Here is a 43,266-nt window from a genome sequence, read left to right as displayed (position 1 = left end):
GTTTTCCAAGAGTTGTGGGACGCTCGCATGGAGCAATCCAAAGCCTCCGCCAAGCTCCTGAAAGATCGCGAAAAACAAATCGTCTCGGACATAGAGAAGCTCGTTGAACTTGTAGTGGTGGCAAGTAGTCCATCGGCCGTTCGGAACTACGAGAGACGGATGGTGGCACTGGAGCAAGAAAAGCTGATCATCGATGACAAGGTCGCGAACATGGACATAACCAGTGGGGGCTTGGATCAGGCTTTTGAACTGACCGACGAACTTCTATCAAGCCCTTATAAAAAATGGCGTTTTGATGATATACAACAGCGCCGATCTGTCCTTAGCTTGGCTTTTTCGGAGCCTGTGGTTTGCTCAAAAGACGTTGGCTTTCGAACCCCGAAAAAATCGCTTCCTTTCAAAGTACGACAGGACGCTCACTCTAAAGGGGCCTTGATGGCGGTGGTGTCAGACAAGTTCGAACTCGTCTCTACAAGGGCAAGACTGCTGTCCCTTATGCTGCGCCGAGGCGGCGCCACCCGGCGAGAGCAGCGGTACGGTTTTTCTTGAAGTTGGCTCTGGAGGAGAGGCTGCGCTCCGAGTTGAAATGGTTGGAGACAGAGGCGTGGACGGCGGCAAACATTTGCAGACTTCGTATCCGCCGGAAGCGTTGCATCGCCCGCTCTCGTCGTCGGAACGGCAGGTGCGAATCCTCCGCCCGGTTGTTCAGCCAACGGCCAGTTTCGTGTAGTTGCTCGGCGCCAATCGCCTTCAAGGTCGCGCCGTAGGACCGAAGCAAGTCAGGGACGATGGCCGCAGGCCGGCCGTAACGACGCATCGTTTTCTTCAAGAATTTCAATGCCGCTTTCTTGTCCCGCGTCTTCGTGACGAAGCTTTCCAGGACCTCGCCCTCGCGATCAACAGCCCGCCAGAGACAGTGTCGTTCGCCGTTGATCTTCAAAAACACCTCATCCAAATGCCACCGCCATTGCGGCCCGGATCGCAGACGTTCAACGCGCTTGTCGCCGATCTCGGAGGCGAACATCGGACCAAACCGGGTCCACCAAAAACGAACGGACTCGTGGCTGATGTCGATGTCGCGTTCGTGCAGCAGGTCCTCGACATTCCTCAGCGACAGCGGGAAACGAACGCAGAGCATCACAGCCAGGCGGATGATCTCTTTACTCGTCTTGAAGTATTTGAACGGGTCAGGTTTCGTCATCAAGTGAAGCTGGTCGGCGCCTGCCCGGTCGCAAGCCAAGTTCTCCTGACTCACCGCGGAAAGGGCTTGGACCGAGACGGCACTGGCGGCGCTGGCAAAAGCCCTTGACGCGCCCCCGGCCGCCTGGGGCCATCAGCTCGCTGCACATGCACCTGATGGAGATGGAGCCATGGCGGTGGTATCCACTCCAATGTCGCCGGATGCCCCGCCGCGATATCTCCCGGCTCTGAGCGCCTCGTTTCGAGCAACCGCATCGGCGGTGCCGGGCGTCCACGCCCTGGCGTACTTTCGGGAGGGAATGACCGCTTCGGCTCCTCGGTCTGCCCCTCTCATGCCTGTACAAATGCGCTGCCGGGCCGTAGCGGGGTAGGCCAGGACCGCAGCGTCGCCGAAGCCTGGCTGTCCGCTCCGCCTGCCGGTCTTGTCATCCCGAGACGTTATTGACCTACCCTACCCCGCTCAACCAGCCTCCCTATGATTGGGCTCGTCAGATTGATGCTACAGCAGCCCCTCAAACAATCGTCGCGTGTTGTCATACGTCATCTCGACCGGGTTGCCCCCGGTGCTTGGGTCGTTCAGTGCCGATTTTGTCAGAGCATCGATATCGGGGGTCTCAACACCAAGCTCGGTCAACGATTTCGGGACCGACATCGAGGCATTGAGGTCGTCCACATAGCCACAGAAACCGTCGAAACCGCCATCGATTCCTAGGTAGGCCGCCGCCCGAGCAAGAACCGCTTCACAGGGGGCGCGATTGAACTGGAGCACCGCAGGCATGCAAACAGCGTTCGTGGTTCCGTGATGGGTATGGTGCACCGCGCCGATCGGATGGCTGAGCGCATGTATCGCGCCCAGCCCTTTCTGGAAGGCCGTCGCGCCCATCGCCGCCGCCGACATCATGTGAGCGCGCGCCTCGATATCGGTGCCGTCCGCATAGGCCCGCGGCAGGTACTCTTTCACCAGCCGCATGCCCTCCAGCGCGATACCCTGGCTCATCGGATGGTAATGCGGCGAGCAGTAGGCTTCCACGCAATGCGCAAAGGCATCAAGCCCCGTGCCGGCAGTGATGAACTTCGGCATGCCCACCGTCAGTTCGGGATCACAGATCACTACCGCGGGCAGCATTTGGGGATGGAAGATTATCTTTTTCTCATGGGTCGTGGAATTGGTGATGATCGAGGCGCGTCCCACCTCGGACCCCGTTCCCGCCGTGGTCGGTACAGCAACGATCGGATGGATTCCGGCCGGATCGGCGCGGGTCCACCAATCGCCGACATCCTCGAAATCCCATAACGGCCGCGTCTGCCCGGCCATGAAGGCCAATGTCTTGGCAAGATCGAGGCCGGAGCCGCCACCAAAGGCCACAACCCCGTCATACCCCCCCGCGCGATAGACCTTGAGACCCTCCTCAACATTCATGTCCGATGGATTGGGATCCACGGCGGAAAAAATCGCCCGGCCCAATCCGGCAGCTTCCAGCAGGTCGAGCGTCCGGGTGGTAATATCCATCGAAGCAAGCCCGCGGTCGGTGACAAGCAGCGGCCTGGCAATCCCGGCCACGGCACAGGCGTCTGCAATCTCCGCGATCCGGCCAGCACCAAAGCGCATCGGGGTGGGATAGTTCCAGTTTCCTACAAGCTTCATGGCACTCATGCTTTCTTCAGGTGGTAAGATTTCGGTCGGGTCAGGGCCTGGAAGCCCAGCACCGACAGGCCCGCGCCGCGGCCGGTGTCCTTGCAGCCGGTCCAGCACAAGGCCGGGTCAAGGTAATCGCAGCGGTTCATGAAGACGGTGCCGGTCTGGAGCCGTCTGCCAAGGGCGTTCGCGGCCGCCGTGTCCTGCGTCCAGATCGAACAGGTCAGGCCGAAATCGCTGTCGTTCATGAGCGAAATCGCCTCGTCATCGCTCGTGACCGGCATGATGCCGACGACGGGACCAAAGCTTTCGTCCCGCATCACCCGCATGTCATGGGTGACATGCGTGAGAATCTGCGGCGACAGGTAGGTGCCGCCATCGTCCTCGGCGAATGTCTCGATATGGGCTTGCGCGCCCTGTTCCATTGCCTCGGCAATCTGCGCCCGTACCTCGGCGGCGAAGCGGGCATTGGCCATCGGGCCGATGGTCGTTTCGCTGTCCAGGGGATTGCCGAGCTTGTAGCCTTTGACGATGTCGACGCAACGGCTGAGGAAGTCGGCGAACACACTTTCATGCACATAGATCCGTTCGATACCACAACAGCACTGGCCCGAGTTGAACATTGCCCCGTCGATCAGCGTGTCTGCGGCGGCCTGCAGGTCGGCATCGGCACGGACATAGCCGGGATCCTTGCCGCCAAGCTCGGTCGCGACGGCGGTGAACGTCCCCGCGGCAGCGCGCTCCATGGCCTGGCCTCCGCCGACGGATCCGGTGAAGTTCACGAGATCGAATGCCCGTCCGGCGATCAGGGCCGACGTGCTGTCATGACTCAGGTAGACATTCTGGAAGACGTCTTCGGGAATGCCCGCCGCATGAAACGCTTCGGCCATGCGTTCTCCAACCAACAGCGTTTGCGCCGCGGGTTTGAGAATGACCGCGTTGCCCGCGATGAGCGCCGGGGCAATCGAATTGATCGCCGTCATGTAGGGATAGTTCCAAGGCGCCGCGACAAAGACCACGCCCTGCGGCTCACGCTCGATCTTGCGCAGAAACGTCTCGCTGTCCTCGATCACAATGGGAGCGAGCGCGTCCTCGGCGATGTCCGCCATGTAACTCGCGCGTTCCTCGAAACCACCGAACTCACCGCCGTACCGGACCGGGCGCCCCATCTGATGGGCGAGTTCCTCTGCCATACGATCGGTCGTCTTGCCGACCTCTGCCACGGCGGCGCGCACCAGTGCAATGCGCTCGGACAACGGACGCGCCGCCCAAGCGCCTTGCGCAGCGCGCGCACGGGCGGCGGCCTCGAAAGCGGCCGCCTCACTCAACAGGGGACGTTCCGCATAGACCGATCCATCAATCGGCGAGATGCATTTCACTGTCTGTGTCATGGAGTTTCCATTTCGGTGTCGATGGCTTGAGTTTCCGCAAAAGGGATGGAACGGCGAAACCGCCACGGCCCCGCCAGGTCACGTGCGAGCACGTCGAGCGAGGTGCCGGTTTCTGGCCCTTCCGGTGTGTGGGTCGAATAGCGCGGCAAGGCATACCCCAGATCCGCGCGGACATCAGCGGACAGAATGTCCAATCGCCTGTTTTCCTCCCGGGGGGCGAACCGTTCCCCGGGGAAGGTTGGACTGGCTTCACGAACGACCACCGGAGGAGCAAAGGGCGCGTGGCTCTCGCCGTCGTCGCAATCGGGTCTTGCACCGCCCTCGGTGCCCTGTGACGCACAGAAGGCCAGGTAGGGTTCGGGAAGAGCGGAAAAGGCTGCCGCGCGGGGCATCTTCAGGCCCGCTCGAAACCGCGCGCGATCTCCCAGTCGGTGACCACCCGGTCGAATTCCTCCTGCTCGACCTCGGCGCAACGGGTGTAGTGATCCACGACAAGATCACCCATCGCTTCCCGAAGCATCGAAGAATTGCGCAGAGTCCCGGTTGCATCGCGCAAGGTGCGCGGAATCTCTCCGGCCGCACTGTCTTCATAGACGTCGCCGCTGGTCGCGGGAGGCAGCGCCAACTCTTCCTCGATGCCCTTGATGCCCGCCGCGAGCAGCGCAGCCTGAGCGAGATAGGGGTTGATGTCGGATCCGCCGATGCGGCATTCCATGCGCACCGCCTTGGTGCCCTCTCCGCACAGGCGGAAGCCCGCGGTACGATTGTCGACCGACCAGACCATCTTGGTCGGGGCGAAGCTGCCCTTCATGAAGCGTTTGTAGCTGTTGACATAGGGCGCAAGGAACACCGTGTAGTCGGCGGCAAAGGCGAGTATCCCAGCGCAGAACTGGCGCATCAGCATCGACATTCCGTGGTCCCCGTCAGGGTCATGGAAAGCTGGCCTGGAGTCTTTCCAGAGCGACATGTGGACGTGGCTGGCAGAGCCGACCTTGTCGTGGTGCCACTTGGGCAGGAAGCTGGCGGCGTGCCCCTGCTGCCAGGCGATCTCCTTGGTGGCGTGCTTGGCGATGGTGTGGTTATCCGCACAGGCCAGCGCATCAGCATATCGGATGTTCAACTCTTCCTGACCGGTTTCTGCTTCTCCCTTGGTGTTCTCGACCGGAATGCCGGCAGCGTAGAGGTGATTGCGCAGCGGGCGCATCACCGTCTCTTCCTTGGTCGTCTGGAGGATGTGGTAATCCTCGTTGTAGCCCGAGATCGGCGCAAGATCGCGAAAACCGGATTTGCGGATGTCGTCGAAGCTTTTCTCGAACAGGAAGAACTCCAGTTCCGTCGCCATCATCGGCGTCAGGCCCATCTCCTCGAGCCGCGCGATCTGGGCCTTGAGAACTTGCCGGGGCGAATGCGGGACAGGGGCGTGCGTGTGATGATCGAGGACATCGCAGAGCACCATCGCGGTGCCTTCGAGCCACGGAATGGGCCGCAGTGTTTCCAGATCGGGTTTCATCACGTAATCGCCATAGCCTGCAGCCCAGGAGGTCGACTGGTACCCATCAGGCGTCGCCATCTCCAGGTCGGTCGCCAACAGGTAGTTGCAGCAATGGGTCTCTTCCCAAGCGCTGTCGAGGAAGTTCTGTGCATGGAACCGTTTGCCCATGAGGCGGCCCTGCATGTCGACAAGACAGACGAGGACGGTGTCGATTGTACCGTCGGAGACGGCGGATTTCAGAGCATCGAAGGTGAGCGGGCCTGGCATGGGCGTCCTCTTGTCAATCGGCGACCGGCCCCGAAGGGCCGGCCATTGTTCTTGTGTCCGGATCGGCCCGTGCGGGCCGATCCCTCCGGTTGGTCAGGCTCAGCCGTAGCGGTACGGGCGGCCGGCCTTTTCCATGTCGGCGTTGTATTTCTTGAAGATCTCGACAACCTTGGCTTTTGTCTCGGATTCAGCCGCGATCTCGTCCCAGAACTTGACAGCTGCCGCCTCGACCGTGGCCCATTCGGCATCTGGGATCGAGGTGAGTTCCATCTTGGGGCCATTGACCCGCAGCGAGGCTTCGCCGCCCCAGTACCACCATTGGCGATAGTAATGCGACTGGTCGCAGCACACCCGGAACAGCGTTTGCAGGTCCTCGGGCAACTCGTTCCAGCGATCCATGTTGGCGAAGAACGATCCGGCCCAAGCACCGGAGATGTTGTTGGTGAGGAAGTAGTTCGTCACGTCGGCCCAACCGACCGTGTAATCCTCGGTGATGCCCGACCAGGCGATCCCGTCGAGCTCGCCGGTCTGGACAGCAACCTCGATGTCTTCCCATGGCAAGGTCACCGGAACGACGCCGAACTGGGCCAGGAAACGGCCGGCGGTCGGGAAGGTGAAGACCCGCTTGCCCTTGAGATCGGCCAGCGACCGGATCGGATCCTTGGTGGCGAAGTGGCATGGGTCCCATGCTCCGGCCGAGATGTGCTTCACGCCGACCTTGGAATACTCTGCATCCCAGATTTCGTTGAGGCCGTACTGGTTGAACAGCACCGGCACATCGAGCGAGTAGCGCGAGGCAAACGGGAAATAGCCGCCAAACACCGTAACCTCGGTCGGCGAGGCCATCGAGTCATCGTCCGACTGCACGGCGTCGATGGTGCCCCGCTGAAGCGCCTGGAACAGCTCCCCGGTGGGCACAAGCTGGTCGGCAAAGAACAGTTCGATCTGCATCTTGTCGCCGGCGATCTTGTTGAACATGTCGACGGCGGGTTTGATCACATGCTCGCCCAGAGAGGCGCCGGCATATGTCTGCATCCGCCATTTGATCGTGGATTGCGCGAGCGCCGGTGTCGCAAGGACGGCACCCGGTGCCAGTGCGGCCGAGCCTTTCAAGAATGTGCGTCTCGTGGTCATTTCAAACCTCCTGTTGGTTTCCTAGGGTTCGCCCCGTTCGCAGGGTCTGGTAATCACTTTGAATATACGTAGTCGGGCAGCCAGAGCGCGATGCTCGGGAATATCATGACCAGCGCCAGCGCGAGAACCATCACGCAGACGAAGGGGATGATGGAGACATAGATATCCTTGAGGCCGATTTCCGGCGGCGCCATCGCCCGCATAAGGAAAAGGTTATAGCCAAAGGGAGGTGTCATGTAGGCGATCTGTGTGGTGACGGTGTAGAGCACACCATACCAGATCAGGTCAAAACCGAGCGCCTTGACCAACGGGACGTAGAGCGGCGCGACGATCACCAGCATGGCGGTGTCGTCGAGGAACGTGCCCATCAGGATGAAGCTCAACTGCATCAGGATGAGGATCATCCAGGGAGACAGCCCGAGTTTTTCGGTGAAGATGCTCTCGATGGCCTTCACCGCCCCCAGACCGTCGAACACGGCGCCGAAGGCGAGTGCGGCCAGGATGATCCACATGAACATGCAGGAGATCCCGAGGGTCGAGCGCACGGAATGATAGAAGACCTCCCAGGTCATCCGCCGTTTCGCAACTGCCGCCAGCAAGGCGGCCACGGCCCCGATGGCAGAGCTTTCCACCAGCGATGTCCAGCCATTGACAAAGGGCACCATCATCGCTGCAAAGATGAAGATCGGCAGCATTCCCGCCCGCAACAGCGCGAACTTTTCGGACATGGGGATGTCACGCTCTTCCTTGGACAGGACCGGGCCCAGCGACGGCTGCAACCGACAGCGCACGGCGATATAGACAACGAACATCGCCGCCATCATCAGGCCCGGAATCAAACCGGCGAGCCAAAGCTGACCGACCGGTTGGCGCGCGATCATGGCATATAGGACCAGCACAACGGAGGGTGGCACCAGGATGCCGAGCGAGGAGCCCGCCTGGATCACGCCGGTGACCATCTGCTTGTCGTAGCCGCGTTTGAGTAGTTCAGGCAACGCAATGGTGGCACCAATGGCCATGCCCGCGACCGACAACCCGTTCATCGCCGAGATCAGCACCATCAATCCGATCGTCCCGATGGCCAGCCCGCCACGCAAGCCCCCCATCCAGACGTGGAACATCTTGTAGAGATCGTCGGCAATCCGGCTGTTGGACAGGATGTACCCCATGAAGATGAACATTGGGAGCGTCAGCAGCGGGTACCACTTCATGAGCTTCATCGCCGCCGAGAAACCAAGGTCATAACCTCCGCGATCTCCCCAAAGAAAGAAACCCGCGATCACGGCCACGAAACCGATGGCGCCGAAGACCCGCTGCCCGGTCAGCAGCATGATCATCATCGAGGAGAACATGAGGATGGCAATCGTGTCGTAGGCCATCAATGGGTCTCCTCGCGAGGGTAATGTTCGCCCTTGAGACGCAGGATGTCTTTCAGAAGCTCGGAAATCGCCTGCAGCAGCATCAGGAAGATGCCGGTGACCATGATGACCTTGATCGGCCAGAGATACGGCCGCCACGCGGTCGGACTTCTCTCGCCGCCGTAGCGGAAGGAATAGAGCGTACTGTCGATACCGCCCCAGAGCAGGAACCCGAGATAGGTGATCAGGAACAGGACCGTTATCGCGTCCACCTGGCTTTTGCGTCGGTTCGACCATTCCTCATAGAGCAGGTCCATCCGGACGTTGGAGCCCATCTGGATCGAGTAGGGCCCGCCCAGCATGTAATAGGCCACCATCGCGAACTGCGCCATTTCGAGCGTCCAGAGCGATGGCAGGAAGAAGGTCTTGGAGATCGAAGACCACAGCAGGATCCCCATCATCACGAAGATGCCGAACATCACGACCTTCCCGACGATCCGGTTCATCCCGTCAACCACGTGTATGTAGCGCCTGGCGAGTTCCATTGTCTGCGCTTTACCCTGCCCTGTCGTGCCGGATGCCGGCGGATGTTGATGAAAGCTCCGGGATATCTCCCATCGCCCCTCGCAAGATCGAGGCCAGGTCGGCGGCGACGCGGCGGACGCCCTCGACGCTGTCGATCAGGTTGTTTCGGACTTCGATCATCACGTTGGGGAGGCCGGCAGCGACGCCGTGGTCTCGCAATGTGTGGGTCACCCCGTCCTTGGCCGCATAGGGTTCGTTGAGCGCAGTTTTCATGTCGGTGTTTTGCGCCGCGCATCGAAGCATGGCCTCGGCCATGCGGGCATCGTCATCGTGAAGAAGGCCAAGTTGAACCTGACGCGCTTTGCCGAGGAAGACCGGCGTGAAACTGTGGATCGTCACAAGCACCGTGGAACCGCTCCGCCCCGCCAGCACGTCCGCCAGCAAGCTCCGGAACGGCGCATAGACATCACGCACCCTGGCGGCCAACGCGCCGGTTGAGAGATCCTCGTTGCCTGGAACGACGAAGCGCTCGCTGCGTGCCGGAACTGCATCCGGGGCTTGCGGCGGACGGTTACAGTCATAAACGAGGCGAGACACGCGCGACGCGATCAAAGGCGCATCAAGCTCGCGCATCAATTCCTCCGCCAGGTCCAGCGCGCCAATGTCCCAGGCCGCGTGAGAGGTTTTCGCCTCTTCGCTGAGCCCGAGTCCGGACAGTGACGCAGGGATGAACCGCGAGGCGTGCTCACACACGAGAACCACGTTGCCGAGACCGTCCGCATTCTGAACCTGCGCGGGCGGACCCTCTTCATCGGACATCACTGGTGACTCGTCGCTGTCTTTCATGCTGCCAATTGGCGCGTGGGATTTCCGACCTGTCAACAAAAATTCTGTAGACATAACTACAAACGGAAAATACTTTGAAGCAAGTGTTAGAAAGCAGGCAGCCATGCCCCCCACCGCCTCAGGGAAGATCGTCAAACAACTGATCCAGGATTCCCTGGGAGATCTGACTCGGTCCGAACGACAACTGGCGAATATTCTGCTGCAAGACTACCCGATGGCGGGGTTGCAATCGATCACCAAGCTGGCAACCGCAGCAGGCGTCTCGACGCCGACCGTGATCCGAATGGCCCGGAAGCTCGGGTTCGACGGGTTTCCCATGCTCCAGAAGGCACTGCGAGACGAGGTCGCAGCGCAGATCAAGAAGCCGATCTCCAAACACGAGGATTGGCAGGCAGCGGGTGCCGATGGACATTTGCTGACCCGATTTGCAGAGGCCATAACGGCCAATATCCGCCACACCCTCGAGCGCCTCGACAGGGCGCAGTTCGATACCGCTGCCGGCCTGCTGGCCGATCCTGACAGGCGTGTCTATGTCGCCGGAGGGCGGATCACCCGGTCGAACGCGGACTACCTGTTCAACCACCTGCAGATCATTCGGCCAAATGTGAACCAGATCGGCAATTCGGTGAATGTCTGGCCGCAATACCTGCTGGACATGGATGAGCACGCCATCCTCGTGCTGTTCGACATACGCCGCTACGAGCGCAACATGTTTCGCCTCGCGTCTCTGGCGCGGGACCGCGGCTGCAAGATCGTTCTCTTCACCGATCAATGGGGGTCGCCGATTTCCAAGGTCGCCCACCACGTGTTCCACGCTATGGTCGAGGCCCCATCGAGTTGGGATTCCACGGTCGCCCTGATGCTCATCCTGGAGGCGCTGATCGCCGAGGTTCAGCAAACCGGATGGGAACAGAGCCGCCACCGGATTGACGAATTGGAAGCGATGTTCTCAACGACACGGTTGTTTCGAACGCCGGACTAGCCTGACGAGGTCCCTCTCGCAGGCCGAAACGCCCGCATGTCGAGGCGCACAGGATCCATCTTCGCAGGGCGGTTGGTTGCCCCCACCTGTCTTTCACATTCGCACACGGCGCTAGACCAACGTCGAACAGGCGCCTCCCCGACGCGTCTTGCGGATCTTGTGTCTCGCTTGAGAAAGCCACTAACCTGACCGGGAACGGAACGTGGAGCCACAGAAATCGGCTCGCACAATGACAACGAGGAAACATCATGAAACCCAAGGCGACCGCGACCTGGAATGGCGATCTGCAATCGGGAAATGGAACCATGAGCGGGGAATCCGGAGCGTTCTCCGATCTGGCATTCTCCTTTCAGACACGGTTCGAGGACGCACCGGGAACGAACCCGGAGGAACTGGTCGGGGCAGCCCAGGCCGGGTGTTTCTCGATGGCATTCTCGAACGAACTGGCAAAGGCCGATCTGAATCCGACTTCGGTTTCCACCAAGGCAAGCGTCGTGCTCGGCGCCGTCGAGGGCGGCCATGCGATCACGCGGATTGATCTGGTGGCAATCGCCGATGTTCCAGGCGGCGATGAAGCTCAGATCAGACAAATTGCGGACGCCGCCAAGCAAGGCTGCCCGATCTCGCGGTCGCTGAGCGCCGACATCACGCTGGATCTCACGATCAAGACCTGATCGTCAGGCCCTCGGCGGCCAATCTGCACAGTCGTCTTGGCGATGGCTCGGATCCAATGGGTGCGGTCCGGGCCAGTGTTGCGACCTATCCCCGTCGCTGGAACGCAATCATCACCAACGCCAGGCAGGACGACCCGACCATCAGGAGCAGCGAAACCGCGTTCAACAACGGTGTCGACCCTTCTTTCAGACGGTCAAACATCGCAATCGTAAGCGGCGCATCCGATCCGACAAGCATCAGGGTGGTATTGAAGTTCTCGAAACTCATCAGGAACGCGACCACGAACGCACCGATCATGGCTGGTGCCAGATATGGCATCGTCACGGTTCGAATGGCCGTCAGTCGGCCGGCACCGAGGTTGAGCGCGGCCTCTTCAAGCGTTCTGTCGAATTTCTGGAGCCGGGCACCAATGACCAGCGTGGCAATGGTCGTGATGAAGGAAAACTGGCCGAGGATCACAAGGACCAACCCGGGACGCAACGCTTCCAGATCCAGTTGCGCACTGTCCCAGACTCCGTTGGCGACCCGGCTCGAGAACACCAGGATGGAAATGCCAAGCACAATTCCCGGGATCACCAGAGGCAAGAGCATGAAAACATACAGAATGCCCTGCCCACGGAACCGGTAGCGGTTGAACAGGAACGCATTTGACGTGCCAACGCAGACCGACAGAAGCGACACGAAAACGCCAACGAAGGCGGATGTGCCGATCGCCCGCAGGATCGAGCGCTCGTGGAAAACGCCGATCATCGGACGTTCGGCGCCGAAGAACCAGTTCCATGTGAAGCCTTCCCATGGCAACGACGGAAACTGGCTGTCGTTGAAGGCAAAGACCGCGACCACCACGAGTGGCAGGGCCAGAAACACGAAGAACAGCACGACATAGGCCGTATAGGCGACCGTCAGGAACCTTGGCTGCGGAATTGAAGGGATCACGTCGACATCTCCACTATCCCATCGTCTTTTCCAGCGACTGGCCCGTGAGCTTCAACATGCCCCAGACAATCGCCGATGACAGGATCAGCAACATGAAGCCAAACGCCGCTCCAAGCTCCCAGTTGAACCGGACAATGAACTGGGAATAGATCAGTTCGGTGAACCAGAGGCTTTCCTTGCCGCCAAGCATCGTTGGCGTCAGGTAATTTCCGAGACTCAGCATGAAGACAACAATGCAGCCCGACACGATCCCCGGCATTGCGTGTGGAATGATGATCTCGCGCAGGACGCTAAGCCCATTGCCGCCAAGGTCGTAGCCGGCTTCGACAACTTCGTCCGGCAGGCTTTCAAGGGTGGTCACAAGCGGCACCACCATGAACAGCATGGACGTGTAGACAAGCCCGACCATTATCGCTCCGTCGTTGTAGAGCATCTCGACCGGTCCATCGGACAGGCCGGTGATCTGCAGGACGTTGGAGAATATCCCGGTTTCCCGCAGCAAGATCATCCAGCCAAAGGTTCGCACTAGTTCGGACACCCAGAACGGCACCAAGCACAGAAGAAAGAGTGCGGATTGAGTCCGCCCCTTCACCATCTTTGCGATGTAATAGGACACCGGAAATGCAATCACCAAGGTGATCGCCGTTGCCATCGTAGACATCACAGCGGTCCGCAGAAAGGTCCACAGGTACAGCGGTTCGTTGAAGAATGTCAGGTAGTTGGCGAAGCTTGTCCGATATTGTCCGACACCGATCCGCTCACGGAGCGAAACAAGAAACATATCGATATGCGGAATGAAGATCAGCAGCGACAGCCACAAGAGCAGCGGCGTCAGCAGCAGCGCCAGTCCGAGCTTTGCTTCGCTTCGCATCTATGCGGCCCCGGCAGAGAAACAGTTTCCCTGGTCGCCCGCCCACCCGATATGCACGTAAGATCCCTTGGAGAGAGACGCGAATTCACCGGATTGGGGCAGGTTTACCTCGATTTCCTCTCCGCCAGCAGTGCCTCCAATCAGAACCCGGCTGGCGGCACCATTGAACAGCAACGATGTAACCTGTCCGGAGATCCGGTTGTCGAAATGCGAAAGATCCTGCTCGGAGTGCGAGATCATGATCGCCTCGGGGCGCACGAAAATGTCGGCGTGATCCCCGGCGGCCAGCGCCCGTCCATGCGTTACGCCGCGCAGGACCATGCCGCTGTCCGTACGCATCTCGATCCGTTCGCCGTCCTGCCGTTCGATACGACCGTGCCATCGATTCGTGTCGCCCACGAAACCGGCAACGAATGCCGAGTCCGGACGATAATAGAGATCGCGCCCGGTCCCCATCTGCTCAAAGCGTCCTTCGTTCATGACGGCAATAGTGTCCGACATGACGAGCGCTTCGGATTGGTCATGGGTGATATAGACAAACGTGGTGTCGAACGCGGCCTGAAGCGACTTCAACTCCACCTTCATGCGCTCTCTCAGCTTGAGATCCAACGCGCCAAGCGGTTCGTCCAGAAGCAGGACGTCGGGCTCCAGAACCATGCAGCGCGCAATGGCGACGCGTTGCTTCTGGCCTCCGGACAATTCATCGACCTTGCGCGAGCCGATCCCGGGCAAGCCGATCCTGTCGAGCGCTTCCTCGATCTTGCGATTGATTTCGGACTTCTGAAGCCCCGCCCGGCGGAGCCCATATCCGATATTGTCGGCGATATTCATCATCGGGAACAATGCCAGATGCTGAAACACCATGTTCACAGGGCGTTTGTTGGGCGCCACGTCCAGAACCGAACGCCCCTTGATCAGGATGTCGCCGCGGGACGGCTCAAGGAACCCCGCGATCATCCGCATGATCGTTGTCTTACCGCAGCCCGAGGGCCCGAGAATCGAAAAGAAGGAGCCGGGCGGCACAGAAAACGAGACGTTCTCGACCGCCGTTGTGTCACCGAACCGCTTGGTCAGGTCGGTGCATTCAAGATCTGGAGTCATACTGTATCCCTGAGGGGAACGTTGCGCCTGCCCTTGTGGGCAGGCGCAGGCATCTCGTCAAGATGATCAGTTGGCCGCTTTGACGCGGTCCAGAACGCCACCTTCAATGGCCTCAAGGCCGGCGGGAACCGGCGGATACCACTTGATGTTGTCGATCGCCTCCGCCGGGAAACTGGCCTGGTAGCGCGCCTTCAGATCGTCGGCTGCAAAGGCGTCCGCGCCCTGGGAAGCGGTGAAGTTGCCCGCTGCAGCGGTGATCATCGCCGCCACTTCGGGCTGCATCACGAAGTTGATCCACGCATAGGCCGCGTCGTCTGACTTGCCCTTGGCCGGCAGCACGAACGTGTCCACCCAGCCGAGCGCGCCCGCGGCGGGAGCCACAAAGGTGATATCCGGATTGTCGGCATTCAGCTTCCATCCGCCAGTATCCCAGGCCATCGACGCAACGACTTCGCCGGAGCGCAGAAGCCCCATCAACTCGTCACCACCGCCCCAATAGGTCTTCACGCCGGGCTTGCACTCGACAAGCTTGGCTTCGACCTGAGACATGATGTCGGTATATGCGGCTTCGTCACCATAGGCGGCAAACGGGTCCAGCCCCATCGCAAAGGCGAAGCCGATCAACGTCGGGCGCTTGAGGCGGTAGGACACCTTCCCCGCGACGTCCTCGCTGCAAAGGTCGGTGTAATCCTTGACCATCGGCGCCATCTTGGTGTCGACGACCAGACCGCTGGTGCCCCAGACATGCGGCACACCATAGACATCGTCACCGACAGTGGTGTTGCCCCATGTCGCCTCGAGCATGGAGGGGATGAACAACGCCTTGTCGATCTTGGACAGGTCCATCGGTTTATAGATGCCGAACTCTTCCTGCGGGCCGGCGACGCGATCCTGGCTGGGCTGTGCGAGGTCGAAACCGCCACCGCCGGTCGCACGCAGCTTTGCGATCATTTCCTCGTTGTTGGATTTCGTGACCTCGACCTTGTGGCCGGTCTCCGCCTCGAACTTGGCGACGACATCTTCGGGCGCATACCCGCCCCATGTCAGGAGCCTGAGCGTGTCGGCCGAAGCGGATGAAACGCCACCGAGAAGAACAAGAGCGATCGCTCCGGTCGATAGCTTAAAGGATTGTTTTTTCATGACATCGTGTCCCTGTTGAAGACTCTGCAGTCTGATTGCACCACTACCTTGGTTTCATTTGATCATCTGGTCAATTTGAAACAGCATTATGACACCTCGCACAGTCTGGCGCTGAATGAGCAACATTGCTGGCGGTGTCAGACAAATTCGAACTCGTGTCTACAAGGGCAAGACTGCTGTCGGTCTTGTCAGAGCAACTTGGGTGGAGGCGGTACCGACAACTGTGTAGCGTTCCAGCATGACGAAACGCGACCCGTTCAAATGCTTCAACACGAGCGAAGAGATCAAACGCCTGCCTGTGATGCTCTACGTCCGTTTCCCGTTGTCGCTGAGGAATGTCGAAGATCTGCTGCAAGAACGCGGTATCGATGTCAGCCACGAGTCGGTACGGTTCTGGTGGCACAGGTTCGGACCGATGTTCGCTTCCGAAATTCGCAGGAAACGCGCTGATCGGCTACGTTCTGGGCCGCAGTGGCGGTGGCATTTGGATGAGGTGTTCGTCAAGGTGAACGGCCAACGACATTATCTTTGGCGGGCGGTCGACCATGAGGGCGAGGTCCTGGAAAGCTTCGTGACGAAAACGCGAGACCGGAAGGCGGCGCTGAATTTCCTAAAGAAAACAATGCGACGCTACGGTCGGCCGAAATCCATCGTCACAGATTTGCTTCGTTCCTACGGCGCTGCGTTGAAGGTGATTGGCGCGTCGACGCTACAGGAAACTGGCCGCTGGTTGAACAATAGGGCGGAGAACTCGCATCTACCATTCCGACGACGAGAGCGGGCGATGCAGCGGTTCCGGCGGATGCGAAGTCTGCAGATGTTTGCCGCCGTTCATGCCTCAGTCTTCAACCATTTCAACTCGGAGCGAAGCCTGTCCTCAAGGGCCACTTTCAAACTCAATCTCACCGCTGCTCTCGCCGAGTGGCGCGATCTCTGCGCGGCATAAGGGCCAGCCATCCTGCCCTTATAGAGACGAGTTCGAATTGGTCTGACAGCACCCAAGAAAAGATCTCCCGCTTCGTAGAAGAGATGGCTAGGAAACTGGAAAACCCTTCGAATTTTGAGAAACGAGCCTACCTTCGCGCATTGATTGACCAAATCATTGTCGGCGATGAAGTCGTTGAAATCCGAGGACGCCGCTCGCAGATCGAGCGGACCGTTACCAACGACTCGGCGATCGCCTCGTCGGTTCCCACTTTTGTTCGTGAATGGCGGAGAGACAGGGATTCGAACCCTGGAGACAGTTTCCCGCCTACACACTTTCCAGGCGTGCGCCTTCGACCACTCGGCCACCTCTCCGGTGCCGGTGGGTTTAGCCTCAAGCGCGGGGGAGATGCAAGAGCCGAAAACAGAGTTTTTTCGCCAATTGCCCCCCGCCACTCAAGTGCCGTCTAGCCTTCCAGATGCAGGTTTACCCGGCGGTTCTGCGCCCCCTTCTTTTCGACCTTGCCGATCCGGATCCGGCCAATCTCGCCCGTGGTCGCGACATGGGTGCCGCCGCAGGGTTGCAGGTCGATCTGCTCCGTCTCCGACCCAATCCGGACGAGGCGCACACGCCCCTGCCCCATCGGCGGCTTGACCGACATCGTCTTGACCAGCCCCGGATTGGCCGCGAGTTCCGCATCGGAGATCCAGCGTTCGGTCACGGCCAGATCGCGGTCGATCAGGTCTTGCAGCGTGGCCTGAACCGCCTCCTTGTCTGCCAGCGTCTCGGGCATGTTGAAGTCGAGCCGCCCTTTCTCGGCACCGATTGAGCCGCCCGTCACGGGCAGCGGGATTACCACGGAGAGTAGGTGCAGCGCCGTATGGACGCGCATATGGCGATAGCGTCGCTCCCAGTCGAGCGCCTGACGCAGCTCCGTGCCCACTGGCGGCAGCGGCGCAGGCTCCGCAGGGACCAAAACAATCGCGTCTCCCTCCCCTTTCACCGTCGTTGCGATCTTCAGCGTTTGGCCATCCCAGTAGAGCGCGCCATTGTCGCCCGGCTGCCCTCCGCCCTGTGCATAGAAGATAGAACCGTCCAGGACGATGCCGCCTTCCGGCGTATGGGCAAGCACCGTGCCCTCGGCCTCGCGCGTGTAGGCGTTTTCACGAAAGAGCACCTCGGTCATCAATCATCCTCCGTCGGAGATTCGGGCTGGGAATCGGGCGCCTGCGGCCCGATCGGCGCCGGTGTTGCCGCAACGGGATCAGCAACAGGCGTCGCCTCGGCCGTCCCGCCCACTCGCAGCGCCTCGGGGTTGCGCAGCCAGATATCGCGCTGAGCGAAGGGGATCTCGATTCCTTCGGTAGCGAAGCGCTCGGCGATCTGGTGATTGAGTTCGGACCGCGTACCGAGGCCGAAATTGATGTCCCGCAGGATCACCCGCATCTCGAAATCGAGCGAATCCGCGCCGAAGCCCTGGAAGACGACCAGCGGTGGCGGGTTGACGATGACCAGCGGATGCGCCTCAGCGATCTCCTGAAGGATCGCCGCAACCTTGCGCGTATCCGTGCCATAGGCCACGCCGACGGCCAGAATAAGCCGGCCGGAAAGGTTGCCGCGCGTCCAGTTCGTAACCTGGTTGGAGACGAAATCGGAATTCGGCACCACGACATCGGTGCGGTCGAAGGTCTCGACGGTGGTGGCGCGCACGGAGATCTTCTTGACCGTGCCCATGATACCGCCGACCTCGATCCAGTCGCCCTCAGTCACCGGGCGTTCGATCAGCAGGATCAGGCCGGAGACGAAGTTCGACACGATATTCTGCAGCCCGAAACCGACGCCGACAGAGAGCGCGCCTGCGACGATCGCCAGGTTACTCAGGTCCAGCCCGGCCGCCGAAACGGCGATCATCCCCGAGGCGAAGAGACCCAGATAACCGATCCCCGAGACCATCGCCTTCTGCCCGCCCGGGTCGATCCGCGTGCGCGGCAGGATCGAGGCGCGCATCGCGGCCTGCACCAGCCGTGTGACGACAATACCAGCGGCGAGCGCCATCAGGAAGATCAGCAGGACCGTCGGCGAGATCTGCGTGTCGCCGACCACCACCCCTTCTTGGACATTGACCCAGAGCTCATCGAGATCGGCCTGCCGTACGCCCCAGGCGCGGGCGATGAAGGGCAGCGCCGCGACCATCAGCGCGAAATCGAACAGAACCGGCACCAAGCCCTTGGCGCCATCCGTCGTTGCACCGAAAACGAGTTCGAACAGCTCGCGGGAGAGTCGCTGCAGGAAGGTGACGATGGCGAGGATGGACAATGTCAGCGACGGCGACAGCGAGAAGAAGATTGCAGCGCGCGTATAGCCGAGAAGAGCCAGGAAAGGCGCGGCGAAGGCGAAAGCGAGACAGGCGCGGCCGATCAGCAGAATCGAGCGGTCGATGAAGCTGCGTTCGTCGGTCGCGTCGGTGACCGAAGAGAGGGAGCTATCCGCTTCTTCTACTTTGGCGCCATGCGAAATCAGCAGCCTCGCCAGGCCGACGAGGCAGAGGGTGGTGAGGACGATGATCGGGAAGGCGATGACGGGCGAGGTCTCTGCTTCTAGCGGGAACAGCCCTATCACACCCTCCACCAGCAGCGCTGACGCGAAGAGCAGGCCGAGAGAGGAGCTGTAGAAGCGGCCACGCACGCGTTCCCGCGTCGTCAACTCCAGCGAAACAGGCCAATCCTCGTGCCGCGGGAAGGTCTGGCCGCCCAGCCAACGCGCGGTGAAGAAGGCAATGCCCATGGCGGGGATGACATTGAGCAGCCCCTCCCCGCTGGGCCCGAACATCGAGCTTGCCTTGAGTGCCTGGGTAAGCAGCATCACGCCGAAGACCGGCAGAATGAATTGTCCCAGCGAGACCACCATGGCCGCCGCGACGCCGGACCGGCCACCGTCCGCGCCAAGATGCAGGATCCAGTCCACCAGCCGCCGGAACCATTCCCGCCCCCGGATCAGCAGCACCAATGCCAGCAAGGTCAGGACGAGGATCTGGAGAAGATTGTCCCGCAGCCGCGTCTGGTCGCTTTGCAGATGCGCCGCCGAACTGATCTCTGCAAGGACGATGACAACGACCCGCTGCAGGTCTTCCAGAGCCGTCACGACATGGTTCGGGTTCACCGGAGACGGGCCGCGCTGGAGCAACAAGTCCTTCTGGCGCGAACGGATCAGTCGGTCGATCTGGCCGATCAGCCCGTTGGCGCGGGCATAGGCCTCTTCTGCCTTGCGAACCGGCGTGATCAGCGCCTCATACTCGCCCTGCAACTCGTCGCGACGCGCGGCCAGTTCCGCACTCTCGCGTTCCCCCTCTTCCGGAGCCGGGCCGAGCGCCGCAATCTGCGCCTGCAGGAGTTTGATCTTGGAGCCATCGCGGGTTTCTTCGGCCTGGAAACGGATGCGCCAATCTGCGAGGTCGCGGCGCAATACCTCGAAGGCGGCATCGGACGCAGCCCGGCTCGCCAGCGACGCTTCCGCCCGGAGGGCAACCTTTTCCCAGGCCACGTAGTCTTCCTCGCCCAGTGGCGCCTCTGCCGCCTCCTGCGCGAAGGCCGCAGCTCCACCGCCCCCGATCTCCCGCGGCGACACTCCGTCCAGCAGGAGTAGCGACAGCAGGAAGATGCAGAGGAACCCGGCGAAACGGCGCATGGGTCAGCTCTCTTCTTCGAAGACGTTCGGCAGGCCGCGCGGCGCGTCGTCGAGCCAATGTGGCACTGGCAGCCCCTTGCCGCGCAGGAAATCCGGGTTGAAGAGCCGCGACTGGTAGCGGGTACCGTAATCGCAAAGCACGGTGACGATGGTGTGGCCCGGCCCCATCTCGCGCGCCATATGCATGGCGCCGGCGATATTGATGCCCGAGGAGCCGCCAAGGCAAAGCCCTTCATGCTCCAGCAGGTCGAAGACGATGGGCAGCGCCTCGGCATCGGGGATGTTGTAGGACATGTCCGGCGTGAACCCTTCGAGATTGGCGGTGATCCGCCCCTGCCCGATCCCCTCGGAGATCGAACTGCCCTCGGCCTTCAGCTCGCCGGTGGTGTAGAAGCTGTGCAGCGCCGCGCCATCCGGATCGGCCAGCCCGATCTTGACGCCTTTCGGTTGCAGCGCGGCGGCGACACCGGCCAGCGTGCCGCCAGACCCGACCGCACAGATGAAGCCGTCCACCTTGCCGCCGGTCTGCTCCCAGATCTCCGGGCCGGTGCCCTCGACATGGGCCTGCCGGTTGGCGACATTGTCGAACTGGTTCGCCCAGATCGCGCCATTGGGCTCGCTTGTGTCAAGTTCACGCGCCAAACGCTCGGAATAACGAACAAAATTGTTCGGCTTGCGGTACGGCGCGGCCGGCACTTCGACCAGTTCGGCGCCCGCGAGCCGCAGCATGTCCTTCTTCTCCTGGCTCTGGGTCTCGGGGATCACGATCACCGTGCGGAAGCCCATCGAGGCGCCAACCAGCGCCAGCCCGATGCCGGTATTGCCCGCCGTACCCTCGACGATGGTGCCGCCGGGACGCAGCTCTCCCTTCGCGATGGCATCGCGGATGATGAAGAGCGCCGCGCGATCCTTGACCGACTGACCCGGGTTGAGGAATTCGGCCTTGCCGAGGATCTCGCAACCCGTCGCCTCGCTGGCAGCGCGCAGGCGGATCAGCGGCGTGTTTCCAACGGCCGCGGCAAGGTCGGTCCTGATAGTCATGTCTGGCGAGCTCCCTAGGTTCAACAATCCCTTGCTAGCTTAGGGAAACGCCGTGTCAACCTGTGCCGGATCCCGCCGAGCGCAAGCTTTCGCGATGGCGCGCGAGATAGAGCAGCAGGATGATCAGCGGGCCGACATTGATCTCGCCACTCTCCAGCAGTTCCATGGCATGGTCGAAGGAGATGACATGGGCGCGGATATCCTCGCCTTCGCCCTCCAGCCCGCCCAGACCGGCCGCCTCGTCGGGCAGATCAGCCGATGCGAGATAGCTGAAGAGATATTCCGTCTTTGCCCCGGGCGTCGGATAATACTGCCCGACAAGCCTCAGATCCCAAATGGAAATCCCGGCTTCCTCCTGCGCCTCGCGCAACACCGCCTCTTCCGGGCTCTCGCCCCCGTCAATGCGTCCGGCAATCGCCTCCAGCAGCCAGGGCTGGCTGTCGCCGCGCGCATAGGGCCCGGCCCGGAACTGCTCGACCAGCAGCACCCGGTCGCGGACCGGGTCGTAGGGCAGCACCGTGATCGCGTCGCCGGAAACGAAGGCCGTCCGGCTCACCTCGTCGCCATGGCCGCCAGCGAAGCGCTCATGCGTGAGCTCGTATTCCTCGACCGAGAAGAAGGCCGAATAGTCCAGCGAGCGCCGCTTGAGGCGGACATCTTCCGCCCGTGCGGTCCGGCGCAAGGTGGTCGGCGCGGTCTGGCGGGCGTTCAGCCGCGCTTGCGCCCGCGCCCGGAGCGGACCAAAGCGGCGGGCCACGTCTGCGGCGCTGCGTCGGTCCATATCGGAGATGATCTCCTCGGCGGTCAGGCAGCTCAACGGTCCCCACCGCTCGGCCCAGCCCGCCAGGTCCCAGGTTGCGCCAGGCGCGAGGCCCGTCTTCGGCGGAACATACATGCAGGCCGTCACGGTCCTGTCCCCGTCGCGCACCTCGACGTCCTGCAGACGGTACCCGAACGCGCCCTCGAAATAATCCATGCGCGCCAGAGCCTCGGCCGACGGGTCGAGCAGCAACAGCCCTTCTGCGCTGCCGCCCTTCTGTGCAACAATCAGCGGGAAACTTTCCCCTGCGGCCCAGTGGACCGCATGATCCATCAGCCGCGCCGGCCGTGTCTCTGCCTCAGCGCCAATGACGCAAGCGCGAAGCGGGTCATGGCACAAGGTGCCGTAGAGAAAGATCGGTTGCATCGCTGCCGCCCCTGAAGCTCGGATCTAAGACCAGCGTTCCGCCGCCCAATCCGACAGGAAAGCAGCGAGGATGCCGCCGCCCACCAGGACGATCGGCACTTCCGGCTCGCTTATCATCAGCAGGAAATACTCCGCAATGAGTTCCATCATCGCGGTCAGAGCCTCGGTCGGGCCCTCGTAATGCAATGATGTCGAGCGCTCCAGCATCTCGACCCCAGCCCAAAGCACCAACACGTAGAAAAGGAACACCGCGATGGTTCGGAGCGCAGTCCCGATCGCCGCGTAACGCCCCTTTCCGGCCAGACGCCCCATCACCGACCAACCCACCAGCGCTCCGATGACGGTGTTTACCATCGACAGCATACCGGTCTGCGTCCCCTCGGGCAGCAGCGGCTTGTAGATCTCAGACGCAAAAAAGGCCACCAGGGCGAAGCCGATGGCGGCGAAGAGCTTGGCGGCGGTGGGCATTCAGATGTCTCTCCCGTTGCGCATTCTGCGGACTGGCTTGGCGGTCCATTCGACCGTGATCTGAGCCAGACCACAGATTCCGGACGAAAATATGGCATCGCAACGATGGTGCGCCGGATCAGGCTCCTGCTGTGGCTCTGAAGCATCGACATTGCGCCGGGGTGGCGCCCATTCCGGCTGACGCCGCAGTTGAGACAGAAATCGCAAGACAACAAGTCATAATATTATTATTTCAAACAGTTACCCGTCGTTATTGATGCTTCACTCAAGGTTTGAAGCCGCTCCTGTTCGGCGTCACCCGGGGCCGAGACAGGATCCCGCGAACGCAAGGCAGGAACATAAACAAACACATGTAGCCCATTGTTCCTAAATTGCATTTCTGCAATCACGCCGCATGGCTTTCAGCCGACAGGTCCACTCTCAGCACACTTTTTTCGTTTCACAATTCTGCGCTGCCCTGGTTTCGAAACGCATGCCAGCCAGCGAGAGCCGCCTCGCGCCCCTCCTTCAGCCCGACCACCGGTGCGGGTTCCGGATCGCTCGGCGAGAGCGTCCATGCCCTCGGGGCCGCTTCGAAATACTCCAGCGCGGTCGGCTCGGGAACCAGCGTCCCCTCGGCCAGCCACCGACGCCTGTAGACGCCATCGGGATCGAACTTCTTCGCCTGAGTGTCGGGATTGAAGACACGGAAGAAGGGCGACGCATCCGGGCCGCATCCTGCAACCCATTGCCAGCCGAGCGCGTTATTGGCAGCGTCCCAATCGACCAGATGCGCTTCGAACCAGCGCAACCCGATCCGCCAATCCGCCATCAGGTGTTTGCTGAGATAACTCGCCACGACCATCCGGGCGCGGTTCTGCATCACCCCGGTCACCATCATCTCGCGCATCGCCGCATCGACCAACGCCACCCCGGTCCGGCCCCGTTTCCAGGCCCGGATCTCCGAGCGGGTCTCGTCGGTGCTCCAGGGAAACGCTTCCCATTCCGGTCGCCAGCAGCGTTTGTCGAGTTCGGGCGCGTGCCAGAGCAGATGCGCCGCGAATTCGCGCCACATCAGCTGCCGCAGGAAGGGCTCCGCCCCCGGGTTGCCCATGTCTCGCGCCCGCAGGCCGGCATGCCAGCATTGCCGAATGCCGATCTCGCCATTGGCAAGGAAGGGGCTCAGCCGGGAACAGGCATCATCCGCGAGCCGATCCCGTCCGGTCTCGTAGCCGCGCAGGTCATCTTCGAGGAACTCGGCAAGCCGCGCCTGCGCAGCCTCTTCCCCGGCCTCGCAATGCCGCGCCAGGACCGATCCGCCGTGCCGGACCCCCGCCCCGAGTTTCCAGTCCGCAAGTCGCTCGGAGGACGGATGTTGCTCCGGAGACCGCAAACGCGGGGGGACCGGCGCTGGCGGCGCGATGTCCGCGCCGCGCATTGCGCGCCACATGGCGGTGAAAACGCGGAAGGGGCCGCCGGACGCGTTCCGGATCTCCGCGGGATGGAACAGCCGATTGCCGTCAAAGACCCGAACCTCCGGAAGCCGCTCCTTCAAACTGTCGAAGGCGACGGGATCACCGTCGGTGTGCCGACAGAGATAGAGCGCCCGCGCGCCCGTCTCTAAGGCCAATGTGGCCAGAGCCGCCTCGGGCGCGCCGCTGCGCAAGATCAGCGGCAGCTCATGACGCGCAAGGGACTGAGCGAGTGCGTCGAGCGCCCGCTCCAGCCGCCAGCGCGCGGCCGCGCCGAGCCGGTCAACGGACGAATCCCGGAAGAAGACGGGTATTATCGGCGCACCTGTTGCGGCGGCCGCGCTCAGTGCAGGCTGATCGGCAAGGCGCAGGTCACCTCGGCGCAGCCACAGCAAAATCGGACGATCATCACTCATGCCCGCCCACATAGCGTCACGACCGGACCCGTCAATCGCCCCGCCGCGTCAGTTTCAGAGGTTGGAGCCGATATCGAGGCTGCCGACATTGCCAAAGAGCTGCTGCAGGAAGTTCAGGCCCTCGACATTGGACGCCGTCACGCGGCGCGACAAGGCGACAACATTGCCGTCCTGCAACCCGAAGCGTTCGACATTCGTCACCACGCCGCTGGAATTGAAGCTGATCGCCACAACCTCGCGCTCGACCACTTCCGGCGCGTGCCAGGTGAAGCTGCGGATACTCTGGGAGACATAGTAATAGCCCGAGTCGCGCAGCACCCCCGAGGAGGACGGCGCGCCGACCGTATCGGCAACAGTCTCGCGCGTATCGACACCGACCTTGATGTTGGCGAGATCTTCATCGGTGGGCGTGAAACCGTGGTGACTGTAGAGCGGTGTACAGGCGCTCGCGAGCGCAAGTCCCGTGCCGAGGCAAACCCCGCGCACCGACCGGCCCAGATTTCCGTGCCAAACCCTGCCCATAACTGATCTCACGCCTCTTGCTCGTCTGTTTGTCTTCCGGCTTATATCAATGGCATTCTTTTCTTCAAGAAAGGAAGACCCGCCATGAATGCGACCGATTCGAACCGGAGGCTTGTGCTCGCCCGGCTCTCCAAGACCGAACCGACGCCCTTTCGGCTGCCGCCGGAGGCCGTGGATAGCGCTGGGCTCCAGCGCGACCTGGAGCTGCTTGGCCTTCGCAAGCTGCGCTTTGAGGGCCAGCTTATCCCCGTGGGCCGCAACGACTGGCGGCTGGAGGCGACGTTTGGCGCCACGGCGGTCCAGCCCTGCGCCATCACGCTTGCGCCCGTGACAACTCGGATCGACACGAAGGTTCTGCGTCGCTACAGCGCCGATTTCACCGCCCCAACCGACGCCGAGGCGGAAATGCCGGAGGATGACACGCTGGAGCCCTTGCCCGAAACGGTGGACCTCGTGGAGCTTCTGACCGAGACACTGGCACTGGCCTTGCCGGACTTCCCCCGCGCCGATGGAGCGGAGCTGGGCGAGGCCGTGTTTGCCGAACCCGGCGCCGAACCGCTGACGGAGGAGGCCGCGAAACCCTTTGCAGGGTTGGCGACACTGAAGAAATCGCTGGAGGGGGAGTAGACGGAGCGCACCAGAGCCCCGAGTGTCGAACCGCCTTGTGGTCGGAGCAGCGCTGACATGCCGGCTATCTGCCTTGATCCCGTAGCCGGCAGCGCCGTGCCTCACTGACGGCAACTGTTCGATTCTACCGGCCGCGCCAAACACCCCGCGCCGCGACTCAAGCCGTCCGCGGGAACAGCTTGCCCCACTTTCGGTGAAGCCCGAGATCCACCAAAACCCGGCCCGTGACCACGCATACTGTCAAACCCAGCTCAAAACCGGCAAAACCGCGCCTCGACACTTGCAATCATCCGCGATCTGCGTATGTTCGCGCATCTTCCACACACCCTTGCAAGGGCACCGAAGCCGGCGTATGACGCGCCGACGAATGAAACACTTGCCGCCGGACACTGCCACCTGGGCACCGGCCGGCCCAAACCCGAGGTTGCGACATGGCTGTCCCTCAGAACAAGATCACCCGCTCGCGCCGTGGCCAGCGCCGCTCCCACGATTCGCTCTCCGGGGCCAATCCGAACGAATGCTCCAATTGCGGCGAGCTGAAGCGTCCCCATCACGTCTGCCCCGCCTGCGGCCACTACGACGACCGTGAAATCGTCGCGATGGTCGAGGAAGTCGATCTCGACGAAGACGCGGCCTGATCGGCCACGTCCCGGCAGTCGGGGGCGCTAGGCAATGAACATTGACGCGCAGTCCAACCTGCCGGACGCGACTCCGCCGGAGCTCGCCGGAAAAATCGTGATTTCGGTCGACGCCATGGGCGGCGACCACGGGCCGGCCGCGATCGTGGCCGGCTGTGCCATGTCTGCGAAGAAGAATCCGGAAATCGGCTTCATCCTGCACGGCAAGCGTGACGTGCTTGAACCGCTGGTGGCAAAGCGCCACCTGGCGGGGTGCTGCGTCATTCAGGATGCCGCTGAAGTCGTCACCATGGATTCCAAGCCCTCGACCGTGATGCGGCGGGGCCAGGACACGTCCATGTGGTCAGCAATTGATTCGGTTCGGCATCACGAGGCAACCGTTGCCGTCTCCTGCGGCAATACCGGCGCGCTGATGGCACTTTCCATGGTTCGCCTGCGCAAGCTGCCCGGGGTCAATCGCCCCGCCATTGCCTGCCTCTGGCCCTCGCGCTCCGCAACCGGCTACACGGTCATGCTCGATGTCGGCGCCGATATTCGCGCTGATGACAGCGATCTGCTGCAATACGCTCAGATGGGCTCGTCTTATGCTCGTAACGGTCTGGATATTCATCGGCCGCGAGTCGGGCTGCTCAATGTCGGCACCGAGGAACACAAGGGCCGACCCGAGCTGAAATCGGCCCACACGCTGATCTCCGACGCCGCACCGAACTCCGATTTCGACTTTGTCGGATTCGTCGAGGGGGGCGATATCCCGAAGGGCAATGCCGATGTGATCGTGACCGACGGTTTCACCGGCAATGTCGCGCTCAAGACCGCCGAAGGCACCGCCTCCCTGATCCGCGACCTGCTCAGCGAGGCGTTCAAATACACGATTCTGAGCCGAATCGCGGCGCTCCTTGCCCTGACCTCGCTGCGGCGCCTCTCCAAACGGACTGATCCGCGACGCGTCAATGGCGGGGTATTCCTCGGGCTGAACGGCACCGTGGTCAAATCTCACGGCTCTGCGGACGCAACCGGCGTGTCTGCGGCAATCAAGCTCGCCTTTCAACTGGCGCAAGCCGGCTTTTCCGACCGTCTTGCGGCCCGTGTGGCCTCGACCTCGGCCTCGCGACAGGATATGTCGTGACGCAACGTTCCTGTTGACCCAACGGGAAGGCGGAAAAGCAACAAGCAGGCCGGAATGCAGATAAGAGCTGTCGTGCGTGGCGTGGGCCACTATCTCCCCGAGCGAATCGTCGAAAACAGCGAGTTCGAGACCATGCTGGACACGTCGGACCAGTGGATCCGCTCACGGTCCGGAATCGAACGACGACATTTCGCGGCAGAAGGGGAAACGACCTCCGATCTCGCCGCCGCCGCCGGACGGGCCGCACTCGACGATGCCGGGATGGAAGCAAACGATATTGACGCCATTGTCCTCGCCACCTCGACGGCCGACCTGACCTTCCCCTCCGCCGCAACCATGGTTCAGCACAAGCTCGGCATGACACGCGGCTTTGCCTATGACATGCAGGCGGTGTGTGCCGGCTTCGTCTTCGCGCTCTCGAACGCCAACGCGCTGATTCTGTCGGGGCAGGCCAAGCGGGTGATGGTGATCGGGGCGGAAACCTTCTCGCGCATTCTCGACATGACGGATCGCGGCACCTGCGTGCTCTTCGGAGACGGCGCCGGCGCACTGATCCTCGAGGCACAAGAGGGCGAGGGAACGGTCGAGGATCGCGGCATCCTGGCGACCGACCTGAATTCCGACGGGAAGTATTGTGACATCCTCTATGTCGATGGCGGTGTCTCGACCGGCACGACCGGCGTCCTGAAGATGCAAGGCAAGGAAGTGTTCCGCCACGCGGTCGAGAAGCTCGCCGACACCGCGCATCGATCGATGGCGCAGGTCGGGCTGGACCATGACGATGTCGACTGGATCGTGCCGCACCAGGCCAATATCCGCATCATCAAGGGCACGGCGAACCGATTGAAAGTGCCGATGGAGCGGGTCATCCAGACGGTGCAGGACCACGGAAACACCTCGGCGGCTTCGATTCCCCTGGCGCTCTCTGTGGGCAAGCAGGAGGGCAAGATACAGCCCGGCCAGCTGGTCGTGACCGAAGCGATCGGCGGCGGGCTGGCATGGGGATCGGTGGTTATCCGCTGGTAAGGGCGGCTTTCCCGGCCGCCGCACCCGCATCTTCGATGCTTGGCGGCGGCCGGTGATGGCGCGCATCTGCGATGCGCGTTGCTTAGGTTTTCTTCATTAGAATCCTGAGACTAGCGGAAGGCCAAGCGGCTGGAGCGCGGGCAGCATCGCTCGGGAATCAGCCTGTTCCCCTGTCATATTGACGCTAAGTTCAAAGATTCACGGCAGCGCCCAAGTCGTTGATATTGACTGAAATACATCGCTCGCCTACGCTCTCCGGAAAACAGGGATGGACGATTTATGAGCGACAAGACCTTGACCCGCATGGATCTCAGCGAGGCGGTATTCCGCGAAGTGGGCTTGTCCCGCAATGAATCGGCCGCGCTCGTGGAAAGTGTCCTGCAACATGTCTCCGACGCGCTGGTGAAGGGCGAGCAGGTGAAAATCTCCTCCTTCGGCACCTTCTCCGTGCGCGAAAAGGCAGCCCGCGTTGGCCGCAATCCGAAGACCGGCCAGGAGGTTCCGATCTCGCCGCGGCGTGTCCTGACCTTCCGTCCCTCGCATCTGATGAAGGAGCGGGTCGCCGCCGGCAACCGCAAGTAAGGCCCTCGACACATGAACGGAAAATCCCCCGACGCGTTCCGCACCATAAGCGAGGTGGCGGATTGGCTTGGTGTGAACACGCATGTTCTGCGATTCTGGGAGAGCAAATTCACCCAGGTCAAGCCGATCAAGCGCGCTGGCGGGCGGCGGTATTACCGACCGGCCGACATGGAATTGCTCGGCGGCATCCAGAAGCTGCTGCATGACGAAGGGATGACAATCAAAGGCGTCCAGAAGGTGCTGCGCGACCAGGGCGTGCGCGCGGTCTCGGCGATGTCGAAGCCGGTCGAACCGTCGGACGGCGAGCCCATGGAGGAGAATGCGGCACCGGACGAGATCGCGGAGCCGACTCCTTTGGGTGTGGAGACGCCGCAGCCGGTCGAAGCGGCCGAGGCAGTCCCGCCTGCCATGAACGAATCGGACGCGGTGGACGACGCCATGCCGGCGGAGGCACCGGCGGACAGCATGACTGACGAATCTGTCGGCGTTCAGGCGAAGCCCTTCGTGGAAGACGAGGCACCGGACGCGCCCCGGATGGAAGAGAGCGCCCTGCCCCACACGCAAGTCGACACGGAGGCCATGGAGCCGGACCCGGAGATTCCCGCCAGTGTCTCGGAAATCCCGCCACAGGGGGTTTCCGCGATGCCCCCGGATGAGCCCGCAGCCAGCGAGGCAGCACCGGAACCTGTCGCTCCAGCGCCCCCCGAAGCGTTTGAAGAAACGGTGCCGGCCGAGGCGGAAGCAATGGCGCAGGCGCCCGCACCAGAGGCATCCGTTCAACAGCCTGAAACCGCACCCTCGCCCCCCCCCGAGCCGGCACCGGAGCCAGAGGTGGCTTCCATCGCGCCCCCCGAGCCCGCGACAGCCTCTCCCACGATGCCGCTTTTTTCCCGTCGATTGGCAGCGACAGACGAGGATGTCGACGCCTCCGCCGAGCAGGACATTCCGGTGCGCGCGCCAGAGGCCAAAGGCCCGATCATTGCGCCGCTGCCGCCCGCCGATATCTCCCTCACCGAAGCGCTGGATCGACTTCAGCCGCTGCAGGTTTCGCCCGCCTTGCTCGCGCCGATCCATTCGCGAATGCTGGCCCTGCGCGAGCGGATGGACGAGGCGAGGTGACGCGGAAATTCCTTGGCGATTGCCTCTTGCTCTCACCGGAAAATAGGGTATCTAACCCCAAGTTCGGGCTATGGCGCAGCCTGGTAGCGCGTCCGTCTGGGGGACGGAAGGTCGCAGGTTCGAGTCCTGCTAGCCCGACCATTCACAAAACCGCCCGCGACCTTCGGGGAGCGGGCGTTTTGCTGTCCGCCGCCTGCGCGGCGCCTTTGCGAAGGAGGGTCACATGAACGGTGTGCTGCCAAGCCAGGCCATCACGGCATTGATCGCCGAAGGCGCCATCGCCGCCGACCAGCCATTCGCCACAGGACAGGTTCAGCCCGCCAGTCTCGACCTGCGGCTCGGTTCCGAAGCCTATCGCGTCCGCGCGTCCTTTCTTGCCGGCGGTGGCCGTTCGGTCCGCGAACGGTTGGGCGAGTTCGAAATGCACCGGATCGATCTCAGCGAAGGTGCGGTTCTGGAGAAGAACTGCGTCTATGTCGTGCCGCTGCAGGAGCGGCTCGCGCTGCCCGCCGGGATCAACGCTGTCGCCAACGCGAAATCCTCCACCGGGCGGCTCGATCTCCTGACCCGCGTCATCACCGATGGCGGGATGGAATTCGACCGGATCGGCTCGGGCTATACCGGTCCGCTCTATGCCGAGATCTGTCCGCGCAGCTTCTCGGTCCTTGTCCGCCCGGGGATGCGGCTCAACCAGATCCGTTTTCGGGCCGGCAAGGTCACGCTGGACGACACAGCGCTGCAGGCGTTGCATGACGAGGTCGGGTTGGTCTCGGGGCCGGCGACGATCTCCGAGGGGCTCGGCTTCTCGGTCGATCTGCAGCCGGAGAACGGCCGACTGGTCGGCTGGCGCGCCAAGCCGCATGCCGGGGTAATCGATCTCGATCGGATCGGGCATTACGCGCCCCGCGATTTCTGGGAAAAGGTCGAGACCGAGGACGGGCGGATCATCCTCGATCCGGGCGCGTTCTACATTCTTGTCAGCCGTGAGGCCGTGCATATCCCGCCCGATTATGCCGCCGAGATGGCACCCTATCTCGCCATGGTGGGCGAGTTCCGGGTCCATTACGCGGGGTTCTTCGACCCCGGCTTTGGCCACGCGCCGGCGGGCGGCTCGGGTGCGCGGGGCGTGCTGGAAGTGCGCTGTCACGAAGCGCCTTTTGCGCTGGAGCATGGGCAGGTGGTCGGCCGACTGGTCTATGAGCGCATGGCGGAACGGCCAGAGTCGCTTTACGGCGAGGGGATTGCGTCGAATTACCAAGGACAGGGTTTGAAACTGTCCAAGCATTTCCGGCCGGTGGAGTAGCTACCGGCGTCGGCACGTTCGATCGCACGCACACCGAAAGCCGTGCCAACGCCTGCCCACGGGTTAGCGCACAACGAGTGAGTGGCGGGCTTTTGCCGAACCAAATCCGAAAGAAACCCCGAGGCCGGCGTGCGAATAAGAAAGCGCCAGCCCGCGTGGACGGGCAGGCGCTGGCACGGCGCTCTCGGCGTGGTTCCGTGCACTTCAGAGCTTCTTCGCCTTAGGTGACCTTTCGGCGCGTCTCGATCTGCGGCTGAGCTTGACGCGCCCTTACCACCACTGCTCCAACTGCAGACCAACACTCAGCCCATCGGTGGAACTCCCGAAGGCATCCTGGTTGGTGATCGCTCCTTCGTCGCTCCAATTCGCCCAAGTGACGAAGCCCCGTAGCTGCGGACGCGCGAAATAGCCTTTCTGGCCGAAGCTGTAGAACGGCGCCAGCGTGGCTTTGGTCAGCGACGCCGTGTCCTCGCCTTCTGTCCGGACCTGATCATAGCCAAGCTCGAAGGCAACGCCCCAATTCTTGCTGAAATTGTAGCTCGGACGAATACCGGCGGAGAACCATGTCTCGGTCTCGCCGTCGATTTCGGTGCTTTGCCAGACCGCGGTGGCCTGCGTTTCAAGGTCTTCGCTGGAGCGATAGAGCGCCTGAGTGACGAACCGGATCCGGCTGTCATCACTGTCCGCCTCGGTGTTGCCGATCGAGTTGAAGTTGATCCCGGCGCCCTGGCCGTACATCAGGGTGTTCTTCCACTCGCCCCAGACAAGCTCCGTGTTCTCTGCGTGGCCGCGGATCGAATAGCCATCTTCGCCCGTGTGATCGTCGCCCTGTGCATCGATCCAGCCGAGACCAATCTCGCCCTTCCAGTTTCCGCCAAGCGCGATATCGTGGAAGCGCAGATCGAAAGTGCCGGACTGGTAGTCCATGTCGTCATCATCACGGTCATAGTAAAATAAGGCCGCCGTGACATGGGTAGGTCCGAGATCGACATTCTCCAGACCGATCCCGTCCCCCGAGAAGTCCTCGTAGTAGAAATCGTTCATATGGACATCGCGGCGGCGATAGAAGCGGCGCCCGGCCCAGAGGAAGCTTTCCTCGAACGCGCCCGCTCCCAGCCGCTCGATGCCCATATAGGCCTGCGCCACCCCATCCCAGGGATCGTAATAGGCGCCAGTGGTCAGCGCATTGGAGTCGCCGCCGCCCTGATACATGAACTCGGCGACGAAATCGGAGCCATTGCCGAGCGCGGCCCGGTAGCCGAGAGAAGCCTCGCCATACATGTCGCTTTCATTGCCGAGCCGGTATTTCGCGCCGGCGCCGTCAAGCTGGAAAGCGGTGAACTCGTCGCCATCGGTCGAGCCGACGCCGAGCCGGTAATACCCATGGCTGAAAAGACCGTATTTGCTCTCGCTAACGGAATCCGGTCCCTCGGTATCGCCGATGGTGAGTTCCTGGTTCGCGACTTGCGCTCCCGCGCTGCAGGCCAGTGCAAGGGATGCACCGAGAGTTGCCTGGAAAATCCGTTTCATGACTGCCCTTTCCTCGTCGCCCGCAGACCCCAGAGGGCGGCATGGCTTTGTTATACGGAAAGCGTAGCTCTGCCGGAGTCCCGGCAGCAACCCGGGCGCTGCAATTTCCGGTTGAGTGTGGCGGCTGGGACAGTGAATCAGGATCAGGCGTGGCGCCTTGCTAGACGGGGCCGCTGTCTTCCTCGTCCTCGAACATGTCGGGCTGGTCATCCTCGTCCCCCTCGCGCTCGTCGAGCCCAAAGCCCGGCGGCGGGCGGTTGTCGAGCAGGCCGGCGGCGCGCAGGTCGCGCAGGCCGGGAAGATCGCGGGCGCTCTCCAGCCCGAAATGGTCGAGAAAGGCGGGAGTGACGACGAAAGTCACCGGCCGGCCCGGGGTCATCCGGCGGCGGCCAAAGCGGATCCACTCCATTTCCAGCAGCTGGTCGACCGTGCCGCGGGAGACGGAAACGCCGCGGATCTCCTCGATCTCGGCACGGGTCACCGGCTGGTGATAGGCGATGATCGCCAGCGTCTCGATGGCGGCGCGGGAGAGCTTGCGCGTCTCGACCGTCTCCTTCTGCATCAGGAAGCCGAGATCCGGCGCGGTGCGGATCGCCCAACGGTCACCGATGCGGGTGACATTCACCCCCCTGCCCTCGTAGCGCTTGCGCAGCCGTTCCAGCGCGGTGACCGCATCCGCGCCATGCGGCATACGCGCGTTCAGCTCGGCCACGGTGACCGGCTCGGTGGTGGCAAAGAGAATGGCCTCAACCATGCGCTCCTGTTCACCCTCGGGCGGCGCCTCGAAGAGGCTTTCTTCCGGCCGGGCGAGGCTTTCGTCCTGTTCAGACATTTCGATCCTCTGCGGCGCGGATCTGGATCGGCGCGAAGGTCTCGGTCTGGCGGATCGCGATCCGGCCGGCCTTTACCAGCTCCAGAGACGCCGCGAAGGTCGCCGCCGTGGCGGTGCGGCGCCGCTGCGGGTCCAGCTCCCAGCCCTCGGGCAGGTAGGACATCAGGTCCGTCCATTCACCGGCATAGCCGACCAGCGGCTTGAGCCGCTCCAGCGCCTCCTCCATGGTGAAGAGGTTCGCGCGATCCATCACGAATGGCCGGAAATCATCCTTGGTCCGGGTGCGGGCATAGGCCTGCATCAGGTCCATCAGGGTCGCGGTCCAGGTCACGCTGCGCGTGCGCTCGACCACCTCGATCTCACCACGCACGAAGAAATCCTTGCCCTTCTGGTCGCGCGCCATGAGCTTGGCGGCGGCGTCGCGCATCGCCTGAAGCCGCTCCAACTGGTAGGCAAGATGCGCGGCCAGCTCGTCGCCCGACGGACCGTCCTCGCCCGGTTCGGGCGGCAGCAACAGACGGGATTTGAGGAAGGCCAGCCAGGCGGCCATGACGAGGTAATCGGCGGCCAGCTCGATGCGCAGCGTCTTCGCCTTCTCGACGAAGGAGAGATATTGCTCGGCAAGCTTCAGCACGGAGATCTTGAGCAGGTCCACCTTCTGCGTTCGCGCCAGCGTCAGCAGCAGGTCCAACGGTCCCTCGTAGCCATCGACATCAACGATAAGGGCCTCGGCGGCGAGCCGTTCGGCAACCGCTTCGTCCTTCACCGCCGATATCATGTCCTCAGCCATAAACTTCCCCGTCCAGAAGGTCGTGAAGTTCGGCTTCAACGGCTGGAATGTCAATCTCCTGTGGCTCGGGGCGGCGATCCAGCGCCGAATTGGCCCGTGCCAGCGCGGGGGCCTCCAGCGCGCCGGAGGCGGCCACGACCGAGCGCATTTCATCCAGCACGCCATTGCAATGCAGCGCGATATCGCAACCGGCCGCGATGGCCGCCGCCGCGCGCGCTCCGACCGTGCCGTCCAGTGCCTCCATCGAGAGGTCGTCCGTCATCAGCAGCCCGTCAAAGCCGATCTCCTCGCGGATCAGCGACACCATCCGGGGCGATTGCGTCGCGGGGCGTTCGCTGTCGAAGGCGAGGTATTTCAAATGCCCGGTCATGCCCATCGGCAGGTCCGCCAGCGACTGGAATGGGGCGAAATCGGTCTCGCGCAGGGTCTCGGCCGTGGCCTCGACCACCGGCAGGTCCTTATGGCTGTCCGCGCGGGACCGGCCATGGCCCGGGATATGCTTCATCACCGGCAGCACGCCGCCGGCCATCAACCCCTCCGCCGCCGCCCGTGCACCGGTGACGACACTGGCCGTGTCCTCGCCAAAACAGCGATTGCGCAGGAAGGGGTGGGTGTCGGGGCGGGCAATATCGGCGGTCGGCACGCAATCCACGTCGATGCCAAGCGCCAGCAACTCATGAGCGATAAGCCGGTAGCGCAGAAAGCTCGCCCGCGCAGCCGTTTCCAGATCACCCGCGCGTGCCATCTGGTCGAGCGGCGGATGCCACTGGCGCCAATGCGGAGGACCGAGTCGCTGGACGCGCCCCCCCTCCTGATCGATCAGGATGGGAGCGTTGCGCCCCACGGCGTCGCGCAACTCTGAGCAAAGCCGTGCAACCTGCTCGGGAGACTGAATATTCCGTCCGAACAGGATAAAACCGAGCGGTTGTTCCCCGGCGAAGAATTGGCGCTCGGCAGGCTGGAGCGTCATCCCGATACAGCCGAGGATCGTGGCCGAAAGCGTGCTCACTTGGAGATCACCGGAATACAGTCGGCCCGTTCGGCGACAAGCGCGGCACAGAAACGACGGGCATCGGAAAGGTCCTCGAAGCCCATTGCCCGCAGGCGCCAGAAACTGCGCCCACCGGCCTTGGCTTCGAGCACAACCTGGGTCTTGTCGGCCATCAAGCCGTCGAACCGACCCGAGATCTTGTCCCAGGCAGCGCGGGCCTCGGCGTCGGAATCGAAAGCGCCGAGCTGGACCATGCGGGTACCAGTCGGCACGGCGGAGGCTTCCAGAACGGCGGGTCGGGCGCTGGTGCCGGTGCTGGCGGATGTGCCCATCGCCTCGGCGAGAGCCGCTTCGACGGCTGCGGAAGTTGCCGAGACGGGGGTCGCGGACGGGACCGAGGCCGTGCGGCGGCTTGGGCGCGGGGCCGGGCGCGGCGAGATCTTCACACCAGGGCCGGTCACAACAGATTCTGTCTCCCCGGACGCATCCTGGGCGACCTCTTCAAGCGGTTTGGTCGAGGCGCTCGCCATCTCTGTCCCTGCTTCTGCAACAGGGTCTGAAAGCTCCGTCTCGCCCAACGGCCGCGCACCGGCGGTCGCCGTTTCGGCAAGCTTCAGCGCAAGCGCAACGGGATCCTCTTCGGGAAGCTCCTGGCTCAGCGAGGCCATTTCCGGTTTCGCCTCTGGCGGCAGAATCTCGGCATCGGCGGCCTCGGCCGCATTGCCCAGCACTGTCTCGACCACGGGGTCTAGCTGCGCCACCGGCAGGTCCTCCTCGGCAAGCTCGACCGGCGCTGGCGCCAGCGTCAGCCGCGCCTCCGGCTCGGAGGCCGTCCCGACAGCCTGCACGTCATTGACCGCGAGCCCGGCATGATCGGCCACCTGTCCGCCCGGGTTCTCCGGCGCGATCCGGATCGGGCCGTCCAGCGCGCGCACGACAGGAACTCCGTTCACGTCGCGCATGATCTGCTTGTAGCCCCAATAGCCGCCGAACCCGATCACCGCGAGCGACAGCAACGCGCCGAGCGCATGCGCGGCAATGCGAAACCCGCCCGCACCACCGGCGCGATAAGCGTCTTCCTCTCCCGGAATGCCGTGAAGTTCAAATTCTGGATGTGTATGTCCCTGAGTCACCTGAATGACTCCGGACCGTTGGGCCTGTCCCCGGTCCATCATGCTCCGCCTCGTTTCTCTTCCCGCGGACCGTCGGAAGACGCGTCACGGGGCTTGCCTGCCAATGCCCCGTGACGCTGTTAAATCAGCGCATTTCTTCCATCGGGGTCACGCCCAAGATACCAAGGCCGGTGGAAATAACAACGGAGACGGCGCGGGCCAGCGCGATTTTCGCCTGGCTCGTGGCAGGATTGTCCTCCTGCAGGAATCGCAGCGCAGGTTCATCATTGCCGCGGTTCCACAGCGCGTGCAAATCTCCAGCCAATTCATAGAGATAGAAGGCGACGCGGTGCGGCTCGTTGGTCCGGGCCGCGATTTCCAGCAAGCGTGGCCATTCGGCCAGTTTTGCCGCCAGCGCGACCTCGGAGCCATGGGTCATGCCGGAAAGATCGGCCGCGTTCAGCGTTGCATCATCGACCACGATCCCCGCCGCCGCCGCTTTGCGCAGCACCGACTTGATCCGCGCATGGGCATATTGGACGTAGAAGACCGGGTTGTCCTTGCTCTGCTCCAGCACCTTGTCGAAGTCGAAATCGAGCGGCGCGTCGTTCTTGCGGGTGAGCATGACGAAGCGGGTGACGTCCGGGCCGACCTGATCGACCACGTCGCGCAGGGTGACAAAGGTCCCCGCCCGCTTGGACATCTTGAAGGGCTCGCCATTCTTGTAGAGTTTCACCAGCTGGGTGAGCTTGATGTCGAGCGGCACCTTGCCATCCGAGAGCGCCGAGACCGCTGCCTTCATTCGCTTCACGTAACCACCGTGATCGGCGCCGAACACGTCGATCAGCGCATCATAGCCGCGCTCCACCTTATCGAAATGATAGGCGATATCGGGGGCGAAGTAGGTCCAGGCACCGTCGGATTTCTTCACCGGACGGTCGACATCGTCGCCATGCGCGGTCGATTTGAACAGCGTCTGCTCGCGCGGCTCCCAATCCTCGGGTTTCTTGCCCTTGGGCGGCTCCAGCACGCCCTCGTAGATCAGGCCCTTCTCCTCCAGCGCCTTCAGCGCCGCCTCGATCCGCCCCGTGCCGTAGAGCGACTTCTCGGAATAGAACTTGTCCATCTTCACGCCGAGTGATGCCAGATCCTCGCGGATCAGCGTCATCATCGCCTCGGTTGCGAAGTTGCGGACTTCCTGAAGCCAGACATCTTCCGGCTGATCGACATAGGCGTCGCCCACCTTCTCCTTGAGCGCCTCGCCGGTGGCGATCAGGTAATCGCCGGGATAGGTGCCATCGGGAAAAGCGACCGCCTGACCATGCGCTTCGAGATAGCGCAGATAGACCGAACGGGCGAGCGTATCGACCTGCCCGCCGCCATCGTTGATGTAATACTCCCGCGTCACATCGTGGCCGGAGAAGGCCAGCAGAGAGGCCAACGCGTCGCCGAAGACCGCGCCGCGCGTGTGGCCGACATGCAGCGGGCCGGTCGGGTTGGCGGAGACATATTCAACATTAACCCGGCGCCCCTGCCCCATCTGCGAGCGGCCGTAATCGGCGCCCTGCGCGAGCACTGCGTGCACGACGTCTGCCCAGACCTCCGGCGCCAGGCGCAGGTTGAGAAAACCGGGGCCAGCCACGTCAGCCGTGGCAATGCGCGGATCGGCAACGAGCTTTGCGGCCAGCGCCTCGGCAATGTCGCGAGGTTTCTTTTTCGCGGGCTTGGCGAGAACCATGGCGGCATTGGTCGCCATATCGCCATGCAGCGGATCGCGCGGCGGCTCGACGGCGACATTGTCGAGGCTCAGCCCTTCGGGCAGCAGGCCCTCGGTGGCAAGCGCGTCGAGCTCTTGCGTGACCAGGGCACGGATATCGGCATAGATGTTCATTCTTCAGGCTCCGCTGGCATTGCCGGGCGGTGTATCACGGGGGCGGGCCGCGTCAATGCCGCCCCGCGCCCGAAGGGCTCAAGGGGAATGCGCCGAAGGCGCGCAATCGGGCAGCCTTCCGGATCAGCCCCGTCCGACAATCAGCCGCGCATGTTCCTGCAAGGCAAAGCGATCCGTCATTCCGGCCACGTAATCCGCGACAACCCGCGCCAGCGCCGTCGCCCCTTCGGCCCGCGCCACGTCCTCCTGCCAGGCCGCCGGCATGCGTCCGGGATTGCCCATGAAGAAGGGAAAGAGCTCTTCCACGACCCGCGTCACCCGCACCCGCTCCTCCATCACGCTCGGCGCGCGATACATGCGCGAAAAGAGAAATGCCCGGATCGCTTCGATTTCCTGCCAAACCGGCGTCGAAAACCGCACCACCGAATGGCGCAGATCGCGCACGCTCTGTGCGTCGCGCGCGCCTGATTCCGCCAGCAGCCGCCGCGAGGTGTCGATCACGTCCGTCACCATCACCCCGAAGACCCGCCGCAGCGCCTCGTGCCGCCGCCGCTTGTGATCCAGCCCCGGCCAGACCGCATCGACCTCGGCATAGGCCGGTCCGACAATTGGCAGGGTCTCGACTTCCGGGTCGGTGAAGAGCCCCGCCCGCAGACCGTCCAGCAGGTCATGGTTGTTATAGGCGATGTCGTCGGCCAGAGCGGCGACCTGCGCCTCGGCGCTGGCATGGGTGCGCAGTTCGAGATCGTGAATCCGGTTGTATTCTTCCAACCCATAGGGCAGCGGTCCCAACACCGGGCCGTTATGCTTCGCGATCCCCTCAAGTGTCTCCCAGGTCAGGTTCAGCCCGTCGAACCCGGCGTAATGCCGTTCCAGCGCGGTCACGATCCGGATCGCCTGCGCGTTGTGATCGAAGCCCCCATGCGGCGCCATCAACGCCTGCAGCGCGTCCTCGCCGGTATGGCCGAAGGGCGGATGGCCGAGATCATGCGCCAGCGCGACCGCCTCGGTCAGCTCCTGATTGAGGCCCAGCGAGCCGGCGATTGTCCGCGCCACCTGCGCCACTTCGATGGAGTGAGTCAGGCGGGTGCGGAAATAATCTCCCTCGTGTTCGACAAAGACTTGCGTCTTGTGTTTGAGCCGCCGGAAGGCCGAGGAATGGATGATACGGTCGCGATCCCTCTGAAAAGGCGAGCGAAAGGTGCTCATGGCTTCTTCATGCAGCCGACCACGGCTGGCGGCGGGATCGCAGGCATAACGGGCGAGGTTCATGGGAATCCTTGTTGAGCCGTTCCAAGCGCCATATATCCGGGATAGACGCGAATGGCGACGGGACATAAGAGGCACTTCATGGCATTGACCCTGCCCCCGAAAGTAACTGAGCGCGCTTTCGAGCGCCTGGCCGAGATCGACGCGGCGCCGAAAGCGTTGCGCGTTGCCGTTGAAGGCGGCGGATGCTCGGGCTTTCAATACGAGATCTCGCTGGACGAACCGGGCGCGGATGACCTCGTCCTCGAAGGGCTGGGCCAGAAGGTTGTGGTCGATACCGTCTCCCTGCCCTTCCTTGAAAACGCGACGATCGACTTCGCCGACGAGCTGATCGGCGCGCGGTTCACGGTTGAAAACCCCAATGCCAGCTCCTCCTGCGGCTGCGGCATCAGCTTCTCCATGTAAGCCCCGATCACGAGGGGTTTTTCTTCTCGCGCTACCTTCCCCCATCCCGTAGCCTCGCCGTCAGGGACCGAACAGGATGGAGGGGATTTCCCGATGGGTGACCGGATGTCGGAGCTGCGATGGGGCACGCTGCTGCTGCTGCTTGTCTGCGCTATCCTGCTTGAGCCCCTGATCGGAACCTCGCGTATTGCCGAGCTGGCCAGCCTTGCATTGTTCGAAACTTCGGTCCTCGGGGCAATCTTCATGAGCGCCGAGACCCGCCGGGTCCAGCAGGTCGGCTTTGTGCTGGCCGTCACCTGGTTTGCGGCCAGCGTTATCGCCGTTCTCGAATACGAGGTCGGCAGATTGGTTGCCTGGCTCTCGGTGATCCTGGTGTTCGGCGCGCTGACGCTCACATTCCGCAACATGATGCGGCGCGGGCAAAGCGACATGGACACACTGCTCGGCGCAATCTTCGGCTACCTGTTGCTGGCGATGGCCTGGGCGATGCTCTACGTCCAGATCGAACGCTGGTGGCCGGGGTCCTTCTCGGTGCCCGAACAGAGCGATATCTGGGCCTCTATGCTCTATTACAGCCTCGTGACCCTGACCACGCTGGGCTATGGCGACGTCTTGCCGGTCTCGGACATCGCGCGGATGGCGGCCGGGTTCGAGGCGGTGGTCGGCGTACTCTACATCGCGGTCATGGTCGGGTCCATCGTCTCCGGACTGCATGACCGCCGAACGGAAGAGCATCCCGATCCGCCGGCTTGAACCGGGTGCAGAAGACGCCGTGATTGGCGCGGCACCCGTTTCGCGTCCATTCGCCCTCCGGCCGCGCAGCCCCCGGCCCCGCAAGAGCAATTCGCCCCCGAAAATGAAAAAGGGGCGCCCGGAGGCGCCCCGTAAGTTTGGCTTATCAGGCTCGATTTTTTGTACCGCCCGGTTTTCTGCCTGCGGCCTGATCCGCCCTCGGGGCGAGCGCACCCGCCCCCGAACCCGCACCAGCCTGGGGAACAGGCCGGCGTGGTATCTGTCTTAGCTACACCCGCTCGTCGACCCGCAGGTGTTGCATTTCATGCAGGTGCCGTTACGCACCAGCGTGTAGTTTCCGCACTCGCCGCAGGCCTCGCCCTCGTAGCCCTGCATCCGGGCCTTGGCGCGGTTGTCCATCGTCGTGATCGCGCCAACCGAGGTCTCTGCGACGGCCTGAACCTCCGGCACCAGCGTCTGAAGCGTGGCGAGCGGGTCGGTGGCACCATCGAGTGCGGTGCCACCGACCATGCTCTCAACACCGCCCTGAAGTACAACCAGCTCTTGGGGTAGCCGTTTGCGCAGGTAGCCGGTGGAGGAAATCTGCTTGAGCACCTGGAGGGACTTACTTGCAGCAGATTCCGAGAGTTCGGAGATATTGTTGACACCTTCGTGGTGATCGCCCCGGCCGAGATCGTCGAATGTGTGCCCGGAGGGCTTCACATGCGCGAGGTCGGTGCGGTCGAGATAGGAGACCGCCAGTTCGCGGAAGATGTAGTCGAGGATCGAGGTCGCGTTCTTGATCGAGTCATTGCCCTGCACGATGCCGGCCGGCTCGAACTTGGTGAAAGTGAAGGCGTCGACGAACTCCTCCAGTGGCACACCATATTGCAGGCCCACGGAGACCGCGATGGCGAAGTTGTTCATCATCGCCCGGAAGCCCGCACCTTCCTTGTGCATGTCGATGAAGATCTCGCCGAGCTGACCGTCCTGGTATTCGCCGGTGCGCAGATAGACCTTGTGACCGCCGACATTGGCCTTCTGGGTGTAGCCCTTGCGGCGCTCCGGCATCTTCTCGCGATGGGAGCGGACGATTTCCTTCACGATCACCTTCTCGATGATCTTCTCGGCCAGAACCTGCGCCTTCTCCGCCGGGGCGCCGGTCTCGAGCACCTCTTGCGCGTCCTCGTCATCCTCGACGAGGGCGGCCGCCAGCGGCTGGCTCAGCTTGGAGCCGTCGCGATAGAGCGCGTTGGCCTTGGTACCGAGCGACCAGGAGAGCTCATAGGCCTTCTGGCAATCCTCGATGGTCGCATCATTGGGCATGTTGATGGTCTTGGAGATCGCGCCCGAGATGAAGCTCTGTGCGGCGGCCATCATGCGGATATGGCTGTCGACGGAGAGGAAGCGCTTGCCCGTCTTGCCGCAGGGGTTGGCGCAATCGAAGATGGCGTAATGCTCTTCCTTGAGATGCGGCGCGCCTTCCAGCGTCATCGTCCCGCAGACATGGTCATTGGCGGCGTCGATCTGCGCCTTGGTGAAGCCGAGATCCGTCAACATGTCATAGGAGGGATCGTTCAGCTTCGCGGCCGGAATGCCCAGCACATCGGTGCAGAACTCCGCGCCCAGCGTCCACTGGTTGAAGACGAAGCGGATATCGAAGGCCGCGGCCAGTTCCTTCTCGATCTTGTCGATCTCGACCTGGGAAAAACCGTTGCCTGCGAGGGTCGTGTGGTTGATGCCCGGCGCGTTGCCAAGGGAGGCATGGCCAACCGCGTGGGAGACGATCTCGCCAATCTGCGCCGTCGTGTAGCCGAGCTTTTCGAGCGCGGCCGGAACCGAGCGGTTGATGATCTTGAAGTAGCCGCCGCCTGCGAGCTTCTTGAACTTCACCAGCGCGAAATCGGGCTCGATGCCGGTGGTGTCGCAATCCATGACCAGGCCGATCGTGCCGGTCGGCGCGATGACGGAGGTCTGGGCATTGCGGAAACCGTTGATCTCGCCGAGGCGCAGTGCTTCGTCCCAGGTGTTCTTCGCCAACTCGTT

41 protein-coding genes and 2 tRNA genes (1 of these 43 cut by a window edge) are annotated in these 43,266 nt (G+C 62.6%); 14 read left to right on the top strand and 29 right to left on the bottom strand.

What is annotated here, in order from left to right; translation table 11 throughout:
* A partial coding sequence (locus tag R3X27_RS17430) for a hypothetical protein (RefSeq protein ID WP_317710149.1) occupies positions 1–549 on the top strand: 549 nt, incomplete at its 5' end.
* Here the strand turns inward: R3X27_RS17430 and R3X27_RS17425 are convergent.
* The 9 genes from R3X27_RS17425 to R3X27_RS17380 all read right to left on the bottom strand — a co-directional run bounded on the left by R3X27_RS17425 (position 494) and on the right by R3X27_RS17380 (position 9,954).
* Entirely contained in the window at positions 494–1,201 is a 708-nt protein-coding gene (locus R3X27_RS17425; RefSeq protein ID WP_317710148.1) for an IS6 family transposase, read from the bottom strand. The two genes, R3X27_RS17430 and R3X27_RS17425, sit on opposite strands and share 56 nt — an antisense overlap.
* 498 nt (positions 1,202–1,699) lie before the next feature.
* Entirely contained in the window at positions 1,700–2,845 is a 1,146-nt protein-coding gene (locus R3X27_RS17415; RefSeq protein ID WP_317710154.1) for an iron-containing alcohol dehydrogenase, read from the bottom strand.
* Between the two features lie 5 nt (positions 2,846–2,850).
* Positions 2,851–4,227 carry an aldehyde dehydrogenase family protein gene (locus R3X27_RS17410; RefSeq protein WP_317710147.1) on the bottom strand — a complete coding sequence of 459 codons (1,377 nt, stop codon included), beginning with the start codon at positions 4,225–4,227 and terminating at the stop codon, positions 2,851–2,853.
* Positions 4,224–4,421 carry a hypothetical protein gene (locus R3X27_RS17405; RefSeq protein ID WP_317710146.1) on the bottom strand — a complete coding sequence of 66 codons (198 nt, stop codon included), beginning with the start codon at positions 4,419–4,421 and terminating at the stop codon, positions 4,224–4,226. The genes R3X27_RS17410 and R3X27_RS17405 overlap by 4 nt, the downstream gene beginning before the upstream one ends.
* Positions 4,422–4,621: 200 nt before the next feature.
* On the bottom strand, positions 4,622–5,986 hold the full coding sequence (locus tag R3X27_RS17400; protein ID WP_317710145.1) for a glutamine synthetase family protein: 1,365 nt from the start codon (positions 5,984–5,986) through the stop codon (positions 4,622–4,624).
* Positions 5,987–6,085: 99 nt separating this feature from the next.
* Positions 6,086–7,120 carry a TRAP transporter substrate-binding protein DctP gene (gene dctP / locus R3X27_RS17395; RefSeq protein ID WP_317710144.1) on the bottom strand — a complete coding sequence of 345 codons (1,035 nt, stop codon included), beginning with the start codon at positions 7,118–7,120 and terminating at the stop codon, positions 6,086–6,088.
* 53 nt (positions 7,121–7,173) lie between these two features.
* Complete coding sequence (locus R3X27_RS17390) at positions 7,174–8,499, bottom strand: TRAP transporter large permease subunit (protein ID WP_317710143.1); 1,326 nt, start codon at positions 8,497–8,499, stop codon at positions 7,174–7,176.
* Positions 8,499–9,023, bottom strand: coding sequence for a TRAP transporter small permease subunit (locus tag R3X27_RS17385; protein WP_317710142.1), 525 nt, complete (start codon positions 9,021–9,023; stop codon positions 8,499–8,501). The genes R3X27_RS17390 and R3X27_RS17385 overlap by 1 nt, the downstream gene beginning before the upstream one ends.
* A gap of 10 nt (positions 9,024–9,033) precedes the next feature.
* Positions 9,034–9,954, bottom strand: a complete 921-nt coding sequence (locus tag R3X27_RS17380) for an N-formylglutamate amidohydrolase (RefSeq protein WP_317710141.1) — start codon at positions 9,952–9,954, stop codon at positions 9,034–9,036.
* On the opposite strand from R3X27_RS17380, the gene R3X27_RS17375 reads away from it, so the two are divergent.
* Both R3X27_RS17375 and R3X27_RS17370 read left to right on the top strand, forming a co-directional pair.
* Positions 9,953–10,831, top strand: coding sequence for a MurR/RpiR family transcriptional regulator (locus R3X27_RS17375; RefSeq protein ID WP_317710140.1), 879 nt, complete (start codon positions 9,953–9,955; stop codon positions 10,829–10,831). The genes R3X27_RS17380 and R3X27_RS17375 overlap by 2 nt on opposite strands.
* 248 nt (positions 10,832–11,079) lie before the next feature.
* On the top strand, positions 11,080–11,505 hold the full coding sequence (locus tag R3X27_RS17370; RefSeq protein ID WP_317710139.1) for an OsmC family protein: 426 nt from the start codon (positions 11,080–11,082) through the stop codon (positions 11,503–11,505).
* An 85-nt stretch (positions 11,506–11,590) separates the two neighbouring features.
* Here the strand turns inward: R3X27_RS17370 and R3X27_RS17365 are convergent, their stop codons facing one another.
* The 4 genes from R3X27_RS17365 to R3X27_RS17350 form a co-directional block, all read right to left on the bottom strand.
* Entirely contained in the window at positions 11,591–12,442 is an 852-nt protein-coding gene (locus tag R3X27_RS17365; protein ID WP_317710138.1) for an ABC transporter permease, read from the bottom strand.
* Between the two features lie 13 nt (positions 12,443–12,455).
* Positions 12,456–13,313, bottom strand: a complete 858-nt coding sequence (locus R3X27_RS17360) for an ABC transporter permease (RefSeq protein ID WP_317710137.1) — start codon at positions 13,311–13,313, stop codon at positions 12,456–12,458.
* Entirely contained in the window at positions 13,314–14,414 is a 1,101-nt protein-coding gene (locus R3X27_RS17355; RefSeq protein ID WP_317710136.1) for an ABC transporter ATP-binding protein, read from the bottom strand.
* A 66-nt stretch (positions 14,415–14,480) separates the two neighbouring features.
* Positions 14,481–15,554 carry an extracellular solute-binding protein gene (locus tag R3X27_RS17350; RefSeq protein ID WP_317710135.1) on the bottom strand — a complete coding sequence of 358 codons (1,074 nt, stop codon included), beginning with the start codon at positions 15,552–15,554 and terminating at the stop codon, positions 14,481–14,483.
* Positions 15,555–15,792: 238 nt separating this feature from the next.
* Between R3X27_RS17350 and R3X27_RS17345 the strand changes: the two genes are divergently transcribed.
* Positions 15,793–16,500, top strand: a complete 708-nt coding sequence (locus R3X27_RS17345) for an IS6 family transposase (RefSeq protein WP_317710134.1) — start codon at positions 15,793–15,795, stop codon at positions 16,498–16,500.
* A gap of 263 nt (positions 16,501–16,763) precedes the next feature.
* Here the strand turns inward: R3X27_RS17345 and R3X27_RS17340 are convergent.
* The 8 genes from R3X27_RS17340 to R3X27_RS17305 form a co-directional block, all read right to left on the bottom strand.
* Positions 16,764–16,853 (bottom strand) — tRNA-Ser (locus tag R3X27_RS17340).
* A gap of 92 nt (positions 16,854–16,945) precedes the next feature.
* Positions 16,946–17,665: an alanyl-tRNA editing protein gene (locus tag R3X27_RS17335; RefSeq protein WP_317710133.1), complete on the bottom strand. Its 720-nt coding sequence runs from the start codon at positions 17,663–17,665 to the stop codon at positions 16,946–16,948.
* Positions 17,665–20,163, bottom strand: a complete 2,499-nt coding sequence (locus R3X27_RS17330; RefSeq protein ID WP_317710132.1) for a DUF3772 domain-containing protein — start codon at positions 20,161–20,163, stop codon at positions 17,665–17,667. The genes R3X27_RS17335 and R3X27_RS17330 overlap by 1 nt, the downstream gene beginning before the upstream one ends.
* A 3-nt stretch (positions 20,164–20,166) precedes the next feature.
* Complete coding sequence (locus tag R3X27_RS17325; RefSeq protein ID WP_317710131.1) at positions 20,167–21,204, bottom strand: cysteine synthase A; 1,038 nt, start codon at positions 21,202–21,204, stop codon at positions 20,167–20,169.
* A gap of 55 nt (positions 21,205–21,259) precedes the next feature.
* On the bottom strand, positions 21,260–22,390 hold the full coding sequence (locus R3X27_RS17320; protein ID WP_317710130.1) for an NUDIX domain-containing protein: 1,131 nt from the start codon (positions 22,388–22,390) through the stop codon (positions 21,260–21,262).
* A gap of 24 nt (positions 22,391–22,414) precedes the next feature.
* A complete protein-coding gene (locus R3X27_RS17315; protein ID WP_317710129.1) occupies positions 22,415–22,858 on the bottom strand; it encodes a TrgA family protein in 444 nt (147 codons plus the stop codon).
* A 439-nt stretch (positions 22,859–23,297) separates the two neighbouring features.
* Positions 23,298–24,725: a deoxyribodipyrimidine photo-lyase gene (locus R3X27_RS17310; protein ID WP_317710128.1), complete on the bottom strand. Its 1,428-nt coding sequence runs from the start codon at positions 24,723–24,725 to the stop codon at positions 23,298–23,300.
* A gap of 54 nt (positions 24,726–24,779) precedes the next feature.
* A complete protein-coding gene (locus R3X27_RS17305; protein WP_317710127.1) occupies positions 24,780–25,247 on the bottom strand; it encodes an outer membrane protein assembly factor BamE in 468 nt (155 codons plus the stop codon).
* A gap of 84 nt (positions 25,248–25,331) precedes the next feature.
* On the opposite strand from R3X27_RS17305, the gene R3X27_RS17300 reads away from it, so the two are divergent.
* The 8 genes from R3X27_RS17300 to R3X27_RS17265 all read left to right on the top strand — a co-directional run bounded on the left by R3X27_RS17300 (position 25,332) and on the right by R3X27_RS17265 (position 31,668).
* Positions 25,332–25,874, top strand: coding sequence for a YceD family protein (locus R3X27_RS17300; RefSeq protein ID WP_317710126.1), 543 nt, complete (start codon positions 25,332–25,334; stop codon positions 25,872–25,874).
* Positions 25,875–26,305: 431 nt separating this feature from the next.
* Positions 26,306–26,512, top strand: coding sequence for a 50S ribosomal protein L32 (rpmF, locus tag R3X27_RS17295; protein ID WP_317710125.1), 207 nt, complete (start codon positions 26,306–26,308; stop codon positions 26,510–26,512).
* A gap of 34 nt (positions 26,513–26,546) precedes the next feature.
* The gene (plsX, locus tag R3X27_RS17290; RefSeq protein ID WP_317710124.1) at positions 26,547–27,638 is read left to right on the top strand and encodes a phosphate acyltransferase PlsX; all 1,092 of its coding nucleotides are present in this window, start codon (positions 26,547–26,549) and stop codon (positions 27,636–27,638) included.
* A gap of 54 nt (positions 27,639–27,692) precedes the next feature.
* A complete protein-coding gene (locus R3X27_RS17285; protein ID WP_317710123.1) occupies positions 27,693–28,664 on the top strand; it encodes a beta-ketoacyl-ACP synthase III in 972 nt (323 codons plus the stop codon).
* Positions 28,665–28,943: 279 nt separating this feature from the next.
* On the top strand, positions 28,944–29,246 hold the full coding sequence (ihfA, locus tag R3X27_RS17280) for an integration host factor subunit alpha (RefSeq protein WP_317710122.1): 303 nt from the start codon (positions 28,944–28,946) through the stop codon (positions 29,244–29,246).
* Between the two features lie 12 nt (positions 29,247–29,258).
* Complete coding sequence (locus R3X27_RS17275) at positions 29,259–30,365, top strand: MerR family transcriptional regulator (protein ID WP_317710121.1); 1,107 nt, start codon at positions 29,259–29,261, stop codon at positions 30,363–30,365.
* 64 nt (positions 30,366–30,429) lie between these two features.
* Positions 30,430–30,506: transfer RNA gene (locus tag R3X27_RS17270), tRNA-Pro, on the top strand.
* Positions 30,507–30,588: 82 nt separating this feature from the next.
* Complete coding sequence (locus tag R3X27_RS17265) at positions 30,589–31,668, top strand: 2'-deoxycytidine 5'-triphosphate deaminase (RefSeq protein ID WP_317710120.1); 1,080 nt, start codon at positions 30,589–30,591, stop codon at positions 31,666–31,668.
* Between the two features lie 270 nt (positions 31,669–31,938).
* Here R3X27_RS17265 and R3X27_RS17260 read toward each other — a convergent pair whose 3' ends face one another.
* From R3X27_RS17260 to R3X27_RS17230, 7 genes are all read right to left on the bottom strand, one after another.
* Positions 31,939–33,198, bottom strand: a complete 1,260-nt coding sequence (locus R3X27_RS17260) for a carbohydrate porin (protein WP_317710119.1) — start codon at positions 33,196–33,198, stop codon at positions 31,939–31,941.
* A 160-nt stretch (positions 33,199–33,358) separates the two neighbouring features.
* Entirely contained in the window at positions 33,359–34,030 is a 672-nt protein-coding gene (gene scpB, locus R3X27_RS17255) for an SMC-Scp complex subunit ScpB (protein ID WP_317710118.1), read from the bottom strand.
* Complete coding sequence (locus R3X27_RS17250) at positions 34,023–34,820, bottom strand: ScpA family protein (RefSeq protein WP_317710117.1); 798 nt, start codon at positions 34,818–34,820, stop codon at positions 34,023–34,025. The genes scpB and R3X27_RS17250 overlap by 8 nt, the downstream gene beginning before the upstream one ends.
* Positions 34,813–35,790, bottom strand: coding sequence for a glycoside hydrolase family 3 N-terminal domain-containing protein (locus R3X27_RS17245; protein WP_317710153.1), 978 nt, complete (start codon positions 35,788–35,790; stop codon positions 34,813–34,815). The genes R3X27_RS17250 and R3X27_RS17245 overlap by 8 nt, the downstream gene beginning before the upstream one ends.
* Positions 35,791–35,825: 35 nt before the next feature.
* Positions 35,826–36,944 (bottom strand): SPOR domain-containing protein, encoded by a 1,119-nt coding sequence (locus R3X27_RS17240; protein WP_317710116.1) that lies wholly within the window; start codon positions 36,942–36,944, stop codon positions 35,826–35,828.
* Between the two features lie 124 nt (positions 36,945–37,068).
* On the bottom strand, positions 37,069–38,814 hold the full coding sequence (gene argS / locus R3X27_RS17235; RefSeq protein WP_317710115.1) for an arginine--tRNA ligase: 1,746 nt from the start codon (positions 38,812–38,814) through the stop codon (positions 37,069–37,071).
* A gap of 123 nt (positions 38,815–38,937) precedes the next feature.
* Positions 38,938–40,086 carry a deoxyguanosinetriphosphate triphosphohydrolase gene (locus R3X27_RS17230; RefSeq protein ID WP_317710114.1) on the bottom strand — a complete coding sequence of 383 codons (1,149 nt, stop codon included), beginning with the start codon at positions 40,084–40,086 and terminating at the stop codon, positions 38,938–38,940.
* Positions 40,087–40,170: 84 nt separating this feature from the next.
* Between R3X27_RS17230 and R3X27_RS17225 the strand changes: the two genes are divergently transcribed.
* Together R3X27_RS17225 and R3X27_RS17220 are read left to right on the top strand one after the other, a co-directional pair.
* A complete protein-coding gene (locus R3X27_RS17225) occupies positions 40,171–40,488 on the top strand; it encodes an iron-sulfur cluster assembly accessory protein (RefSeq protein WP_317710152.1) in 318 nt (105 codons plus the stop codon).
* 93 nt (positions 40,489–40,581) lie between these two features.
* Complete coding sequence (locus R3X27_RS17220) at positions 40,582–41,241, top strand: potassium channel family protein (protein WP_317710113.1); 660 nt, start codon at positions 40,582–40,584, stop codon at positions 41,239–41,241.
* Positions 41,242–41,505: 264 nt separating this feature from the next.
* On the opposite strand, the gene R3X27_RS17215 is transcribed toward R3X27_RS17220, so the two are convergent.
* Positions 41,506–43,266, bottom strand: partial view of a vitamin B12-dependent ribonucleotide reductase gene (locus tag R3X27_RS17215; protein ID WP_317710112.1) — the 3' portion only. The gene runs 1,929 nt beyond the window's last position; 1,761 of the gene's 3,690 nt are visible here — the last part of the coding sequence; its start codon lies off the right edge, out of view — the gene reads right to left on this strand; the stop codon is at positions 41,506–41,508.

The sequence above is a fragment of the Tropicimonas sp. TH_r6 genome, assembly GCF_033101155.1.
Taxonomy (GTDB): Bacteria; Pseudomonadota; Alphaproteobacteria; order Rhodobacterales; family Rhodobacteraceae; genus Tropicimonas.
The sequence above is the reverse complement of the archived record's forward strand: the minus strand, read 5'-3'. Positions and strand labels throughout refer to the sequence as shown.

Coding starts and splice junctions, on each gene's coding strand:
- R3X27_RS17425 (WP_317710148.1), bottom strand. CDS start 1,201: ATGACGAAACCTGACCCGTTCAAATACTTCAAGACGAGTAAAGAGATC.
- R3X27_RS17415 (WP_317710154.1), bottom strand. CDS start 2,845: ATGAAGCTTGTAGGAAACTGGAACTATCCCACCCCGATGCGCTTTGGT.
- R3X27_RS17410 (WP_317710147.1), bottom strand. CDS start 4,227: ATGACACAGACAGTGAAATGCATCTCGCCGATTGATGGATCGGTCTAT.
- R3X27_RS17400 (WP_317710145.1), bottom strand. CDS start 5,986: ATGCCAGGCCCGCTCACCTTCGATGCTCTGAAATCCGCCGTCTCCGAC.
- dctP (WP_317710144.1), bottom strand. CDS start 7,120: ATGACCACGAGACGCACATTCTTGAAAGGCTCGGCCGCACTGGCACCG.
- R3X27_RS17390 (WP_317710143.1), bottom strand. CDS start 8,499: ATGGCCTACGACACGATTGCCATCCTCATGTTCTCCTCGATGATGATC.
- R3X27_RS17385 (WP_317710142.1), bottom strand. CDS start 9,023: ATGGAACTCGCCAGGCGCTACATACACGTGGTTGACGGGATGAACCGG.
- R3X27_RS17375 (WP_317710140.1), top strand. CDS start 9,953: ATGCCCCCCACCGCCTCAGGGAAGATCGTCAAACAACTGATCCAGGAT.
- R3X27_RS17380 (WP_317710141.1), bottom strand. CDS start 9,954: ATGGCTGCCTGCTTTCTAACACTTGCTTCAAAGTATTTTCCGTTTGTA.
- R3X27_RS17370 (WP_317710139.1), top strand. CDS start 11,080: ATGAAACCCAAGGCGACCGCGACCTGGAATGGCGATCTGCAATCGGGA.
- R3X27_RS17360 (WP_317710137.1), bottom strand. CDS start 13,313: ATGCGAAGCGAAGCAAAGCTCGGACTGGCGCTGCTGCTGACGCCGCTG.
- R3X27_RS17355 (WP_317710136.1), bottom strand. CDS start 14,414: ATGACTCCAGATCTTGAATGCACCGACCTGACCAAGCGGTTCGGTGAC.
- R3X27_RS17350 (WP_317710135.1), bottom strand. CDS start 15,554: ATGAAAAAACAATCCTTTAAGCTATCGACCGGAGCGATCGCTCTTGTT.
- R3X27_RS17345 (WP_317710134.1), top strand. CDS start 15,793: ATGACGAAACGCGACCCGTTCAAATGCTTCAACACGAGCGAAGAGATC.
- R3X27_RS17335 (WP_317710133.1), bottom strand. CDS start 17,665: ATGACCGAGGTGCTCTTTCGTGAAAACGCCTACACGCGCGAGGCCGAG.
- R3X27_RS17330 (WP_317710132.1), bottom strand. CDS start 20,163: ATGCGCCGTTTCGCCGGGTTCCTCTGCATCTTCCTGCTGTCGCTACTC.
- R3X27_RS17325 (WP_317710131.1), bottom strand. CDS start 21,204: ATGACTATCAGGACCGACCTTGCCGCGGCCGTTGGAAACACGCCGCTG.
- R3X27_RS17320 (WP_317710130.1), bottom strand. CDS start 22,390: ATGCAACCGATCTTTCTCTACGGCACCTTGTGCCATGACCCGCTTCGC.
- R3X27_RS17315 (WP_317710129.1), bottom strand. CDS start 22,858: ATGCCCACCGCCGCCAAGCTCTTCGCCGCCATCGGCTTCGCCCTGGTG.
- R3X27_RS17310 (WP_317710128.1), bottom strand. CDS start 24,725: ATGAGTGATGATCGTCCGATTTTGCTGTGGCTGCGCCGAGGTGACCTG.
- R3X27_RS17305 (WP_317710127.1), bottom strand. CDS start 25,247: ATGGGCAGGGTTTGGCACGGAAATCTGGGCCGGTCGGTGCGCGGGGTT.
- R3X27_RS17300 (WP_317710126.1), top strand. CDS start 25,332: ATGAATGCGACCGATTCGAACCGGAGGCTTGTGCTCGCCCGGCTCTCC.
- rpmF (WP_317710125.1), top strand. CDS start 26,306: ATGGCTGTCCCTCAGAACAAGATCACCCGCTCGCGCCGTGGCCAGCGC.
- plsX (WP_317710124.1), top strand. CDS start 26,547: ATGAACATTGACGCGCAGTCCAACCTGCCGGACGCGACTCCGCCGGAG.
- R3X27_RS17285 (WP_317710123.1), top strand. CDS start 27,693: ATGCAGATAAGAGCTGTCGTGCGTGGCGTGGGCCACTATCTCCCCGAG.
- ihfA (WP_317710122.1), top strand. CDS start 28,944: ATGAGCGACAAGACCTTGACCCGCATGGATCTCAGCGAGGCGGTATTC.
- R3X27_RS17275 (WP_317710121.1), top strand. CDS start 29,259: ATGAACGGAAAATCCCCCGACGCGTTCCGCACCATAAGCGAGGTGGCG.
- R3X27_RS17265 (WP_317710120.1), top strand. CDS start 30,589: ATGAACGGTGTGCTGCCAAGCCAGGCCATCACGGCATTGATCGCCGAA.
- R3X27_RS17260 (WP_317710119.1), bottom strand. CDS start 33,198: ATGAAACGGATTTTCCAGGCAACTCTCGGTGCATCCCTTGCACTGGCC.
- scpB (WP_317710118.1), bottom strand. CDS start 34,030: ATGTCTGAACAGGACGAAAGCCTCGCCCGGCCGGAAGAAAGCCTCTTC.
- R3X27_RS17250 (WP_317710117.1), bottom strand. CDS start 34,820: ATGGCTGAGGACATGATATCGGCGGTGAAGGACGAAGCGGTTGCCGAA.
- R3X27_RS17245 (WP_317710153.1), bottom strand. CDS start 35,790: ATGACGCTCCAGCCTGCCGAGCGCCAATTCTTCGCCGGGGAACAACCG.
- argS (WP_317710115.1), bottom strand. CDS start 38,814: ATGAACATCTATGCCGATATCCGTGCCCTGGTCACGCAAGAGCTCGAC.
- R3X27_RS17230 (WP_317710114.1), bottom strand. CDS start 40,086: ATGAACCTCGCCCGTTATGCCTGCGATCCCGCCGCCAGCCGTGGTCGG.
- R3X27_RS17220 (WP_317710113.1), top strand. CDS start 40,582: ATGGGTGACCGGATGTCGGAGCTGCGATGGGGCACGCTGCTGCTGCTG.